Origin of the sequence: Paramagnetospirillum kuznetsovii, assembly GCF_003284725.1 — a bacterium.
Taxonomy (GTDB): domain Bacteria; phylum Pseudomonadota; class Alphaproteobacteria; order Rhodospirillales; family Magnetospirillaceae; genus Phaeospirillum; species Phaeospirillum kuznetsovii.
This window is the reverse complement of the sequence record NZ_PGTO01000018.1, coordinates 1-57,671: the sequence shown is the minus strand read 5'-3', so window position 1 is coordinate 57,671 and position 57,671 is coordinate 1. Positions and strand designations below refer to the sequence as shown.

At 64.1% G+C, this 57,671-nt stretch carries 50 protein-coding genes (1 of these 50 running past the window's edge); 29 read left to right on the top strand and 21 right to left on the bottom strand.

Translation table 11 applies throughout. The features are described from left to right. Window positions 1-799, bottom strand: partial view of a PP2C family protein-serine/threonine phosphatase gene (locus tag CU669_RS17290; protein ID WP_112146848.1) — the 5' portion only. 503 nt of this gene lie to the left of the window's left edge; the window shows 799 of its 1,302 coding nt (coding positions 1-799); the start codon lies at window positions 797-799; its stop codon lies off the left edge, out of view. A 131-nt stretch (window positions 800-930) separates the two neighbouring features. Next, window positions 931-1,347, bottom strand: coding sequence for a hypothetical protein (locus tag CU669_RS17285; protein ID WP_112146847.1), 417 nt, complete (start codon window positions 1,345-1,347; stop codon window positions 931-933). A gap of 211 nt (window positions 1,348-1,558) precedes the next feature. Between CU669_RS17285 and CU669_RS17280 the strand changes: the two genes are divergently transcribed. The 7 genes from CU669_RS17280 (at window position 1,559) to rpsI (ending at window position 9,637) form a co-directional block, all read left to right on the top strand. Next, complete coding sequence (locus CU669_RS17280) at window positions 1,559-3,109, top strand: sensor histidine kinase (RefSeq protein WP_239988761.1); 1,551 nt, start codon at window positions 1,559-1,561, stop codon at window positions 3,107-3,109. 229 nt (window positions 3,110-3,338) lie between these two features. Next, window positions 3,339-6,101 (top strand): molybdopterin-dependent oxidoreductase, encoded by a 2,763-nt coding sequence (locus tag CU669_RS17275; protein ID WP_112146845.1) that lies wholly within the window; start codon window positions 3,339-3,341, stop codon window positions 6,099-6,101. After that, window positions 6,098-6,934, top strand: coding sequence for a formate dehydrogenase accessory sulfurtransferase FdhD (fdhD, locus tag CU669_RS17270; protein WP_205119491.1), 837 nt, complete (start codon window positions 6,098-6,100; stop codon window positions 6,932-6,934). Before CU669_RS17275 ends, fdhD begins: the two co-directional genes overlap by 4 nt. Beyond that, window positions 6,931-7,584 carry a 4Fe-4S dicluster domain-containing protein gene (locus CU669_RS17265; RefSeq protein WP_112146844.1) on the top strand — a complete coding sequence of 218 codons (654 nt, stop codon included), beginning with the start codon at window positions 6,931-6,933 and terminating at the stop codon, window positions 7,582-7,584. The genes fdhD and CU669_RS17265 overlap by 4 nt, the downstream gene beginning before the upstream one ends. Next, the gene (gene nrfD / locus CU669_RS17260) at window positions 7,581-8,426 is read left to right on the top strand and encodes an NrfD/PsrC family molybdoenzyme membrane anchor subunit (RefSeq protein ID WP_112146843.1); all 846 of its coding nucleotides are present in this window, start codon (window positions 7,581-7,583) and stop codon (window positions 8,424-8,426) included. The genes CU669_RS17265 and nrfD overlap by 4 nt, the downstream gene beginning before the upstream one ends. Window positions 8,427-8,706: 280 nt before the next feature. Continuing rightward, window positions 8,707-9,165, top strand: a complete 459-nt coding sequence (gene rplM / locus CU669_RS17255) for a 50S ribosomal protein L13 (protein WP_112146842.1) — start codon at window positions 8,707-8,709, stop codon at window positions 9,163-9,165. Window positions 9,166-9,169: 4 nt separating this feature from the next. Beyond that, window positions 9,170-9,637, top strand: a complete 468-nt coding sequence (gene rpsI, locus CU669_RS17250) for a 30S ribosomal protein S9 (RefSeq protein ID WP_112146841.1) — start codon at window positions 9,170-9,172, stop codon at window positions 9,635-9,637. 86 nt (window positions 9,638-9,723) lie between these two features. Here the strand turns inward: rpsI and CU669_RS17245 are convergent, their stop codons facing one another. Then, window positions 9,724-9,903, bottom strand: a complete 180-nt coding sequence (locus CU669_RS17245; protein WP_112146840.1) for a hypothetical protein — start codon at window positions 9,901-9,903, stop codon at window positions 9,724-9,726. 202 nt (window positions 9,904-10,105) lie between these two features. Between CU669_RS17245 and CU669_RS17240 the strand changes: the two genes are divergently transcribed. Beyond that, on the top strand, window positions 10,106-10,516 hold the full coding sequence (locus CU669_RS17240) for a hypothetical protein (RefSeq protein WP_112146839.1): 411 nt from the start codon (window positions 10,106-10,108) through the stop codon (window positions 10,514-10,516). Between the two features lie 174 nt (window positions 10,517-10,690). Here CU669_RS17240 and CU669_RS17235 read toward each other — a convergent pair whose 3' ends face one another. The 5 genes from CU669_RS17235 to CU669_RS17215 all read right to left on the bottom strand — a co-directional run bounded on the left by CU669_RS17235 (window position 10,691) and on the right by CU669_RS17215 (window position 15,770). Beyond that, the gene (locus tag CU669_RS17235) at window positions 10,691-11,086 is read right to left on the bottom strand and encodes a response regulator transcription factor (protein WP_112146838.1); all 396 of its coding nucleotides are present in this window, start codon (window positions 11,084-11,086) and stop codon (window positions 10,691-10,693) included. A gap of 97 nt (window positions 11,087-11,183) precedes the next feature. Continuing rightward, window positions 11,184-13,484 carry an ATP-dependent Clp protease ATP-binding subunit ClpA gene (gene clpA / locus CU669_RS17230; RefSeq protein WP_112146837.1) on the bottom strand — a complete coding sequence of 767 codons (2,301 nt, stop codon included), beginning with the start codon at window positions 13,482-13,484 and terminating at the stop codon, window positions 11,184-11,186. 13 nt (window positions 13,485-13,497) lie between these two features. Then, window positions 13,498-13,830: an ATP-dependent Clp protease adapter ClpS gene (clpS, locus tag CU669_RS17225; protein ID WP_112146836.1), complete on the bottom strand. Its 333-nt coding sequence runs from the start codon at window positions 13,828-13,830 to the stop codon at window positions 13,498-13,500. A 192-nt stretch (window positions 13,831-14,022) separates the two neighbouring features. Next, complete coding sequence (locus CU669_RS17220; RefSeq protein WP_112146835.1) at window positions 14,023-14,967, bottom strand: phasin family protein; 945 nt, start codon at window positions 14,965-14,967, stop codon at window positions 14,023-14,025. Between the two features lie 131 nt (window positions 14,968-15,098). Continuing rightward, window positions 15,099-15,770, bottom strand: a complete 672-nt coding sequence (locus tag CU669_RS17215) for a hypothetical protein (RefSeq protein WP_112146834.1) — start codon at window positions 15,768-15,770, stop codon at window positions 15,099-15,101. A 215-nt stretch (window positions 15,771-15,985) separates the two neighbouring features. Between CU669_RS17215 and CU669_RS17210 the strand changes: the two genes are divergently transcribed. Then, window positions 15,986-17,293 (top strand): D-alanyl-D-alanine carboxypeptidase, encoded by a 1,308-nt coding sequence (locus CU669_RS17210; RefSeq protein ID WP_239988760.1) that lies wholly within the window; start codon window positions 15,986-15,988, stop codon window positions 17,291-17,293. A gap of 334 nt (window positions 17,294-17,627) precedes the next feature. Here CU669_RS17210 and CU669_RS17205 read toward each other — a convergent pair whose 3' ends face one another. The 4 genes from CU669_RS17205 to CU669_RS17190 all read right to left on the bottom strand — a co-directional run bounded on the left by CU669_RS17205 (window position 17,628) and on the right by CU669_RS17190 (window position 22,099). Then, on the bottom strand, window positions 17,628-18,074 hold the full coding sequence (locus CU669_RS17205) for a gamma-glutamylcyclotransferase family protein (protein WP_112146833.1): 447 nt from the start codon (window positions 18,072-18,074) through the stop codon (window positions 17,628-17,630). A 56-nt stretch (window positions 18,075-18,130) separates the two neighbouring features. Further along, the gene (locus CU669_RS17200) at window positions 18,131-18,616 is read right to left on the bottom strand and encodes a GAF domain-containing protein (RefSeq protein ID WP_112146832.1); all 486 of its coding nucleotides are present in this window, start codon (window positions 18,614-18,616) and stop codon (window positions 18,131-18,133) included. Between the two features lie 180 nt (window positions 18,617-18,796). After that, window positions 18,797-19,696, bottom strand: coding sequence for a 50S ribosomal protein L11 methyltransferase (locus CU669_RS17195; protein WP_112146831.1), 900 nt, complete (start codon window positions 19,694-19,696; stop codon window positions 18,797-18,799). 111 nt (window positions 19,697-19,807) lie between these two features. Next, on the bottom strand, window positions 19,808-22,099 hold the full coding sequence (locus CU669_RS17190) for an ATP-dependent helicase (protein ID WP_112146857.1): 2,292 nt from the start codon (window positions 22,097-22,099) through the stop codon (window positions 19,808-19,810). A 207-nt stretch (window positions 22,100-22,306) separates the two neighbouring features. Here CU669_RS17190 and CU669_RS17185 point away from each other — a divergent pair, with 207 nt between their 5' ends. The 4 genes from CU669_RS17185 (at window position 22,307) to CU669_RS17170 (ending at window position 29,405) form a co-directional block, all read left to right on the top strand. Then, window positions 22,307-24,952 (top strand): glycosyltransferase, encoded by a 2,646-nt coding sequence (locus tag CU669_RS17185; protein WP_112146830.1) that lies wholly within the window; start codon window positions 22,307-22,309, stop codon window positions 24,950-24,952. Between the two features lie 153 nt (window positions 24,953-25,105). Then, window positions 25,106-26,818, top strand: coding sequence for a methyl-accepting chemotaxis protein (locus tag CU669_RS17180; RefSeq protein WP_112146829.1), 1,713 nt, complete (start codon window positions 25,106-25,108; stop codon window positions 26,816-26,818). Between the two features lie 128 nt (window positions 26,819-26,946). Then, entirely contained in the window at window positions 26,947-27,963 is a 1,017-nt protein-coding gene (locus CU669_RS17175; RefSeq protein WP_112146828.1) for an NADH-quinone oxidoreductase subunit B family protein, read from the top strand. After that, the gene (locus CU669_RS17170) at window positions 27,960-29,405 is read left to right on the top strand and encodes a nickel-dependent hydrogenase large subunit (protein WP_112146827.1); all 1,446 of its coding nucleotides are present in this window, start codon (window positions 27,960-27,962) and stop codon (window positions 29,403-29,405) included. The genes CU669_RS17175 and CU669_RS17170 overlap by 4 nt, the downstream gene beginning before the upstream one ends. Window positions 29,406-29,457: 52 nt before the next feature. On the opposite strand, the gene CU669_RS22155 is transcribed toward CU669_RS17170, so the two are convergent. Genes CU669_RS22155 through CU669_RS17155 form a run of 3 tightly spaced genes read right to left on the bottom strand, consistent with a single transcriptional unit; the run spans window position 29,458 to window position 31,160 of the window. Beyond that, window positions 29,458-30,054, bottom strand: coding sequence for a site-specific integrase (locus CU669_RS22155; protein WP_161539708.1), 597 nt, complete (start codon window positions 30,052-30,054; stop codon window positions 29,458-29,460). Between the two features lie 9 nt (window positions 30,055-30,063). Further along, the gene (locus tag CU669_RS22150; RefSeq protein ID WP_161539707.1) at window positions 30,064-30,363 is read right to left on the bottom strand and encodes an autotransporter domain-containing protein; all 300 of its coding nucleotides are present in this window, start codon (window positions 30,361-30,363) and stop codon (window positions 30,064-30,066) included. Beyond that, the gene (locus tag CU669_RS17155) at window positions 30,264-31,160 is read right to left on the bottom strand and encodes a helix-turn-helix transcriptional regulator (protein ID WP_112146824.1); all 897 of its coding nucleotides are present in this window, start codon (window positions 31,158-31,160) and stop codon (window positions 30,264-30,266) included. The genes CU669_RS22150 and CU669_RS17155 overlap by 100 nt, the downstream gene beginning before the upstream one ends. Window positions 31,161-31,824: 664 nt before the next feature. On the opposite strand from CU669_RS17155, the gene CU669_RS17150 reads away from it, so the two are divergent. From CU669_RS17150 to CU669_RS17085, 14 genes are all read left to right on the top strand, one after another. Beyond that, on the top strand, window positions 31,825-32,952 hold the full coding sequence (locus CU669_RS17150; protein ID WP_112146823.1) for a hydrogenase small subunit: 1,128 nt from the start codon (window positions 31,825-31,827) through the stop codon (window positions 32,950-32,952). A 6-nt stretch (window positions 32,953-32,958) separates the two neighbouring features. Further along, entirely contained in the window at window positions 32,959-33,981 is a 1,023-nt protein-coding gene (hybA, locus tag CU669_RS17145) for a hydrogenase 2 operon protein HybA (RefSeq protein ID WP_112146822.1), read from the top strand. After that, entirely contained in the window at window positions 33,974-35,179 is a 1,206-nt protein-coding gene (gene hybB / locus CU669_RS17140; RefSeq protein WP_112146821.1) for a Ni/Fe-hydrogenase cytochrome b subunit, read from the top strand. The genes hybA and hybB overlap by 8 nt, the downstream gene beginning before the upstream one ends. Window positions 35,180-35,192: 13 nt before the next feature. Further along, on the top strand, window positions 35,193-36,896 hold the full coding sequence (locus CU669_RS17135; protein WP_112146820.1) for a nickel-dependent hydrogenase large subunit: 1,704 nt from the start codon (window positions 35,193-35,195) through the stop codon (window positions 36,894-36,896). A 53-nt stretch (window positions 36,897-36,949) separates the two neighbouring features. After that, the gene (locus CU669_RS17130; RefSeq protein ID WP_112146819.1) at window positions 36,950-37,432 is read left to right on the top strand and encodes a HyaD/HybD family hydrogenase maturation endopeptidase; all 483 of its coding nucleotides are present in this window, start codon (window positions 36,950-36,952) and stop codon (window positions 37,430-37,432) included. A gap of 59 nt (window positions 37,433-37,491) precedes the next feature. Continuing rightward, window positions 37,492-37,725, top strand: coding sequence for a HypC/HybG/HupF family hydrogenase formation chaperone (locus CU669_RS17125; protein ID WP_112146818.1), 234 nt, complete (start codon window positions 37,492-37,494; stop codon window positions 37,723-37,725). Continuing rightward, window positions 37,725-38,894 (top strand): nickel-dependent hydrogenase large subunit, encoded by a 1,170-nt coding sequence (locus tag CU669_RS17120; protein ID WP_112146817.1) that lies wholly within the window; start codon window positions 37,725-37,727, stop codon window positions 38,892-38,894. Before CU669_RS17125 ends, CU669_RS17120 begins: the two co-directional genes overlap by 1 nt. Continuing rightward, complete coding sequence (gene hypA / locus CU669_RS17115) at window positions 38,881-39,231, top strand: hydrogenase maturation nickel metallochaperone HypA (RefSeq protein WP_239988759.1); 351 nt, start codon at window positions 38,881-38,883, stop codon at window positions 39,229-39,231. Before CU669_RS17120 ends, hypA begins: the two co-directional genes overlap by 14 nt. Next, on the top strand, window positions 39,231-40,088 hold the full coding sequence (gene hypB, locus CU669_RS17110) for a hydrogenase nickel incorporation protein HypB (RefSeq protein WP_112146816.1): 858 nt from the start codon (window positions 39,231-39,233) through the stop codon (window positions 40,086-40,088). Before hypA ends, hypB begins: the two co-directional genes overlap by 1 nt. A gap of 134 nt (window positions 40,089-40,222) precedes the next feature. Next, window positions 40,223-41,299, top strand: coding sequence for a Kae1-like domain-containing protein (locus CU669_RS17105; RefSeq protein WP_112146815.1), 1,077 nt, complete (start codon window positions 40,223-40,225; stop codon window positions 41,297-41,299). 15 nt (window positions 41,300-41,314) lie between these two features. Next, on the top strand, window positions 41,315-41,545 hold the full coding sequence (locus CU669_RS17100) for a HypC/HybG/HupF family hydrogenase formation chaperone (protein WP_112146814.1): 231 nt from the start codon (window positions 41,315-41,317) through the stop codon (window positions 41,543-41,545). Beyond that, on the top strand, window positions 41,542-42,714 hold the full coding sequence (hypD, locus tag CU669_RS17095; RefSeq protein ID WP_112146813.1) for a hydrogenase formation protein HypD: 1,173 nt from the start codon (window positions 41,542-41,544) through the stop codon (window positions 42,712-42,714). Before CU669_RS17100 ends, hypD begins: the two co-directional genes overlap by 4 nt. Further along, the gene (gene hypE / locus CU669_RS17090) at window positions 42,711-43,760 is read left to right on the top strand and encodes a hydrogenase expression/formation protein HypE (RefSeq protein WP_112146812.1); all 1,050 of its coding nucleotides are present in this window, start codon (window positions 42,711-42,713) and stop codon (window positions 43,758-43,760) included. Before hypD ends, hypE begins: the two co-directional genes overlap by 4 nt. Window positions 43,761-43,910: 150 nt before the next feature. Beyond that, window positions 43,911-45,536 (top strand): hydrogenase maturation protein, encoded by a 1,626-nt coding sequence (locus CU669_RS17085; RefSeq protein WP_112146811.1) that lies wholly within the window; start codon window positions 43,911-43,913, stop codon window positions 45,534-45,536. Window positions 45,537-45,615: 79 nt separating this feature from the next. Here the strand turns inward: CU669_RS17085 and CU669_RS17080 are convergent, their stop codons facing one another. Continuing rightward, on the bottom strand, window positions 45,616-45,912 hold the full coding sequence (locus tag CU669_RS17080; protein ID WP_112146810.1) for a GIY-YIG nuclease family protein: 297 nt from the start codon (window positions 45,910-45,912) through the stop codon (window positions 45,616-45,618). A 471-nt stretch (window positions 45,913-46,383) separates the two neighbouring features. Between CU669_RS17080 and CU669_RS17070 the strand changes: the two genes are divergently transcribed. Together CU669_RS17070 and CU669_RS17065 are read left to right on the top strand one after the other, a co-directional pair. Then, on the top strand, window positions 46,384-47,589 hold the full coding sequence (locus CU669_RS17070) for a TIGR03862 family flavoprotein (protein ID WP_112146808.1): 1,206 nt from the start codon (window positions 46,384-46,386) through the stop codon (window positions 47,587-47,589). Between the two features lie 66 nt (window positions 47,590-47,655). Further along, a complete protein-coding gene (locus CU669_RS17065) occupies window positions 47,656-48,033 on the top strand; it encodes a hemerythrin domain-containing protein (protein WP_112146807.1) in 378 nt (125 codons plus the stop codon). A 120-nt stretch (window positions 48,034-48,153) separates the two neighbouring features. On the opposite strand, the gene CU669_RS17060 is transcribed toward CU669_RS17065, so the two are convergent. From CU669_RS17060 to CU669_RS17040, 5 genes are all read right to left on the bottom strand, one after another. Then, entirely contained in the window at window positions 48,154-48,456 is a 303-nt protein-coding gene (locus tag CU669_RS17060) for a DUF6156 family protein (protein WP_112146806.1), read from the bottom strand. A 67-nt stretch (window positions 48,457-48,523) separates the two neighbouring features. Continuing rightward, window positions 48,524-49,846, bottom strand: a complete 1,323-nt coding sequence (locus tag CU669_RS17055; RefSeq protein ID WP_112146805.1) for a phenylacetate--CoA ligase family protein — start codon at window positions 49,844-49,846, stop codon at window positions 48,524-48,526. A 91-nt stretch (window positions 49,847-49,937) separates the two neighbouring features. Next, window positions 49,938-50,240, bottom strand: coding sequence for a hypothetical protein (locus CU669_RS17050; RefSeq protein WP_112146804.1), 303 nt, complete (start codon window positions 50,238-50,240; stop codon window positions 49,938-49,940). 63 nt (window positions 50,241-50,303) lie between these two features. Further along, a complete protein-coding gene (locus CU669_RS17045; RefSeq protein ID WP_112146803.1) occupies window positions 50,304-51,146 on the bottom strand; it encodes a serine/threonine-protein kinase in 843 nt (280 codons plus the stop codon). Window positions 51,147-51,238: 92 nt separating this feature from the next. Beyond that, window positions 51,239-57,652, bottom strand: coding sequence for an Ig-like domain-containing protein (locus tag CU669_RS17040; RefSeq protein WP_205119489.1), 6,414 nt, complete (start codon window positions 57,650-57,652; stop codon window positions 51,239-51,241). Window positions 57,653-57,671 lie beyond the last annotated feature (19 nt).

The following is a 57,671-nucleotide window of genomic DNA, read 5'->3' as shown; positions in this document are numbered from 1 at the left end:
CGTGCAGTCGAAAGACGTTGAGGGCGGCCCCGATGCCATGGCCGCTGAAGTCGAAGCTATAAAAGCTCATGCGGTTTTCGCCGCAATCGAGACAGCCCCACAAATCGCCGCCGATGCCCGACGACGGTTCGAAGAAGGCCTCCACCTCGATGGCCATTTCCGCCAAACGCGGATCGACTCGCTCGGACCGCGGCAACAGGTCGAACTGCATGCGCCGCGCCGCGGCCACTTCCTCGATCAGGTGACGTTGCTGCTCTGAAATGCGCTCGATCAGGACTTGGCGCTCGATCTGGCTGGCCATGCGGGAAATGGCATAGCGGATGGCGCGGCTGACGGTCTTCTCGGGGTCGTCGCTCTTGATCAGGTAGTCCTGGGCGCCCACTTCCAGGGCATAGGCGGCAAAGCGCGGATCATCCATGCCGGTCATGATCACCAGCGGCGTCTTGGGCGCCGCTTCCTGCATCCGAGAAACCGTGGAGATGCCCGAGGAATCCGGCAAGCTGAGGTCAAGCAGAATGACATCGACCTCGGCGCCGCTTTCAATGCACGCGACGGCCGCGCCCAAGGACGAAACGTGGGTGACCTCGAATATGGGGGAACTGGACATCCTAAGGGCGAACTCGACCAAACGGGCATCGCCCGGCTCATCCTCCACCAGCAAGACCTGGAGCCGGTCCTTATTCTGCCGCCAAACCGTAAGCTGCGGCAGGAATGACGACTGCTTCAATATCTGATCGCCCCCCCAACCAGCGTTACGGCCAGGCAGCTTGATCAAACGACCTCCCAACGGGTCGATCATCGCGCATTCCCCAAATTGCACCCAAACCGCCTTCTAATTCTTTAGTCCTATGACCCAGTCTAATGCATAGGCGTAACCGTGGTCCATCCCATGCATCAACGAATGGTAAACAAGAGGCAAACGCAGGTGACTCAATTCTGGGTGCCGCCCGGCATGTCGAACTGATTGCCGTCGGTCAGATGGAGATCGCGCTCGTTCACCAGGCACGCTTTCTCGCCCATGCCGCGCCCCCCCAGAGGCTCGACCACCGACTGCACCATGCAGCGCTGCGAACATACCTCTCCGCAGACCAGCGGCATGTTCTGCCATTGCTCCGCCGCGCCCAGATCCACATAGCCTTTCATGGCCTTGATCTCGGCGGCGGAATAGCGCCCGCCCAGCGCTTGGCCGAAATCGGCCCGCATGCGATCGACCGAGATATCCGAGCAGCCGCAATTGGCGATCAGCCCCATGAACCGTCCCATGCGGGCGAAATGGGCCGGCTGGTCGGCCGACGGCAACATGCAGCCGCCCAGGGCCAGAAGGCAGAGAATCAGAATCGCTTTCATGACGCCCCTCAAAAATCACAATGCTCGATTATAGCCCCACTCAATGAGCGCGTCATGATTCGCATTCAAATATTCTTTCCCCACCTTTGGGCGTGAACTCGACATGGAAGCCGATTATAGTTCGGCGGGTGATCGGCCGTATCCCGCTACCGATCCAAACCTCGATTGGACGATTCGCGGCGATGCACTTGCACATGGAGTTGGCGGCCCGATGATTGGCAATGCTGACACCCTTCAAGACGCGTTGATGGAGATTCACCGCCTGAGGGCGGAGATCGAGCTGCTGAAAGTCAGCGAAAAGCGCCACCGTGAATTCTCCGAAACCATCGCCGATTGGTTCTGGGAAACGGACACGGAACAACGTTTCACCTGGGTATCCGACGAATTCCAGACCGTGCTGGGCGTATCGCCGCAGCGACTGGTGGGTAAGCGGCGATGGGACGTGGCCAGCGAAAGAATGGAAATCGATTCGCAGCAATGGCAGGCGCATATCGCCGATCTGACCGCTCGACGCCCGTTCCGCGACTTCAAATACTGGCTGGAAGACGGTGACGGACGGCCATGCTGGATCAAGGTCAGCGGCATCCCGCGCTTTCATCCCGATGGGTCTTTCGCCGGATATCGCGGCACCGGCACCAATATAACGGCCGCGGTCGAAACCGCCCATCGCATGAACATGCTCAATCGCGCGGTTGAGCAAAGCCCGGCCTCCATCGTCATCACCGATCTGTCGGCCCATATCCAGTACGTCAATGCCGAGTTCATGAAAGTCACCGGCTACAGCGCCGAGGAAGCCATTGGACGCAATCCCCGCATCCTCAAATCCGATCTGACGCCGGTCGAGACTTACGACTCCATGTGGTCAGCGCTGTCGGCGGGGGAGAAGTGGGAGGGCGAACTGATCAACCGCCGCAAGAACGGCGAGTTGTATTGGGAACTGGCCTCGATCCAGCCCATCCAGAACGTTGAGGGCGTGGTTACCAACTATTTGGCCATCAAGACCGACATCACCCAGCAAAAGCTGAACGAGGCCAGGTTGGCCAATCTGGTCAACGAATTGCACCGCTCCAATCAGGAACTGGAGCAGTTCGCCTATGTCGCCTCCCACGATCTGCGGCAACCGCTGCGCATGATCAGCGGCTATCTCGGCATGCTGTTCAAGACCCTTGGCCCCAGCCTCAATGACGATACCCGGACCTTTTTCGGCTTCGCCATCGAAGGCGCCAAGCGACTGGACCGCATGATCGTCGATCTGCTGGAATATTCACGAATCGGCCGTCAGGACGCTCCGCAAGAGCCCATGAATCTCAACGAGGTCTTGGCCGACAGCTCCCGCCATCTGGAAGTCGCCGTTTCCGAATTGGGCGCCGCGGTCACCATCGCGCCGAACCTGCCGACCATTCATGGCGACCGCTTGGAACTGGTCAGGCTGTTCCAGAACCTGATCGGCAACGCCATCAAGTACTGCGCCCCCGACCGAATGCCAAGGGTCGAGGTCACCAGCAGCGACGGCGGGACGGAATGGATTCTTGCCGTCAAGGACAACGGCATCGGCATCGGGCCTGACGACTTGCAGCGCGTCTTCGGCATCTTCCAAAGACTGGTCACCCGTGATCAATACGAAGGGACCGGCATCGGCCTCGCGGTATGCCGCAAGATCGCCGAACATCATGGCGGCCGCATCTGGGTCGAGTCCAAGGCGGACGAGGGAAGCACCTTCTTCGTGGCCTTTCCCAAGAAGCAGCCATCCACCGCCGCCTAGGCATTGGCCCGCGGCGCCTCTATTGCACGGTGGCTGCCCCAGAGCCGTACCAACGAATGCTCTCCGCTTCATCACGCCCTCCCTCGTCGCCCGACGAGACGGCCTCATTCGTCCGTGCCAGGGCGCGGCTTTGCGAATTGTGATGCAAATTTTTTGACTCTTCCGTAAAAAATGCATTATGACGTTAAAAAATGCAGTGCGCCAACGAGCGCGGGGAGGAGTCGTAACCATGCGAGATAGGCTTTCCAGCGCGAAAAAATCGGTGCCGACCTATTGTTACAATTGTGTCGCAGGCCCCGACCTCATGTGCGTCACGGTCGAGGATGGCGTCGCGGTTTCCGTCGAACCAAACCACAAGGGCATAGGCATTCACCCCGCCGATGGACGTCCTTGCGTCAAGGCCTATGGGTTGGTGCAAAAGACCTATAACCCCAACCGAATCCTCACCCCCATGAAGCGGACCAACCCCAAGAAGGGACGAAACGAGGATCCCGGATTCGTGGCGATCTCCTGGGACGAGGCCCTGGATCTGGTGGCCGGGAAACTGCGCGACTTGCGCGACGTGGGACTGCTGAACGAACAGGGCATGCCTCGCCTGGCCGCGACCTTTGGCCATGGCGGCACACCGGCCAATTACATGGGTACCCTGCCCTGCCTGTTGGCCGCCTGGGGCCCCATCGATTTCAGCTTCGGCTCAGGCCAGGGCGTGAAATGCGTTCATTCCGAGCATCTGTATGGCGAATACTGGCACCGCGCCTTCACCGTGGCCGCCGACACGCCCAGCGCCGATTACATCCTCTCCTTCGGCACCAATGTGGAGGTGTCGGGCGGCCCCTGCGCCGTGCGCCGCCACGCCGATGCCCGTATTCGCGGCATCAAGCGGGTCCAGATCGAACCTCATCTTTCGCCCACCGGGGCCTGCTCGGCGGAATGGGTGCCTATTCGTCCCAAGACCGATCCTGCCTTCATGTTCGCCTTGCTCAACGTAATGCTGCACGAAGCGCCCAGGTCCAAGCTGGACCTGGACTTCCTGCGCGACCGCACCGCGTCGCCCTATCTTGTGGGCGACGATGGCTGGTATCTGCGCGACGAGGCAACGGCCAAGCCGCTGGTGTGGGATACCGTCAGAGGCGGGCCGGTCCCCCACGACCATCCCGGTGCCGTTCCGGCCCTGGAAGGTGATTTCACCGTCATTCGCGCGATGTCGAAGCTTCCCGACGGCGAGACGGCAATCTGCGAGAACGCGAAGGCGAGAACCGGCTTCCAGATGCTGGCCGAGGGCATGGCCACCTACACCCCGGAATGGGCCGAGGCGGTCTGCGACGTCCCCGCCGCGACCATGCGCCGGATCGCCAACGAGTTCCTGGACAGCGCCTGTGTTGGGCAGACGGTAGAGATTAACGGCAAGATTCTTCCCCATCGGCCGGTGGCGGTAACGCTGGGCAAGACGGTGAACAACGGCTGGGGGGCCTATGAATGCTGCTGGGCGCGAACCGTGCTCGCGACCCTGGTCGGCGCGCTGGAGGTCCATGGCGGCACGCTCGGCACCACGGTGCGCCTCAACCGCCCCTACGAGAACCGGCTGAAAAGCGTCAAGCCCGGCGAGGACGGCTTCATGGTCGCCCAGATGAACTCGACGCGAAAGGGCGGCTGGGCCGAAAAGCCCAAGGGCCGCAACGCCCACACCACCTTGATCCCCATCGTCGGTGATTCCAGCTGGGCGCAGGCCCTGGGCCCTACTCATCTGGCCTGGATGTTCATGAAAGACTCGCCCGAGGGTTTCGAGCCGCCGCTGCCTCCCGACGTCTGGATCGCCTATCGCACCAATCCGGCCGTGTCGTTTTGGGACACGGCGCAGTTGTCGGCCAACATGGCCAAGATGCCCTTCGTTGTGTGTTTCGCCTATACCATGGACGAAACCAACCACATGGCCGATATCCTGCTTCCCGAGGCGACCGACCTGGAAAGCACCCAGCTGATCCGAGCCGGCGGTTCCAAATTCGTCGAGCAACATTGGGCGCACCAGGGATTCGTCTTGCGCCAGCCGGCGGTATCACCGCAGGGCGACGCCCGCGACTTCACCTGGATCACAGGTGAGTTGGCGCGGCGAACCGGCCTGTTGGCCGAATATAACCGCGCCATCAACAAGGGCTTCGCCCTGGTCCCGCTGAAGGGAGAGGGCTACGACGTCTCGCTGCCCGAGGACGAGGTCCACGAGGTGGATACCATCTGGGACAGGGTGTGCAAGGCCGCCACGGCTGGCGCCACCGGAGGTGTCGAGATGCACGGCCTGGATTGGATGAAGGAGCATGGCTTCTTCATGCAGCCCTTCGCCCGCGAGGACTGGTACCTGCATACCGCCATGGAGGAGCAACAGCTCCGCTACGAGCTCCCCTATCAGGAACGCCTGATGCGAGTCGGCGAGGAGTTGGGCCGCCGCCTGCACGAAGCCGGTATCTTCTGGTGGGACGAGCAACTGGAAGAATACCAGGGCATTCCCCGCTGGCACGACGTCCCTGGCCGCTGGGTAAGCGCGGTGGAGAGGGCCGGAGCCAAGGCCGACGACTTCCCCTTCTGGGGCATCACCACCAAGACCATGCCCTATACCACCGGCAACAACGCAGGCATCCCCTTGATGAACGAAGTGGCGGGCAATCTGCGCGGTCACGGATCGGTGATCATCAACGCCTCGTCCGCCAAGCGACTGGGAATCAAGCAGGACGACTGGGTCGAGGTCTCCTCGGTGGTAGGGCGCACGCGGGGCCGTGCCGCCCTGGTCCAGGGCTGCCGCCCCGACACGGTGGTCATACCCGGCCAGTTCCAGCATTGGAAGACCCCCTTCGCCAAGGATCTGAACTTCCCGTCCCTGAACAGTATCACCCAGATGTCCTTGGAGCTCACCGACGCCACCGGTTCGGGCGCCGATCTGGTGCGCGTGGCGCTGGCCAAGGTCGACGGCCCCCTGGGCCAGGACGAGGGAGGCACCCCATGAACGCCATGATGGTCGCCCCCGCCAATGGCCCAGCGGTGGAAACCGTGCGGGTGGAGCGTTGGCGGAACGGCGAAGTCGTCCAAGACCACGACCTGGCCGCCGCCGAAGTGCCGATCTGCCTGGAGTTCAACGGCGTTTCCCACGCGGTGATGCTGGCCTCTCCCACCGATCTGGAGGACTTCGCCCTGGGCTTCAGCCTGACCGAGGGCATCATCGAGCGGCCCCGCGACCTGCTGGAGGTGGAGGAGCAGGCCACCTGCGAGGGTATCGTGCTGCGCCTCACCGTGGCCGCCGCCTCGTTCCACCGCCTGAAGCAGGTGCGCCGCACCATGGCCGGGAGAACCGGCTGCGGCCTGTGCGGCGCCGAAAATCTGGGGCAGGTATTCCGCCCCGTTCCTCCGGTGAGGGCGAGCGGGACCATCTCCGCCCCCGCCCTGCATGCCGCGTTTCGCGATCTGGGCGCCAACCAACCGCTGCAGCGCCTGACCGGGGCGACCCACGCCGCCGGATGGGCTTTGGCTGACGGCCCGTTGGCCCTGATCCGCGAAGATGTCGGACGCCACAACGCCCTGGATAAGCTGATCGGAGCCCTGGTGCGGGCAGGGATGGATCCAGGCCATGGGGCCGCCGTGGTCACCAGCCGCGCCAGCTACGAGATGGTGCAGAAATCCGCCGCCGTCGGCATCGGCATTCTGGCCGCCATCAGCGCGCCGACCGCCCTGGCCATCCGCATGGCCGACAGCCTGAATGTGACCCTGGTCGGCTTCGCCCGTGGAGGCGGCCATGTGCTCTATGCCGGATCCGGGCGCATACTTGCAGGAGTCCCCTCATGACCCGCTACATCATGGTGGCCGACCTGCGCCGCTGCGTCGGGTGCCAGACCTGCACCGCGTCGTGCAAGGAAGCCAATGGAACGCCGCCCGGCGTCCAATGGCGCCGGGTGCTGGACATTGAAGCAGGAGAGTATCCCGAAGTCAGCCGGGTCTTCCTGCCCACCGGTTGCCAGCATTGCGACGAACCCCCCTGCATGGAGGTCTGTCCCTCCACCGCCACGGGCAAACGCGCCGACGGCCTGGTGACCATCGACTACGACATCTGTATCGGCTGCGGCTATTGCGCCATCTCGTGCCCCTACGAGGCTCGCTACAAGGTGGACAAGGCCGAATTCGCCTATGGCCCATCTTCCGTGGCCTCGGAACAGCTGCGCTTCGACCCGTCCAAGATCGGCGTCGTCACCAAGTGCACCTTCTGCATCGACCGCATCGATGCCGGCACCAAGGCCGGCAAAGTCCCTGGCATCCATCCGGAAGCCACGCCGGCTTGCGTCAATTCCTGCCTATCGGGGGCATTGCGGTTCGGCGACATCCACGCCCCGGACAGCGCCGTCTCCAAGCTGGTGGCCGAGAACCAGTGGTTCCGAATGCACGAGGACGAGGGAACCGGGCCGGGGTTTTACTATCTCTGGGACAAGGGGGCGCTATGAGACAGATCGCTTTGGCCAAACGGCAGGGGTTCTGGGATCTGCGGGCGGCGGGCAATTTCATCGGTGGCGGCACCGGAACCGGGCTTCTCATGATTTCTGCCGCCGCCGGTTTGGCGGGGCTTGAGGTGACCATTCCCCTTCTGGTCGGCATGGGTTTCGTCATGGCCGGATTGTCGCTGGTCTGGCTGGAAATCGGCAAGCCCTGGCGGGCGCTGAATGTCTTCTTCCATCCCCAAACCTCGTGGATGACCCGCGAAGGGATCTTGGCGGCGCCCCTGGCGTTTTGCACCCTGGGCTTCGTCGCGACCGGCTATCCCGCCTTGCTGGTCGCCGTCATGGTCCTGGCCGGGGGATTTCTCTATTGCCAGGCCCGCATCCTGAAAGCGTCGCGCGGCATTCCCGCCTGGAAGCAGCCGGAGATCGTGCCTTTCATCATCGCCATAGGATTGGCCGAGGGAACCGGTGCGTTTCTGGCGCTTGGCGGCGAGCCATCCGCCGCCTGGATTACAACCGCTCTGGTTGCGGGTCTGGCCCGCGCGATGACTTGGCGTGCCTATGGCCAAGGATTGCTCGACAGCAAGGCCCCCGCAGGCACCCTTGAATGTCTGGGCTCGTCCACCGCTCTTGCTCTCCGCGCGGTGGGACTGGCGGGCTTGTCCCTGATCCTGCTGTCCCTCTTCGTCCTCCCCCAGCCCTTGGCCGCCTTGGGGGGCATCCTGGCGGCGACTTCTGGATGGGGAGTTAAGGCTCTGATCGTGACCAGAGCCGCCTTCACCCGTGGCCCCAGCATCCGGCACACGCCCATACGCGGGCGCGGGGTCAGTCGAACCGTGGAGGCATGAAGCACGTGGCGAGGGACAGCCAGCGGATCGCCCGGACCACGCGGAGTCTCACGCATATGGCGATTCAGCCAGGAATCTCATTTAATGCACCATCGTGACCGTTGTCGGCAAAGTGGCTAAATCCATGGACTCCAGCGGAGGTATTATAATACCGCATTTGTAACGTATTGTTTTTATTGATGTTATTTATCATTGACAGAAAAGCCCCCTGTGGCATACTCCGCGCCCTCGACGCCGGGGATAAGCCTCGGCGACGCCAACTGGTTTTGCCGTGGGTGCCATGAAGACCTATAACGCCAAACCGTCCGAAGTTGAAAAGAAGTGGGTTGTGATCGACGCGGACGGCGTCGTGCTTGGCCGCCTTGCCACCATCATCTCGATGCGGCTGCGCGGTAAGCATCTTCCGACCTACACCCCGCATGTGGACATGGGCGACAACGTCATCGTCGTCAATGCCGAGAAGGTCAAGCTGACCGGCAACAAGCTCGCCGACAAGCGCTTCTACTGGCATACCGGCCATCCCGGCGGCATCAAGGACCGCACCATGGGTCAGCTGCTGACCGGCCGCTTCCCCGAGCGGGTCATCGAAAAGGCCGTCGAGCGCATGATCACCCGTGGTCCGCTCGGCCGTCAGCAGATGAAGAACCTGCGCGTCTATGCCGGCTCCGCCCATCCGCACGAGGCCCAGGCGCCCGCCGCGCTGGATGTCGGCGCGCTGAACCCGAAGAATAAGAGGTAGTCCCATGGCCGATCTCTCCAGCTTGGCCGATCTGAAGGCCTCGACCCCGGCCCAGGCCCCCGTGCATGTCCGTAAGGTCGATGCCCAGGGCCGTGCCTATGCCACCGGCAAGCGCAAGAACGCCGTCGCCCGCGTCTGGGTGAAGCCCGGTTCCGGCAAGATCATCGTCAACGGCCGCGAATTGCCGGTGTACTTTGCTCGTCCGGTGCTGCGCATGATCATCAACCAGCCGTTCCAGACCGCCCGGGTCGAAGGTCAGTTCGACGTGAACTGCACCGTCACCGGCGGCGGCCTGTCCGGTCAGGCCGGCGCCCTGCGTCACGGCATCAGCCGCGCGCTGACCTTCTTCGATCCGGGCCTGCGCCCGGCGCTGAAGGCAGGCGGCTTCCTCACCCGCGATCCCCGCGTGGTCGAGCGCAAGAAGTACGGCAAGCACAAGGCTCGCCGTTCCACCCAGTTCTCGAAGCGCTAATCGCGCTTCCCCTGGTGGGGAAAAGATTAAGGCCCGGAGGAAACTCCGGGCCTTTTTCATTGGTCGGACGGCGATGGAAGACGGCGTCAGTAGAAGGTTGGGGCGTGGGACTGCGCGAAGCGGAAATACGGGCATTCGCCGGTCTTTTGGTCCTCGCCGTCCAGCCGCGCGGTGGAATTGCAGCAGCGCTCATGGGTGAAATAGCGGCAGGCGCCACACCTCAACAGGCTGTTCCGTGATTCGGTGAATGCGCTGACGGCAAGCATAATTCGATATTCTCCCCCCACGTCGGGCTTGATCTAAGGCAATTTCCCGTCGGCCACAATAGGGGGAACACCCGAAAGTCGCGCAAATCCGGGCATTGATACCAATGCCCCGCGCCTATTCCAAAGTAGGCCGGTAACAAATTCCCCTGGTCTAAGCGGCGTGTTACCTGTAGTCGAAACGCCACCGTCATGGGAGTTCGTCATGGGAACCATCTACGTCGCCAAGAGCAAGGCGCTGCAAACCTGGGGCGCCGATGTGGGCCTGGGCAAGAACACGGTCTATAAGATCGGCTTCCTTGAAGACGGCGACGCGGCGGAGATGCTGGCCGCCGGATTGGCCGGGGTCACCGACTGGGAGTTGATCAAGACCCAGGACGCCGAGGGCGTCACCGAGCAATCCCTGCTGGAACGCCTCGCCCGCAAGGAAAAGCTGGTGGACCCCAACTACTACCCCAAGATCAAGGGGGCGCAGGGGCTGGTGAAGGTGGATCTCGTCAAGGTGGAGAACTCCATGCGCATCCGCATCGCCCTGGAAACCAACCAGGAGCCCAAGACGCTCAAGGTCAAGCCGACCGACATTGCGCAGTATCTGATCAACAACGCTCTGGGATGAGGACTTTGATTAGGCGGCGGAAAAACGCGTTCTCGCCCCCTTTTTATCGTCACCCCCGCGCAGGCGGGGGTCCATGTTGATGCGAGGTGGGGCTTTAGCCATACGAAACTGAGGAGTTGACGCATGGATTCCCGCCTTCGCGGGAATGACGGGGGTTTCCCGCACCCTGTTATATCAGGAAACGGCGGCGGAGACGAACCGGCTGACGATGGCGACCAAACGTCGCCAATCGCAGGGCTTGGTCAGATAATCATCGGCCCCGACATCATAGGCCATGGCCTTGGCCGCGCCTTCCTCGACGCCGGTCAGCATGACGACGGGCAAACCAAATCCATATTTGGCGCGCAGCTCTTCCGCCAGGGCCAAACCATCCTCGCCCGCCAATTCGATATCGAGCAGGACCAGACCGGGCGGATAGGCGGCCAAAGCAGCCCACATCTCGGCTCCGCAGGAACACGGAACCACGGAGAACCCAGCTTGCGTCAAATAACGCGAGATCAGTTCACGCATGGTCACGTCATCATCGACGGCGATAACGCAGGGGTACTGGCCGGTTGCTGGCTGGGTCATGGGGCTTTTCAGTACAACGGATCCGCCCAACCCGTATGGGTTAGGCGGATCGCATTATAGGCAGCACCAAGCGCGGGGGAAATGGAAAAGCTCTCATCTACCCCACCAATTCGGGTTCCGGCGTCTTGGTCGGTTTGGCAGGCGCCGAGACGAACTCGAATTCCAACTTATTGGCGTCATCGACCTTGATGCGAACGATGCCGCCCTTGGCCAGCTTGCCGAACAACAGTTCCTCGGCCAGGGATTTCTTGATGTGCTCCTGAATGACCCGGGCCAGCGGCCGAGCTCCGAAGCTGCGGTCATAACCCTTCTTGGCCAGCCATGCCCTTGCCTGATCGGTCAGTTCGATGGTGACGTCGCGGTCACCCAACTGCACTTCCAACTGCATGATGAATTTGTCGACCACCTGGGCGACGATGTCCGGCGTCAGGCTGGCGAAGCCGATGGTGGCGTCCAGGCGATTGCGGAATTCCGGGGTGAACATGCGGTTGATCGCCTCGGTATCGTCGCCTTCCCGGGATTCGCGCTCGAAGCCGATGGTGGCCTTGGCCAGATCGGCCGCCCCGGCATTGGTGGTCATGATCAGGATGACGTTGCGGAAATCCACGTTCTTGCCGTTGTGGTCCGTCAACTTGCCGTGATCCATGACCTGCAGCAGGATGTTGAACAGATCGGGATGGGCCTTTTCGATCTCGTCGAGCAGCAGCACGCAATGGGGATGCTGGTCGATGGCGTCGGTCAGCAACCCGCCCTGGTCGAATCCCACATAGCCGGGCGGCGCGCCGATGAGCCGCGAGACCGAATGGCGTTCCATGTATTCCGACATGTCGAAGCGGGTCAGCTCGATCCCCATGATCTGGGCGAGCTGACGGGCGACTTCGGTCTTGCCGACGCCGGTCGGACCGGAGAACAGGTAACAGCCGATGGGCTTTTCCGGTTCGCGCAGCCCGGCGCGGGCCAGCTTGATGGCCGAAGCCAACATCTCGATGGCCTTGTCCTGGCCGAACACCAGGGTCTTCAGATCCCGCTCCAGCGTCTTCAATGCGGCCATGTCGTTGGTCGATACGCTTTTGGGAGGAATACGAGCGATCTTGGCGATCACATCCTCGATGTCCTTCACCGTCACCGTCTTGCGCCGCTTGGATTCGGGCAGCAGCATGCGCGACGCGCCCACCTCGTCGATGACGTCGATGGCCTTGTCCGGCAGCTTGCGGTCGTTGATGTATTTGGCAGAAAGCTCCACCGCCGCCTTGATGGCGTCGGGGGTATAGCGAACCTTGTGATGGCTTTCGTAATAGGTCTTGATCCCGTTCAGGATCTTGATGGTGTCGGGGATGGACGGCTCGTTGACGTCGATCTTCTGGAAGCGGCGCACCAGGGCGCGGTCCTTCTCGAAGTGATTGCGGAATTCCTTGTAGGTGGTCGAGCCGATGCAGCGCAGCGTGCCCGAGGCCAGCGAGGGCTTCAGCAGATTGGACGCGTCCATGGACCCGCCCGAGGTGGCGCCCGCTCCGATCACCGTATGGATCTCGTCGATGAACATGATGGCGCCGTCATAGTTTTCCAGCTCGGTGACGACGGCCTTCAGGCGTTCCTCGAAATCGCCGCGATAGCGGGTTCCCGCCAGCAGCGAGCCCATGTCCAGCGCGAAGATGGTGGCATCCTTCAAGACGTCGGGCACCTCGCCCTTGAGAATGCGCAACGCGAGGCCCTCGGCGATGGCGGTCTTGCCGACACCGGGGTCGCCCACATAAAGCGGATTGTTCTTGGACCGGCGGCAGAGGATCTGGATGGTGCGGTCGATCTCCTCCTCGCGGCCGATCAGCGGGTCGATCTTGCCCTGCTCCGCCTTCTTGTTGAGATTGACGCAATAGGCGGTCAGCGCCTCCTGGCCCTTCTTGACCACCTTTTCCGATCCGGCGTCCTCGTCGGCGCCGTGCACGGCGCGGGCCTGGCCACGTCCGGGGGCCTTGGCGACGCCATGGCTGATATAATTCACCGCGTCCAGCCGGGTCATATCCTGCATCTGAAGGAAATAGACGGCATGGCTTTCGCGCTCGGAGAACAGGGCGACCACCACATTGGCACCGGTCACTTCCTCGCGCCCCGAGCTTTGCACATGGATGGCGGCGCGCTGCACCACCCGCTGGAAGCCCGCGGTCGGCTTGGGCTCGGTGGCGCGGGGGCTGACCAGATCCACCAGAGAGGTGTCGATGAAATCGGTCAGGTCGTGCTTTAGCTTATCGATGTCCACATTGCAGGCTCGCAACACCGCGACGGCGTCCTGATCCTCGGTGAGCGACAGCAAGAGATGTTCCAGCGTTGCGTATTCGTGCCGCCTGTCGGTGGCATACGACAAGGCTCGGTGCAGGCTCTGCTCCAGATTGCGCGATAGCATGGGCCGATCCTTTCTATTCCTTCTCGATCGTGCATTGCAGCGGATGCTGATTCTGGCGCGCCAGATCCATGACCTGGGTTACCTTGGTCTCCGCCACCTCATAGGTGTAGACGCCGCAAATTCCGACACCTCGGGTATGAACGTGCAGCATGATGCGCGTCGCCTCGTCCCGGTTCTTGTTGAAGAACCGTTCCAGGACGTGGATGACGAACTCCATGGGAGTGTAATCGTCATTCAGCATCAAAACCTTGTACATGGCAGGCTTCTTGGTCTTCGGCCGGGTCTTGATGACCACGCCCGTCTGATTGTCGCCGTCATGCCGTTTGTCGTTGCCGTCGTCGCTCATAGACTCGCTTGCTCAGGTTTCGCTCTCGTTACACCCTAATCATATTGGGTGCGCGGGGCTAAGGAAAAGGCCTCGTCGGCCGGACCCGACCGGAATATTCCTGAATAGGCCCCATCGAAAAAAGAAAGGCGGCCCGTCGGGTTTCCCCGGCGGGCCGCCTGATCCGTTCAGTGGATCCGTCTGATGGCCGAATTAGGCCGCCGACTTCACCAGCTTGTCCACGGTAACGGTGACGCGCTCGTTGATGGGCGCCAGCGCCTGTTCGATCAGCTTCACCGACTTGTCGGAGAGGTTGGTGGCGTCCTTGACGGCCTTGTCGACGCTGGACTTGGCGATCTTGGTTTGGATGTCGATCAAATCCTGGATGGTCTTGGCGCCAAGCAGGGCCTTGGAGGCGGCGACGCCTTCCTCGACCGCGGCCTGGGTCAGGTCGACGACGACCTTGCTCAGATCCTGCAGGCCCTTGGTGAAGATATTGCCGGCCTTGACGAAGGCTTCGACGTTGTCCTTGCCGATGGCGACGAAATCCTCGTAGCCCTTGTAGGCGACTGTCTGGGCCTTCACGGCGGCCTCGACCTGCTCCTTGGACAGGGCGACGGCCTTGTCGTAGCCCTTGGCGGCGGCGGCGGACGAGGCCTTCACCACGGAGTCCAGGGTCTCCTTGCCGGCGGCGACGGCGGCGTCGACCTGCTCCTTGCCCAGCTTCACGGCCTTGTCATAACCCTTGGCGGCCACATCGGTGGAGGCCTTGACGACCGACTCGATGGTCTCCTTGCCCACGGCCACGGCGGTCTCGACATGTTCCTTGCCGATGGCGACGGCCTTGTCGTAGCCCTTGGCGGCCTTGTCATAGCCCTTCACGGCGGCTTCGGTGGAGGCCTTCACCACCGTCTCGATGGTCTCCTTGCCGACGGCGACCGCTTCCTCGATGCTCTTCACGGCTTCGGCCTGGACGGCGGCGACCGGAGAGACGGCGGCAACCGGCTTGGGCGCCGGGGCGGCGACAGCCTTGGGCGCCGGGGCGGCGACGGGCGCCGGAGCGGCGGCGGCCTTGGGGGCGGGGGCGGCGACGGCCTTGGCGGCAACGGTCTTGGGGGTGGAAGTGGCGGTGGCCGGATTGGCCTTCACGGTGGTCATGTCAGGTGGCTCCTTGACTGAAGGGGGTTTGCAGCCGTCCGAACACGGATCATGCTGCAATGCAACATGGAGCCAATATGTTACAGCGCGGCGGCGGAGTCAATCTCGCTTTTTGCACTGCAACATAAGCATCATTTCCCCAGCCCGGCAGGTCCAACCTTAAAGGTGAATTCCATGACCTTTGCCTGATTGCGATTGTATTCGTACATCACGTCAAAGGGGATGGGCGCCGGGGGGCGAATGTCGGCGCGATCGGGGTCAAGCGCGAACAGCTTGGCGGCAAAGCGGGCCGATTCGAATTCCGGGGACGGATACTTCCAACCGGTAAAGGTGAAGCTGCCCTGGCGGCAGGTGGCGGCGGCCCAATAATAGGAGCGCGACACCAGTTCGAGCCCCACCGCGGGCGGGCCGAAACCGCCGCTTTCTCCCAAAGCCGCCATGAGTTCGTCATAGGCGCTCGGGTCCAAGCTCACCGATTGCTCCACCGCCCGCCAATTGCCCAGCGGATCGCCGAGGCTCATACCGCGCAGGTCGCCGGACCCGATGACGCGGATGCGCAATACGCGCCGAACCGAGTCCCACTCATAGATGCGGACCTGCTCGCCCCAGACCGCATTGTAGACCAACCGGACGCGATCGGGCGTCTCGGCCGCACAGATCGCCGCCATATCCTCGCCGGACACGAAGGACGACCAGTGAAACTTCCGATGAATCGGATCGCCTATGTCACCGCCCTTGTACGAGCAAGCGCCGAGTCCGGCAAGGACACCGAACAGAATCGAAAAACGCGTCAAACGGTTCATCACGAGTCCTTGTGGTTGCGGTGCGGAGATTGGACTCATCGCCCCGTCGGAAGCGATTCAACCTCGTTGATCTTCGTGGCGGCACCACGGCGACCTGATAGAAGACAAAAGTGTCGAAATTTTGGCGTCGCCAAAGCTGGACACCGATTCGTAAATTCTTTAAGGTTCCCAAGCTAGCTTATTCAAGATGCAAAGCTGAACGGAAGGTCGAGACATTGCACCTGAACCGCGCCGGATTCATCAAGGCATTTCGTTTCTGTCTGGTGGGCACGATCCTCGGCCTGATGGGCCTCGCGGCCTCCGCCAGTCCCGCCGCCGCCGGAAAGTATGCGTCCATCGTCATCGATGCCGATTCGGGCGCCATCCTGCACGCGGCCAATCCCGACAGCCGCAGCTATCCCGCGTCCCTCACCAAGGTGATGACGCTGTTCTTGATGTTCGACGAATTGGATGCGGGCCGCTTCAAGATGGATTCCATGCTGCCCGTCTCGGCCCATGCTGCGGCGCAGGCGCCGTCCAAGCTGGCGCTGGAACCCGGCGACAAGATTTCCGTGCGCAACGCCGTCCTCGCCCTGGTCACCAAATCCGCCAATGACGTGGCGGTGGTCATCGCCGAAGCCATCGGCGGCACTGAATCCGGCTTCGCCCAGATGATGACCCGCAAGGCCCACGCCCTGGGCATGCGCAACACCACCTACCGCAATGCCTCGGGCCTGCCCGATCTTGGCCAGATGTCCACCGTGCGCGACCAGGCCACGCTGGCCCGGGCGCTGATCGGCCACCACCCGGGCTACTACAAGTATTTCTCAACCCGTCAGTTCGCCTATGAGGGCCAGGTCATCACCACCCATAACCGCCTGATGCTGCGCTATCCCGGCGCCGATGGCATCAAGACCGGCTATATCCACGCCTCGGGCTTCAATCTGATTTCGTCCGCCAAGCGCGGCGACACCCGGATCATCGGCGTGGTGTTCGGCGGCGCCACCGGCGCGTCCCGCGACAAGCATATGGGGCAGTTGCTGGACAAGGGCTTCGCCAAACTGAAGCGCGGCGAGACGGTTGAAGTGGCGGAAGCGGAAGCCGAATCCGACGACATGCCCAATATCGACGAGTTGGTGGCCGCCGCTCAATCGGCCAAGGCCCCGGCCAAGCCCTCGGGCAAGATCGTCCTCAAGGCTCCCCCCGCCAAGAAGGTCGCCATGCGCGCGCCGTCGCGCGCCGCCTCGAATGACGACGACGACGATGACGATGAAGCGGTGGGCGATGCCGATCCCTCGTCATGGTCCATCCAGGTGGGCGCCTTCAGCGAATACCGCCCCGCCCATAAGGCGGCAACCGATGCCGCCAAGAAGCTGGGCGGCCTGGTGTCCAAGGGATCCATCGATATCGACAAGGCGGGCGCGGCCAAGAAGCCGGTCTATCGGGCCCGCATCTCCGGCTTCAACGAGGATCAGGCCCGTGCCGCCTGCAAGCGGCTGGAACGCGCCGGCAAAAGCTGCAAGCTGGTCAATCCCAACGCTTAAGGGGGGGGGGCCGTTCCCGCCCCTTTTTATCGTCACCCCCGCGCAGGCGGGGGTCCATGCCGATGCAAGGCTAGGGCCAATCGACATTCAGACATGGGCCACAGATGCACACAGATACCCGCTGCGCGGGACACAGATAAGGAAATCTCTCAATTCATCTGTGCGCATCTGTGTTCATCTGTGGCTAAAATTCCTGCTGGACAGACGTTCCCGCCAGAAATCAGTCGAATTCCCTGAATGTCGACACAACCTATGCTTTAGCCACAAGATATTGTGGGGTTGATGCATGGATTCCCGCTTTCGCGGGAATGACGGGGTCTTTCCGCCCTCTGCTCTAAAATCGGCCGAGCTTGGCCATGGCGGCGACGGCCTTGGGCAGCGCCTCGGGCTTATGCTTGCGCTGCCAGAGGTCCAGTTTCCAATCGCGCGAATCAGGCAAGACGCCACTTGAGGCGGTGAACATCTCCGTCGCCACCTCACGGCCGGCCAAGGTGCGGACGGTCACCGGTTCCGGGACATATTCCCAGCCCTCGTAATAACCCAGACGCTCGATATCGCGGTCGCCGAGACCGTGAACCAACAGCCCCTCGACCCGCCCCCCGGCCTGCGGGATCAGCATGGGATAGGGCCGGTTGGCCACATAGACCCTGCGCATGCCGCGCAGAAACGCCGCCTCGCGTTCCGCCGCCGCCGGAGTGCGGCCAAGAACCGCCGACAACATCTCGACATCCATCAGGGTGCCGAAAAAAAACATGCTTCGCGTCTGGATATCGTCCGTCATGTCCCTCACCTTTCCGGCGCCATGTTAGCGACCGGGAGCGCGGACGCAACCCATGCTTACGACGGGATGGCCGTGGCGTCGAAGGCGCGGGTGATGAGGATGCCGAAGGCCTCGGCATAGGTCTCGAGGATGTCCTGGGCGGTCGTGCCGAAGAAATTGGGCACGCTGGCCCCAAACATGACGAAGCCGAGGAATTCACCGTCCACTCGGATCGGGACCGTCATGCAGGAGCGGGGCGCCAGGCCGCGCGCCCCCGGAGGACGATATCGGTTGGCATCACCGAATTCGGCGAGATCGGCGACGATGCGCGGCTGCGTCTCATCGGCCAGCAAAACCAGTGACGGCACCTCCGCCATTCCCACCAGTTGAACCTCTGGGACCGCGGCGTCGGCCTCCGCCACGGTGAAAGCCCAAAGCATGTCTTGGGCGGCATCGTGCACGGACAGGGAAATATGCGCCAACGGAGCGAACCCCGGCACCTCGCACAGCATTTGCCGCAACCGTCGGGTCGGCTCGTCCAGCCATGCGACCACCTGATCCATGCCAGGATTCGCATGGACTCCGCCTCTGCCTGAAAGGCCGTGGGCAAGCAACTGAGACATCCGCCGAGCACCTACCAAATGGGTCATTAACTGAAATCGCCTACTATATTCAGCGATCAAAGGTTAAATTTCCACCCATGGAAGGTGATTCAATATGACGAAGCGTGATTCACCTTTTCGTCAGAATCCGATGACCAGAGTCGCCCAGCCGTCGATCACGAAGCGGCGCTTCAAGGTCAGTCCCTGCTTTTCGTGATTGGCCATGACCATGCGTTCCTGGCGTTCCAGCAATCCAGACAGCACCGCCAGCCCACCGGGGGCGAGATGGGCCGCCAGATCGGGCGCGAAACGGCACAAGGGCCGTGCCAGGATGTTGGAGAACACTAGATCATAGGGCTTACCCTTGCCCACCACCGGATTGCGGTAGCCGTCGCTGACCACGGCGGTGACCAGGGCGGCCTCGCCGTTGTTGGCGGCATTGCCTGCGCAGACCTTGACCGCCGCCGGGTCGATATCGGTGCAGACCACCTTGGCGGCCCATACCTTGGCCGCCGCGATTCCCAGGATGCCCGAACCGGAGCCCAGGTCCAGCACGCGGGCCCGCCGTCCCCGCTTGGCGATGGCATCCAGCGCCAGCAGGCAGCCCCGCGTGGTGGCGTGCTCACCCGAGCCGAAAGCGGTCCCGGCGTCGATCTCGATGGCATGGCTGCCGGTCGGCGGCTTGCCCTGCCAATGGGAGCCGTGCACGAAGAAGCGTCCGGCGGAAATGGGCGGGAAGTCGCGCAGATTTTCCAGCACCCAATCCACGTTGGGCAGCCGGTCGATCTCGAGCGGCGGAACCTCGATACCATTGGCCGCCGCCACCGCCGACAGGGCGGAGACGATGGCGACCCGATCCGGCGGCGTGCGCGAGAAGCCTTCCAGGAACCAGTCGCACTCGCCGTCGGAGATGCCGGAGCGATCCTCCATGAACATGGTGACCGCCTCTGCGAAGCGTTCGAAGACCTCCTCGAACACCGGCACTTGATCCATGGAGACGGTCAGGCGCAGGCGCCAGATTTCAGGAAATACGGGGGGCATCAAGGAAACTCCGAATCCTGCGGGCGGGACGCCCGCGCTCCGACACATACTGGGCGGGACGCCCGCGCTCCGAACGATACGGCTGCCTGGAGCGCGGCCGTCCCGGCCGCATCAAACCACCGCGACGTAACTGTCCAATACCTTTTTGGTCCCCGCCTTGTCGAAGGCGATTTCCAGCTTGTTGCCGTCCACCGCCAGCACGGTGCCGTTGCCGAATTTGTCGTGGAACACCCGATCGCCCAATTTGAAGTCCGACTCCGGATCACGCGCCGGGGCTGGCTTCCAACTGGGCGCGGCGGCCTGACGCGTCTGCGCGCCATGGCGGGCACGGCTCCAACCGGGGTCGTTCCAGGCGGCCCGCGATTCCTGCAAGCCGCCGCTATAGAGCCCCTGATCGGCCATGCGCTCCACATGGGCGTCGGGTAGTTCCTCGACGAAGCGGCTGGGAAGTTGCGACTTCCACTGGTTATAGATGCGGCGATTGGCGGCGAAGGTGATCAGCACCCGCTTTTTCGCCCGGGTGATGCCCACATAGGCCAGCCGCCGCTCCTCTTCCAGCCCCTGGGTGCCGGTCTCGGCCAGGGCGCGGGCATGGGGGAACACCTCTTCCTCCCAGCCGGGCAGGAAGACGGTGTCGAATTCCAGGCCCTTGGCCCCGTGCAGGGTCATGATGACGACGCGGTCCAACTCCGCCTTCTCGTCGTTCTCCATCACCAGGGCCACGTGTTCGAGGAAAGTGGGCAGGTCGTCGTATTCCTCCAGCGCCGCCACCAGCTCCTTCAGGTTTTCCACCCGGCCGGGAGCATCGGGGGCCTTGTCGTTGCGCCACATCTCCTGATAGCCGGATTCCTCCAGGATGGTGGCGGCCAGTTCGGCATGGGGCATGGAGTCCAGCAGCGAGCGCCAGCGCCCCACATCCTCGACGAATTTGGCCAGCCCCTGGCGCGGCTTGGGCTTCAGTTCGTCGCCCGCCACCAGACGGCGGGCGGCTTCCAGCAGCGGCACATTGTCCTGGCGGGCGCGGATGTGGATGGACTGGATGGCGGCTTCGCCCAACCCGCGCTTGGGCGTATTGACGATGCGTTCGAAGGCGAGGCCGTCGGCGGGCGAATTGACGAGGCGCAGATAGGCCATGGCGTCGCGGATTTCCAGGCGCTCGTAGAAGCGCGGCCCGCCCACCACCCGATAGGGCACCCCGGTGGTGATCAGCCGTTCCTCGAATTCGCGGGTCTGGAAACCTGCACGGACCAGGATGGCCATGGAGGCCAGTTTCTCGCCGCCGCGCTGGACCGCCTCGATCTCCTCGACCACCAGCCGCGCCTCGGCCTCGCCGTCCCAGACGGCGCGGGTGCGGACCTTCTCGATGGCATCGGCGTCATGGGACAGGCCGGAGCGCAACGTCTTGCCCAGCCGTCCGCCGTTATGGGCGATCAGCCCCGAAGCCGCCGCCAGGATATGGGGCGTCGAGCGGTAGTTGCTTTCCAGCCGCACCACGCGGGCGCCGGGGAAGTCCTTGTCGAAGCGCAGGATATTGCCCACCTCGGCGCCGCGCCAGGAATAGATGGACTGGTCGTCGTCGCCGACGCAGCAGATGTTGCGGTGCTTCTGGGCCAGCAGGCGCAGCCACAGATACTGGGCAACATTGGTGTCCTGGTATTCGTCCACCAGCAGGTAATGGAAGTGGCCCTGCCAGTGTTCCAGCACCGAGGCATCGGCCAGGAAGACGGTGAGCGTGTGCAGCAGCAAATCGCCGAAATCGCAGGCGTTGAGGCCGCGCAGACGCTCCTGGTACAGCCGGTACAGCTCCCTGGCGCGGCCGCCCGCCAGTTCCGAGCCGCCCTCGGCCCCCACCTTGTCGGGCGTCAGCGCCCGGTCCTTCCAGCGCTGGATGATGCCCATCAGCGCCTGGGGCGGCGAAGCCTTGGAGTCGATGCGCTCGGCCTCCATCACCTGTTTCAGCACCCGGAGCTGATCATCGGAATCCAGCACGGTGAAGTCGGAGCCCAACCCCACCATGGCGGCATGGCGACGCAGAATGCGCAGGCACAGGGAATGGAAGGTGCCCAGCCACAGATCCTGGGCCGGAGGCCCCACCAGATCGGCGACCCGCTGCTTCATCTCGCGGGCGGCGCGGTTGGTGAAGGTGACGGCAAGGCATTGCCAGGGCTGGGCGCGGCGCGACGCCAGGATATGGGCGAGCCGGGCGGTCAGCACCTTGGTCTTGCCGGTTCCCGCCCCCGACAGCACCAGAACCGGACCATCGACGGTGGTCACCGCCTCCAACTGCTCGGGGTTAAGCCCCTTTAGCCAGGGCGCATCGGGGGCAACGGGGAGCGGTCCGCCAGCGGTACGGGGCGCGGGCGGGGCGAAATCATCGTCGAGGGCGAAGGGATCGGTGGGCATGGCCGGGATATTGGCCGAACCGGCGGCGCGAAGCAGCAGGAATTTTCGCGTTTTCCACATGGCAGAGGCCTCGCGCCCCATATGGACAGGTGTTTGGCCTTGGGATAAGGTTAAGGACTATTCTTCCAAGGGATTCCCTGCGTCAGCCGCCCATCGCCGATGGCGGGGACATCCCAGCCTCACCTTTCATACGGGCCTCGCACCTTCATGCGTCTATCCGGCTTTGTCGTCCTGCTCCTGATCATTCTGGGCAACCTCGGATTCTGGGCGGCCATCAACCGCCCCCAGTCCGGCCTTCCGTGGGAAGGCAGCCTGAAAAGCGTCTCGTTCAGCCCGTCGCGCGCCGACGACGACCCGACGCTGGTGCGAAAGTTCCCCTTCCTCGACGAGGAAAAGCTGCCGACCCGGGCCGAGATGGACGAGGATCTCGCCCTACTGGCGGGCAAGGTGGAGCAGGTCCGCACCTATTCCACCCTTGAAGGCCTCGATCAAGTGCCGGAACTGGCCGCGCGCCATGGCGTCAAGGCGCTGCCCGGCGCCTGGATCGACGAGCGTCTGGCCCGCAACGAAGTCGAGATCGCCAATATCATCCGCATCGCGCGGGACAATCCCACCGTGGACCGGGTGATCGTCGGCAACGAAAACCTGACCCTGCACCGCCTGACGCCGGAACAGATGATCCGCTATCTGCGCCGGGTGCGGGCCGCCCTGCCCGACCGGGTCAAGCTGTCCACCGCCGAGGCATGGTCCATCTGGCTGGATTATCCCGATCTGGTCCGGGAAGTGGACTTCATCACCATCCACACCCTGCCGTTCTGGGAACGGGTCGATATCTCGGGCGCGCTGGACTTCACCAAGCGCATGGTCCGCGAAGTGAAGGCCGCCTATCCCGGCAAGCCCATCTTCATCGGCGAAGTGGGCTGGCCCTCCGCCGGGCGGGCCTATGGCGATTCCGTGCCGTCGCTGGTCAATCAGGCCATGTTCCTGCGCAACTTCCTCAATTGGGCGCACGAGGAAGGCCTGGACTACAACATCGTCGAGGCCTTCGACCAGCCGTGGAAGGTCAATCTGGACAACAACGCCTCGGAAAAGCACTGGGGCATCTGGACGGTGGACCGCCAGCCCAAATTCAGCTGGATCGGCCCGGTCATCGAGTTCGAGGAATGGCCCGCCCAGGCGGGCGCCGCCGCCCTGATCGCCCTGCTGCCGGTCATCTGGTTCCTGGGCAAGTGGCGCACCTTGCGGCTGCCCGGCAAGATCTTCTTCGGGGTGCTGGTGCAGTTCGCCTCCACCCTGCTGATCTGGACCATGTCCAGCCCCATCATCCGCGACGTCGGCCCCACCACAGGCCTGATGCTGGGATTGATGCTGCCCGCCCAATTGCTGCTGCTGATCGTGGTGCTGATCGCGGGCATCGAGGTCACCGAACTGACCTGGGCGTCGCGCTTCAAGCGCAAATACCACATGCTGCCGCCGGAAGAGTGCAAGAACTTCCCCAAAGTCTCCATCCACCTGCCTTGCTACAACGAGCCGCCCGAGATGGTGAAGCTGACCATCAACTCGCTGCTGGCCATGGACTACCCCAATTTCGAGGTCATCGTGTTGGACAACAACACCAAGGATCCATTGGTGTGGGGGGCGGTGAAGGATTATTGCGAGGAACTCAACGACCCCCGCATCCGCTTCTACCACCTGGCCCCCTGGCCGGGCGCCAAGGCGGGCGCGCTGAATTTCGGCCTGTCGGTCACCGCCGAGGACGCCGTGGTCATCGGCGTGGTGGATTCCGACTATATCGTCAACAAGAACTGGCTGCGCGGCCTGATCCCCTATTTCGAGAACCCCAAGGTCGGCCATGTGCAGGCGCCCCAGGACCACCGCGAGTGGGAAGGCGACCTGTTCAAGGAAATGATCAACTGGGAATATGCCGGATTCTTCGATATCGGCATGGTCTATCGCAACGAGGCCAACGCCATCATCCAGCACGGCACCATGACGCTGATCCGCAAGGAAGCACTGGAAAAGGCCGGGCGCTGGGGCGAGTGGTGCATCGTGGAAGACGCCGAGCTGGGCCTGCGTTTCATGAAGGACGGCTATGAATCCGTCTATGTGCCCGACCGCATCGGCCACGGCCTGGTTCCCGACAGTTTCATGGCCTATAAGAAGCAGCGTTTCCGCTGGGCCTATGGCGCGGTGCAGATTCTAAAGGCCCATTGGAAGGCCCTGACCCCCTTCGTGAAAAGCGGCCTGACCGCCGGGCAGAAATATCACTTCGTCTCCGGCTGGCTGCCCTGGATGGCCGATGCCTTCTATCTGCTGTTCACCGTGGCCAGCGTTTTGTGGTCACTGGGAATGGTGCTGGCGCCCCGCTATTTCAGTACGCCGCTGCCGGTGTTCACCCTGCCCACCGTCGGCGTCTTCGTCGCCAAGATCTTCCACCACTTCTTCCTCTACGCCACCCGGGTGAAATGCACGCTGCGCCAGCGCTCGCTGGCCGCCATCGCCGGAATGGGCCTGACCTATTCCATCGCCTGGGCCATGTGGCAGGGCTTCTTCACCAAGTCGACGCCCTTCATGCGCACGCCCAAGATGGCCAACAAGGCCGCCTTCACCCAGGGCTTCATGATGGCGTCGGAAGAAGCGACCCTGATGCTGGCCCAGTGGATCGCCGCCATCATGGTTCTGGTTCCCAAGAACAACTTCTACGACCCGGACGTCCGGCTGTGGTCCTTCGTGCTGTTCGTCCAGTCCGTCCCCTTCCTGGCCGCCCTGGTCGCCTCGCTGATCAGCGTCATGCCCAATAGCGCGACGCCTCATCCGGCCGGAGCCCCGACCGCCCCCGAAGCCGCCGAATAGCAGGAACCGCAATCCCGAATCCTTGACAAAAGTCATGGCTCGAACCGTGCCGTGGCTATGTCTGTTGGGATAGGCAACAATTTGCTCCACCACGTATACATTGCGCCGCACTATGCTACCCCTGGGGTAGTCCCCAATAAGGAGCGGGCGGTTATGCAAGGTTCAGGTGGACGGCTGGCGCGTATCGGAATGGTGCCCAAGATCATGGCCATCGCGGTCTTCGGCGTGGTCCTGCTGGGGATCTCCATCACCCTTCTGACCCGCAGCCTGATCCACTCCGCCGCCGCCGACGCCGCTCGCGAGCGGGTGGACACCAATATCAAGGTCGCCTGGGATGCGCTGAAAGCCAAGGGCGGCGTCTTCACCGTCGCCGAGGGCAAGCTGTTGGTGGGCGATCACGCCTTGAACGGCAATTTCGAGGTGGTGGACAAGATCAAGACGCTGGTGGGCGGCACCGCCACCGTCTTCATGGGCGACACCCGCGTCAGCACCAATGTGATGAAGCCGGATGGATCGCGCGCCGTCGGCACCCAGTTGGCCAAGACCGCCGCCTACGATGCGGTGTTCAATCGCAAGACCGGATTCCGGGGCGAGGTGGAAATCCTGGGCGAGCCCTATATGACCGCCTACGACCCCATCTCGGACAAGGACGGCAACGTCATCGGCATCCTCTATGTGGGCATGAAGAAGGCGGAATTCCTGAAAGCCGCCGACAGCACGCTTTATACCGTCATCATCGTCACCGCAGTGGTCACGTTTGCCACCATCCTGATCAGCTGGCTTGTCGCGCGTCGCAGCATTGCCCTGCCGCTGCGAGCCACCATCACCGCCATGGGCGAACTGGCCGACGGCAACCTGGATGCGCAAATTCCCGAAAGCGACCGCGACGACGAAATCGGCAAGGTCATCAAGGCGCTGGGTGTCTTCAAGCGGAGCGGCCTGGAACGCCAACGGCTGGAAGCGGCCCAGGCGGCCGAGCAGGTGGCGCGCAACCGCCGTCAGCAAATCCTGGAACGCCTGACCGCCGACTTCAACACCAGCGTCCAGACCGTGCTCGCCAGCGTCACCCAGTCGGCCCATCAACTGCGCGATTCGGCCCAATCCATGACCTCCATCGCCGAGGACACCTCGCGCCAGTCCACCGTTGTCGCCGCCGCCGCCGAACAGGCCTCGGTCAATGTGGAAACCGTCGCCGCCGCAGCCGAGGAACTGGCCGCATCGGAATCGGAAATCGCCCGCCAGATCACCAATTCCAGCGAAATCGCCAAGCGCGCGGGCGAGGAAGCCGAACGGGTCAACGATATCGTCGCCACACTGGCCGATGCCACCGGCCGCATCGGCGAAGTGGTGACCCTGATCAACGACATCGCCGCCCAGACCAACCTGTTGGCGCTCAACGCCACCATCGAGGCGGCACGGGCGGGCGACGCAGGCAAGGGCTTCGCCGTCGTCGCCAACGAGGTCAAGATTCTCGCCACCCAAACCGCCAAGGCCACCGAGGACATCGTCACCCAAATCAACTCGGTCCAATCGGTCACCCGCGACGCGGTGGTCGCCATTCATGGCATCGGCGACACCATCGCCGCCATCACATCCAACGCCTCGGCCATCGCCTCGGCGGTGGAGGAGCAGACCGCCGCCACCGGTGAGATCGCCCGCAACGTCCAGCAGGCATCCAGCGGCACCCGCGAGGTCACCTCAAGCATCACCTTGGTCAACCAGGGCGCCACCACCACCGGCGGCGCCGCCCATCAGGTGCTGTCCACCGCCGACGAACTGTCCCGCCAATCGGACGCCCTGGCCGGCGAGGTCACCCAGTTCCTCGACGCCATCAAGACGGCCGGCGAAAGCCGCGCCGCCGCCTGACCAGCATCCGTCATCAATCCCAAGGCCCGCTCCGCCCGGAGCGGGCCTTGGTCGTTTCGAGCCCCCTCCCTATTGCGTCCATCGCCGCGCCGCGCCTAATGTGACATAGCGGTTCAGCGACGGGTTCCATGGCGCAATCGGACAAAGACTTCACGGTTCTATGGCTTCAGGCCGGATCATGCGGCGGCTGCACCATGTCGGCGCTGGCGGCCGAGGATGTGGGCATGGTCAAGGCGCTGGGCCGCTTCGGCATCCGCCTGCTGTGGCACCCGTCCCTGTCGGAGGAATGCGGGGCCGAGGCTATCGCCATCCTGGACGATGTCGCCGCCGGACGGGTGGCGTTGGACTGCCTCTGCGTCGAGGGGTCGGTGCTGGACGGCCCCAACGGCAGTGGTCGCTTCCAGATGATGTCGGGAACCGGGGTTTCCATGAAGGATTGGATTGCCCGTTTGGCCGCACGCGCCCGCCATGTGGTCGCCATCGGGAGCTGCGCCGCCTATGGCGGGGTTCCCTCGGCCGGTCCCAACCCCACCGATGCCCGTGGTCTGCAATTTTCCGGTTGGGACGCGGGCGGCGCCTTGGGCAAGGGATTTCGGTCGGCGGAGAATCTGCCGGTGATCAATATCTCGGGCTGCGCCCCCCATCCGGGATGGGTGGTGGAAACCCTGGCCTCGTTGGCGCTGGGGGATTTTGGCGCCGACCGTCTGGATGGCCTGGGCCGTCCGCGCGCCATCGCCGACCACCTTGCCCACCATGGCTGCGCGCGCAACGAATTCTATGAGTTCAAGGCCAGCGCCAGCCGCCCATCCGATCGCGGTTGCCTGATGGAAAATCTCGGCTGCCGCGCCACCCAGGCGCCGGGCGACTGCAATATCCGTCGTTGGAACGGATCGGGTTCGTGCACCGATGCCGGTTTCACCTGCGTCAACTGCACCAGTCCGGGCTTTGAATCCCCCACCGGCCCGTTCCAGGAAACCGCCAAGCTGGCCGGTATTCCCGTCGGCCTGCCGGTGGACATGCCCAAGGCCTGGTTCGTCGCCCTGGCCGCCTTGTCCAAATCGGCCACGCCGCCCAGGGTGCGCACCAATGCCCATGCCGACCATGTGCTGGTCCCTCCCGCCCGCCGACCGCCGAAATCACCATGACCAGCACCTCGCGCCTGATCGTCGGCCCTTTCAATCGGGTCGAGGGAGACCTGGAAGTCACCCTGGACATCGCCGACGGCGTGGTCGCCGAGGCGCGGGTGAATGCCCCGCTCTATCGCGGCTTCGAGCAGATCCTGCTGGGGCGACCGGCCACGGACGCCATGGTCATCGCGCCGCGCATCTGCGGTATCTGCTCGGTCTCGCAGTCGGTGGCCGCCGCCCGCGCCATCGCCCGCGTGGCCGAGGTGGAGCCCCCCGCCAACGGCCGCCTCGCCACTGACCTGGTCCTGGCCTGCGAGAACGCCGCCGACCATCTGACCCATTTCGTCGTGTTCTTCGTCCCGGATTTTGCCCGCGCCTGCTACGCCTCGCGGCCGTGGTTCGCCGCCGCACGGCGGCGCTTCGCCGCCAATGAGGGCGAGACCGCCAGGGCGCTGCTGCCCGCCCGCGCCCGCTTTTTACACATCATGGGACTGCTGGCGGGCAAATGGCCCCATTCCCTGGCCATCCAACCGGGAGGCGTGACCAAGGCGGTCGATCCGGCGGAGAAGGTGCGGCTGCTGTCCATCCTCGCCGAGTTCCGCGAAGCGCTGGAAACCACCCTGTTCGCCGACCGCCTGGAAGCGGTGGCCAGCCTGGACTCGCTGGAGGCACTGGAAAATTGGGCCGATGCCGAGGCGCCGGATCGCGGCGATTTCCGCCTGTTCCTTCATATCTGCCGCGATCTTGAATTGGATCGGCTGGGCGGTGGGCCGGGCGTATTGGTTTCGTCCGGCAGCTTCGGCCTGTTCCAGCCGGGCGTGTGGACGCCCAATTCCGTCGCCCCGTTCGACCCCGGCATGGTGGTCGAGGATGTGGCCATGTCATGGATGGAGGGCGCCGCCGCCTCCCCCTTCGAAGGTCGGACCATGCCGTCTCCCGACAAGCCCGGCGCCTATACCTGGTGCAAGGCGCCCAGGCTGGGCGGCCGGGTGGTGGAGGTGGGGGCGCTTGCCCGCCAGGTGGTGGATGGCCACCCGCTGGCCCGCGCCCTGGTCGCCTCGGGCGGCGCCGGTTCGGTCAAGGCCCGCGTGGTGGCCCGCCTGCTGGAACTGGCCCGCTTGATTCCCGCCATGGAAGACTGGGTCCGGGCGCTCCGCCCTGCCGAGCCGTTTTGCAACGCCGCCCCGGAACAGGCCATGGACGGCGCCGCCACCGGCATGGTGGAAGCGGCACGCGGTACCCTGGGACATTGGCTGACCACCCACGATGGCCGCATCGACGGTTATCAGATCGTCGCGCCGACCACCTGGAACTTCTCGCCCCGCGACGGCGACAATCGCCCCGGAGCGCTGGAACAGGCCCTGGTGGGCACCCCCGTCCTTCCCGGCGAGACCACCCCCGTCGCGGTCCAGCACGTGGTCCGCTCATTCGACCCCTGCATGGTCTGCACGGTGCATTGATTTTTTATCTTGTAATTTCAATGCATTAACTATGAGCATCCCTAAATCGTCCCTAATTGGCCGGAACGCTGATCCATTCAGCCCCGCGAACATCGCGATAGAGCGCCGTCATGTCGGGGGATTTGTGCCCCAGCAGCACCTGCGCATCGATGCCCTGCTCGGCATAAAGCCGGGCGGACATTTTGAATGGCGAATCGAGGGGTGGTGCCGAAGGTGATCTGGCGGGTTTCCCCCGGCGCCCGACACTCCCAAATATCCCAAAGATAGCGTCGATCCCCATTTGCGCACATACCACCCCCTCCCGAGTGCGACTAGCCTTCATTGCGACAGACCTTTTGCTTCGGTGGCAGACGCATACGACGATGCGTTGGAGGGTGACATGGACGGAACTGTGCACGGGGATTGGGCCCCACTCATGGAACGCGACGTCTTTGCGCTGAGCGACGACATCGCCATGCGGTGCCGCGTCCATGGCGAGGAGCACAAGGCGATCCTTGACATGTCGATGCTGCTGCACAGCCTGGGAACGCGTGACAGAGGAGATGCCGTCGTCGAGACGGCCTTGGCGTGCATCGAGGAACTCGTCGAGGGACATTGTTTGCGCGAAGAAAGCGCCATGCGCGCCGCAAACTACCCGCAGGCGGATCAACACGCAGCCTTACACACTTTGTTCCGCCAACACCTTCGCGAACGTGTCGACCCACACAGGCACTGCGGTCAGATATTGCTGCCCGTCGTAATTGGCCTGGGCGGCACGGCCCAGGAAATTGATGGCGCGCTTCTGGTCGAAACGGTTCCAGCCCACCGCCATCTGCCAATCCATGAAAACGCGGTCTTCGCGCAAGGTGCCGTATTGCGTCAGCTGGAAATTGTCGAGGATGGTCGATGATCCCGAGCCACCTGCTTCACCGACAATTCGCCCGAGACCAGCAAGGCGTGGGCCTGGTCCAGCCGCCATCGAACGAGACACTCGAACGGTGCCGCGCCGAATACGGTGGCGAAGGCTTCGGACAGGCGGCGCTGGGACGTTCCCACCTGGCGCGCCAGTTCCGCCATGCTCGGGGGCGATGCCAGCTTGGCCATCAGGATGTCCCGGGCGGCCAGGGCCCGCCGTTGGTCGCGGGACGCCGTTCGCGGCACGGTCTCGACGTCGCCCCCCAGGTCGTCGAGGGCCGTCGCCATCAACTGGTGCAGCAGGCCTTCCCGGTACAGATCGGCCATGGCGCCCTGATAGGGATTGCGCCGCAGCCGCTCGGCCAGGTGACGCAGGCTGTCCGAGGTTCGGACGGCAGCGTCGAACTCCTCGCAGCGACCATCGAGAAAGCGGCGTAGCGGCGCGATGGCCCGATGGTCGCTCACCAGCGCGCGAAGATGGCTGGCCGTCATGATGGAGACCAGCGCCCCATAGGTCTCGCCTGGGAGATTGTCGATATGACAGAGCGAATCCACCGTCATGCTCAGGGTCCAGTGGTCGCGGGATTCCTCCAGCGTGTTGCGGCCGTTGCGGAGTCTGGCTCGGCCGGACGAGGGCAGGCGGATGGCCAGGATGGGTTCGTCCACCAGAACCCGCGCCTCCACGGTCACCGGAACATGGAAATGGCTGCGAATGTCGAGAAGGAACGCTCCCTGGCGCAGGGGATGAAACCCCACGTCGGCCATCCCGATGTCCGGCGGGAAGGCGGCCAGGGGAGCGGGCGGCAGATCACTGGCGCGAAGCCCATTGGGCAGAACCCACTCGGTGGCCAGCGGCAACATCACGCGCGCCCAGGGGAACGGGTGATCACTTGAACAGATATCTCCGCCAGTGTCGGGATATTTCCGGCGGGATTACGTCGCGAAATCGGCGAACATAATCCTCGATGACGGTGGACTAAGACATCGTTGGTGATGTCATTCATCTCGTCAGTGGCGCTTTCGGAAGAGACTAACATATATTTGTGGTTTCTTAAGTGGCCCGGCTTCTCTTCAACATCGTCCTCAACAAAAAGACTCGCAATAGCCCACGGAGCCATATGGCCATATGCCTGCATACGTAAGTATTGGCGCCGAGACGGGCGCTTTCGGTCAGGTGCCAAGGTCCATTGAACCCGGCGCCGTCACTGTCCCGAGGCGGCCGAAATATCGACTCGAAAAGTGGATAGTCTGCTTCCATATTCGGATAGTTAATTGACATTCGACGTCACGTTTTAGACCTAGAGGCGTTCTAGGGTGGTTCCGAGAGCATTGCGTCCTCTGCAACGGTGGCATCCGCCTACCCGTCCCAACCCACCCGCCAGGACTGGCACGGGATTTGCGGTCCCTCCCTGCCACAACCGATCACGAGACGTTCAGGGGGACGTCCGGACGCGGGCCGCACAGGCGCCGTATCCTCGATCCCCCGGATGTCTTCAGCCCGACGCGCCAGACAAGGTGGGGGACAATGTACGACGACACCGAGATTTCCCGCGAGATCGCCAACCGGTTCGACCTGGACCGCCGCGACTTCCTGAAATTCTGCGCCGCCATGGCCGCGACCATGGGCCTGCCCAAGGGCGCCGAGGCCCAGATCGCCCAGGCGATCACGGTCAAGGAACGCCCCAGCGTGATCTGGCTGCACTTCCAGGAGTGCACCGGCTGCACCGAGTCCATGCTGCGCGCCGAGCACCCCACCATCGAGAAGCTGATCATGGAGATCATCTCGCTGGATTATCACGAGACGCTGTTCGCCGCCGCCGGCCATCAGGTCGAAGCCGCCCGCGAAGCCGCCATGAAGAAGAACTGGGGCAAGTATGTCCTGGTCGTCGAAGGCGCCATTCCGGTCAAGGACAACGGCATCTACTGCAAGGTGGGCGGCAAGACCGCCATGCAGCTCACCAAGGAATGCGCCGAGGGCGCCGCCGCCGTCATCGCCATCGGCTCCTGCGCCTCGTGGGGCGGCATGCCGTCGACGCCGCCCAACCCCACCGGAGCGACCGGCGTGGGCGAGTTCCTGGGCAAGCCGGTGGTCACCATCCCTGGCTGTCCGCCCAACCCCTATAACTTCCTGTCCACCGTGGTCCACTTCCTGACCTTCGGCGCGCTGCCCGCCGTGGACGACAAGGGGCGGCCGAAATTCGCCTATTCCCGCCTGATCCATGAAAACTGCGAACGCCGCGCCCATTTCGACGCCGGTCGCTTCGCCCTGGAATTCGGCGATGATGGACACCGCAAGGGCTATTGCCTGTACAAGCTGGGCTGCAAGGGCCCCGAGACCTACGCCAACTGCCCGGCCATCCTGTTCAACGACGTGGGTTCTGGCTCGTGGCCGGTGGGAACCGGTCACCCCTGCATCGGCTGCACGGAAAAGCATATCGGCTTCGAGAAGCCGATCCACGCCCTGGCCAATCTGCAGAACCAGCGTCCGCCGGTGGGCTATCCCCGCGTGGTCGAGGAGCAGGGTACCGGCGCGTCCATCGGCGCCCTGGCCACCGTGGCGGCCGTCGGCGGCCTGGCCATCGGTGCCGGCGCCAAGCTGGTCGGCAATCTCGGTAAGTCCGAGAACAACCAGGACTCCGGCAAGCAGGGGTAAGCCGTCATGAGCATCACCAGACGCAACTTCCTGCGCAACGCGGCGGGCGGCACGGCGGCAGCAGCCGCCTGCGCCACCCTGGCGAGCATGCCGGCCGAGGCGCGCGAAAGCAATAAAGTGCCCGACAAGGCCATTGGCCTGCTCTACGACTCCACGCTCTGCATCGGCTGCAAGGCCTGCATGTCGGGCTGCAAGGAGGCCAACGAGCTGCCGCTGGAAGACACCATCGGCGAGAAGCTGTGGGATACGCCCCTGGAGCTGTCGGGCAAGACCTACACCGTCATCAAGGTCTATCAGCACGGCACCATGGAGAATAAGGACAAGGCCGAGAACGGCTTTGCCCATATCAAGCGCCAGTGCCTGCACTGCGTCGATCCCTCCTGCGTCTCGGCCTGCCCGGTCTCGGCCATGCTAAAGCGCCCCGAGGACGGCGTCGTCACCTACAACAAGGACGCCTGCATCGGCTGCCGCTACTGCGTCGCCGCCTGCCCGTTCGGCGTGCCGCAGTTCCAGTACGACACCCCGACGCCGCAGATCGCCAAGTGCCAGCTGTGCAAGCATCGCCTGGCCGAGGGCAAGATCCCGGCCTGCGCCCAGCAATGCCCCACCGGCGCCACCCTGTTCGGCACCTATCCGGCCCTGTCGGCCGAGATCGAACGCCGCAAGGCGCTCAAGCCCGGCGAGGCGGCGCTTTATCCCCGCCGCACCGTCGATTCCGGCGACAACCATGAAAAGCCCGCCCCCGAATACGTGGAGCATGTCTACGGCCAGAAGGACGCGGGCGGCACCCAGGTCCGCTATCTGGCCGGCGTGCCGTTCGACAAGCTGGCGCTTCCCGTCGGCCTGCCCGACCGCTCCTATGCCGCCGATTCCGAGACCTTGCAGCACACGCTGTATGGCGGCCTGATCCTGCCGGGCGTCGCCCTGGCCGGTCTGGTGGCGGCGGCGTGGAAGGGGTCGAAGGACCATCACGACGACGACGATTTCGACATGTTCGATCATCCCGAGGGGGGGAAGACTCATGGTTAATCACCCCATCCCCAGCGAAGTGGCCAGCCGCCTGCGCAAGAACAAGGCCAAGGCCTCCGCCATCGGCGGCAGCCTGATCAGCCCGTTCACCATGGTGCTCGGCCTGCTGATCGTCATCGCCATGTACTTCCTGGCCCAGCGCTTCATCTATGGCCTGGGCGCCGTCACCAACATCAACAACGGCTACCCCTGGGGCATCTGGGTGGTGTGGGACGTGGTCATCGCCACCGGCTTCGCCTGCGGCGGCTATGCCATGGCCCTGGTCACCTACATCCTGAACCGGGGCGAATATCACCATCTGGTGCGCCCGGCCCTGACCGCCTCGCTGTTCGGCTATTCGCTGGGCGGCCTGTCGGTGCTGATCGATCTGGGCCGCTACTGGAACTTCTGGCACATCCTGTCGCCCAGCTATGCCCAGACCGGCTCGGTGATGTTCGAAGTGGCCGCCTGCATCAGCTGCTACATCCTGGTGCTGTGGATCGAGTTCTCACCCGCCTTCCTCGAACATCTGGGCATGAAAAGCGCCAAGAAGGCCCTGAACAAGTTCATGTTCGTCTTCATCGGCCTGGGCGTGCTGCTGCCGACCATGCACCAATCCTCGCTGGGATCGTTGCTGGTGGTGTTCGGCTACCAGATCCATCCGCTGTGGCAGACTCCGCTGCTGCCGCTGCTGTTCCTGCTGACCGCCGTGTGCATGGGCTTCGCCATCGTGATCCTGGAGGCCACCCTGGCCGCCGTCGGCTTCAAGCGCGACATCGCCGAGGATCTGCCCATGCTGTCCAAGATCGGCAAGATCATCATGGGCATCCTGGCCGCCTATGTGGTCATCCGCCTGGGCGACCTGATGGTGCGCGGCGGCATCGGCAAGGCCTTCACCTCGGGCATCAAGAGCGTGATGTTCCTGATCGAGATGGCGGCGTTCATCTACCCGATCGTGGTGCTGTCCAAGCCCTCGAACCGCAGGCTGCTCTCCAAGCTGCTGGCGGCGTCCATGAGCATGCTGACCGGGGCGGTGCTGTATCGCATCGACGCCTTCCTGGTCGCCTACGACACCGGCCCCGGCTGGCACTACTTCCCCAGCGCCCCCGAGATGCTGGTCACCATCGGGGTGATCGCCATCGAAGTGCTGGCCTATATCATCTTCGTCCGGAAATTCCCCATTCTACCCGGCCACTCCACCACCGCGGCCGCCGAGTAAGGAGACCTGAGCAGTGTCCAAGAGAATCACCATCGATCCCATCACTCGGATTGAAGGCCATCTGCGCGTCGACGTCGAAGTTGACGGCGGCAAGGTCACCAAGGCCTGGTCCTCGGGCCAGATGTGGCGCGGCGTCGAGTTGATCCTGCTGGGGCGCGACCCCCGCGACGCCTGGGCCATCACCCAGCGCATCTGCGGCGTCTGCACCACCGTGCATGCCATCACCTCGGTCCGCGCGGTGGAAAACGCGCTGAACCTGGAAATCCCGGTGAACGCGCAGTTCATCCGCAACATGATCATCTCGGCCCATGCCATCCATGATCATATCGTCCACTTCTACCACCTGTCGGCGCTGGACTGGGTGGATGTGGTCAGCGCGTTGAAGGCCGATCCCATCAAGACCGCCCAATTGGCGGAAAGCCTGTCCGACTGGCCGCTGAACAACAAGCACGTCATGACCCAGACCCTGGAGAAGCTGAAGAGCTTCGTGGGTTCCGGTCAGCTCGGCCCGTTCACCAACGGCTATTGGGGCCATCCGGCCATGAAGCTGTCGCCGGAAGTGAACCTGCTGGCGGTGGCGCACTATCTCCAGGCGCTGGACGCCCAGCGTCACGCCAACAAGATCGTCACCCTGCTGGGGTCCAAGAGCCCGCACATCCAGAACGTCGCCGTCGGCGGCGTCTCCAACCCCATCGCCACCGACAGCCAGTCGGTGCTCACCATCGAGCGCCTGCTGAAGCTGAAGGAGCACATGGACGCGCTGGGCGAGTTCATCCGCAAGGTCTATCTGGTGGACATCGCCGCCATCGGCGCCTTCTACGCCGACTGGACCAAGTACGGCGCCGGTGTCATGAACTATCTGTCGGCCCCCGACTTCCCCATGGATTCCAAGGGCACCCAGTTCCTGACCCCTGGCGGCTATATCCCCGGCGGCGACATCGGCAAGTACAAGCCCATCACCGCCTTCGGCGACGCCTTCCTGCGCGACGGCGTCGAGGAAAGCGTCAAGCATGCGTGGTACAGCTATTCCAAGCCCGGCCCGCTGCATCCCTATAAGGGCGAGACCACGCCGAACTACACCGACTTCCAGGACGACGGCAAGTATTCCTGGCTGAAGGCGCCGACCTTCTACGGCGAACGTGCCCAGGTGGGTCCGCTGGCCAATGTGCTGTGCGGCATCGCCGCGGGCCACCAGCCGACCATCACCTACGCCACCAAGGTGCTGGATACCGCGTCCTCGCTGCTGGGCTCCAAGATTCCGCTGGCGGCGCTGCACTCCACCATCGGCCGTCATGCCGCCCGCGCCGTGCGCGCCGGTGTCATGCAGGAAGTCATGACCCAGAACTGGCAGGCCCTGATCGACAATATCGCCAAGGGCGACACCACCAGCTTCAACAAGCCCACCTTCCCCAAGGGCGAGATCATGGGCTATGGCTTCCACGAGGCGCCGCGCGGCCTGTTGTCCCATTGGACGGTGATCCGCGACGGCAAGATCGCCAATTACCAGTGCGTCGTTCCCTCCACCTGGAACGCCGGTCCCCGCGACGAGAACGACAAGATTGGCCCCTACGAGGCCTCGCTGATGGACAACCCCATCGCCGATGCCGAGCAGCCGCTGGAAGTCCTGCGGACCATCCACTCCTTCGACCCCTGCCTCGCCTGCGCCGTGCATGTGGTCGAGGACAACAAGGAAGTCGTTCAGGTCAAGGCGCTGTAAGTGTAGAGTTTCCCTCTCCCGCTTGCGGGAGAGGGAACATCAGTGAGGTTTTTATGCGCGTTGTGATTCTGGGCGTCGGCAACATCCTGCTGACCGATGAGGGTGTGGGCGTCTACGCCGTCAACGAGTTGCTGGCCCGTTACGACCTGCCCGAGGAGGTCGAGGTCATCGACGGCGGCACCTCGGGCATGGATTGCCTGGATCAGGTCTCGGGCGCCGATCATCTGCTGATCGCCGACGCCATGCGGGCCAAGAAAGACCCCGGCACCATCACCCGATTGTCGGGCGACCAGATTCCGGCCTTCTTCAAGACCAAGATCTCGCCCCATCAGGTAGGCATTTCCGACATGCTGGCGGCGCTGAATTTCCACGGCCTGATGCCCGCCAACATCGTGTTGTTCGGCATCGAGCCCCAATCCTTCGCCACCGCCATGGAACTGTCGCCCGGCATCGCCGCCATCCTGCCCCAGGTGGTCGACATGATTGTCGCCGAGTTGAAGACACTGGGCCTGTCGGTCCGCCCGAAGGCCGCCTAGGATGAAACCGCGGTGTTTCATCCGGCGCGGGTCGGAGACCCGTTTGGTGGAGAACTGACATGTGCATGGCCGTCCCGTCGCGCATCGTCTCCATGGCCAACGGAATGGCCACCGTCGAGGCGTTCGGCACCACCCGAACCACCAGCCTGATGCTGCTGGAAGACGAGGTAGCGGTGGGCGATTACGTCATCCTGGGCGTCGGCGGCAATTTCGCCGCCGAGAAGCTGGCTCCCGAACTGGCCGCCGAAGCCCTGGCCTATCTGGCCGAGGTGCTGGATAGCGGTCAGGCCTGATGGCGTTTCCCGATACCGGAATTTCCGTGTCGCTTGAGGTGAGACAGGGCCAAGTCGCCCATGTCGCCATGCGATCCGGCCGCCTGGTCCAGGCCTCGCGCCTGCTCGCCGGACGCGGCCCGAACCAAGTCATCGCCCTGCTGCCCACCCTGTTCGCGCTGTGCGGCACCGCCCAAGCGCTGGCGGGCGCCGCCGCCCTGGAACAAGCCGCCGGACTGTCGGCCACCGCCTCGCAGCGCATGGCGAGGCGGTATCTGTTGCTGGTGGAATGCCTGAGCGAACATGCCCAGTCCATCCTGCGCGACTGGCCCGCCTTGCTGGACGAGACGCCACGGTTGGAGGCGGTCAAGCCGTTGCGTCCCATGGTCGGGGCCGCCAAGCGCGCCCTCTATCCCGATGGCGATTGGGCGCGCCCCGGCGGCGGACGGCTGGTGGTCGATCACGGCGCCGTGCTGGAGCAGTCGCGCCTGCTGGCCGATCTGGTCGCGCGGCTGTTCGGCGATCTCGACGACTGGGATGACGGCCTGGACGATTTTCGCCGCTGGTTCGCCCAGGGCGATTGCGTCGCCGCCCGCCTGCTGCGGCGGATCGAGGCCGAAGGCCTTGGCGGATTCGGCGCCACCCCGGTTCACTTCATGTCCGCCACCGGCCCGCGAGATCTCGCCGAACGACTGGAAGACGACCAGAGCGGCGATTATGTCGCCCGCCCCGACCACGGCGGCATCGCCCTGGAAACCACGCCGCTGTCGCGCCACCACGGCCATCCCCTGGTCAATGCCTTGATGGCGGAACATGGCTCCGGCCTGTTGCCGCGCTTCGCCGCCCGTCTGGTGGATGTGGCGGCGGCATTGCGGGAGGTGGAGGAACTGGTGCAGGATTTGTGCGACGAGCCGTTCATCCCCGGCGTCATGGATGGAACGGGTGTCGGCTTGGGCATGGTCGACGCGGCACGCGGCCTTTTGGCCCATCGGGTGGAATTGCAGGAGGGCGTGGTGCGCCGCTATCAAATCTTGGCCCCGACCGAGTGGAACTTTCACCCCGACGGAGCCTTCGCCCAGGGAATACGGGGGGCTGCGGCCGGCCCCGATCTGGTCCGGCGCGCCCGTCTGCTGGCCGCCGCCCTGGACCCCTGCGTCGCCTGCACCATCGAGGTCCATGACCATGCATGAGATGAGCCTGACCGAAGGGGTCGTCCGCATTCTGGAGGATCAGGCCGCCGCCCACGGCTTCACCCGCGTCAAGACGGTGTGGCTGGAAATCGGCGAGCTGTCCACGGTGGTGCCGGAAAGCATGGAGTTCTGCTTCGGCGCCGTGGCGGCGGGCAATCCGCTGACCGCCGACGCCAGGCTTGAAATCATCCGGGTTCCGGGCGCAGCGTGGTGCATGGATTGCTCGGAGAACGTCCCAGTCACGTCCCGCGTCGATCTTTGCCCCAAATGCGGCGGCGCCAAGCTGGCCGTCACCTCGGGCGAGGAGATGCGCATCAAGGAATTGGAGGTGGAGTGATGTGCACGGTTTGCGGCTGCGGGGATGCCAAGGTCGAGGGCCATCCCCACTCTCACGATCACGGACACGGCCATACTCACGATCATGGACATGACCACGATCACGGCCATTCCCACGACCACATCCATTACGGCCACGGCATCGCCGGAGTCCATGTCCCCGGCTTGTCGCAGTCGCGCATCGTCCAGATCGAGCAGGACATCCTCGGCCACAACAACGATTTCGCCGGCCGCAATCGGGCCTGGCTGGAAAGCCACGGCGTCTTCGCCCTCAATCTGGTCTCCAGCCCCGGTTCGGGCAAGACCACCCTTTTGTGCCGCACCGCCGAGGCCTTGAAGTCCCGCTTCCCCCTGGCCGTCATCGAGGGCGACCAGCAGACCAGCTTCGACGCCGACCGTATCCGCGCCACCGGCATTCCGGCGTTGCAGGTCAATACCGGCAAGGGCTGCCATCTCGACGCCCATATGGTGGAAAGCGCCATCGCCCGCCTCGACATCGCCGAGGATTCGGTGCTGTTCATCGAGAATGTGGGCAATCTGGTCTGCCCGGCCGCCTTCGACCTGGGCGAGGCCTATAAGGTGGCGATCCTGTCGGTGACCGAGGGCGAGGACAAGCCGCTCAAATACCCCGACATGTTCCACGCCGCCTCCATGATGATCCTCAACAAGATCGACCTCCTGCCCCATACGGATTTCGACGTGGAGCGCTGCATCGCCTATGCCCGCCGGGTCAATCCCGAGATCGTTGTTATTCAATTGTCGGCCCGCACCGGCGAGGGCTTCGACGAATGGCTGGCCTGGATCACCGAGGGCCGCCGCCGTATGGCCGCCCATCGCAAGGGGCAGGCGGGGTCTTAATGCCCCATCGACTGCCAGCCCCCCTCACCCCGACCCTCTCCCCCCCTCGGGGGGCGAGGGAGATGGACTTATCCCATCGCCCGCTCGCGGGAGAGGGTGGGGCCCATCGCGATGCGATGGGAGGGTGAGGGCCAATGACCGCCATTGCCGCCGTCATCCCCTTGCCCCGCGCCGTTGCCTCGGTGCTGGCGGTGGGGCCGTTCCTCAAGAACACCGTCTGCGTCACCAAGGACGACAAGGCCTTCGTGTCAGCCGATCACGGCGACCTGGGCACACCCGATTCCATCATCGCCTTTGAAAATTCGGTCGCCGCGCTGCTGGCGGAGACTGGCGCCGCGCCGGTACGCGTGGCCCACGACCTGCACCCCGATTTCCATTCCACCCGCTTCGCCCTGGGCCTCGACCTTCCCGCCGTGGCGGTTCAGCACCACCACGCCCATGCCGCCTCCGTGGCGGTCGAGAACGGCCATGACGGACCGGTGATCGCCCTGTCGCTGGACGGGTTCGGCCTCGGCCCCGGCCACCAGTCCTGGGGGGGCGAGTTGCTGTTGGCCGACGGCGCCCATTACCGCCGCCTCGGCCATCTGGCGCTGTTGTCCCAGCCGGGCGGCGACATGGCGGCCCGCGAGCCCTGGCGCATGGCGGCGGCCGCCCTGCACCGCATGGGGCGCGGCGACGAAATCGCGGCGCGCTTCGGCCATATTCCCGCCGCCGCCATGCTGGGCCAGATCTTGGACAAGCGGCTGAACTGCCCCGAGACCTCCAGCGCCGGACGGCTGTTCGACGCCGCCTGCGGCTTGCTGGGCATCCATCCCATCGCCAAATTCGAGGGCCAGGCCCCCATGGCGCTGGAAGCCATGGTGACCCGCCCGGAGGTCTTGGCCGAAGGTTGGAGCCTTCAAGACGGAATTTTGGACCTGACCCCCCTGCTGGCGCGATTGTCGGCTTGCACTGACCCGGTCGCCGGGGCCAACCTGTTCCACGGCACCCTGATCGAGGCCTTGGCCGCCTGGGCCATTGCCACGGCCGAGGCCACGGGAACCACCACCGTCACGCTGGGCGGCGGCTGTTTCCTCAATAAGGTGCTGACGGCGGGGTTGATGAAGCGGCTGGCTGCCGCCGGGTTGCGGCCCTTGACCGCCCTGACCCTGTCGCCGGGCGACGCCGGACTGAGTTTGGGCCAGGCGTGGATCGCCGCGCTGACCGAGTAAGAAGGGAATTCCTCCATGTGCCTTGCCCTGCCCTCCCTGGTGACCGAATTGCTGGCCGACGACAACGCCAAGGTCAATCTGGGCGGCGTCACCAAGACGGTGTCGCTGGCGCTGGTCTCCGACGTCAAGGTGGGCGATTACGTCATCGTCCATGTGGGCTATGCCCTGTCGGTGATCGACCCCGAGGAGGCGGCGCAGACCCTGGCCCTGTTTCGGGAAATGGAACAGGCGGAGCCCGCCCAGTGAAATATATCGACGAATTCCGTGACGGGCAGGTGGCCCAGTCCATGGCGAAAGCCATCGCCGCCGAGGCCGACCCGGCGGGCAGCTATCACATCATGGAATTCTGCGGCGGCCATACCCATGCCATCAGCCGTTATGGCCTGGAAGACCTGCTGCCCGCCAATGTGCGCATGATCCACGGCCCTGGCTGTCCGGTCTGCGTGCTGCCCATCGGGCGCATCGACGCCGCCATCTGGCTGGCCCGGCAGGACGGCGTCACGCTGTGCACCTATGGCGACATGCTGCGGGTTCCCGGTTCCAAGCGGCTGTCGCTGCTGAAGGCCAAGGCCGAGGGCTGCGACATCCGCATGGTCTATTCCACCCTGGATGCCCTGAAGCTGGCCCAAAGCATGCCCGAGCGCCAGGTGGTGTTCTTCGCCATCGGCTTCGAGACCACCACGCCGCCCACCGCCGTCGCCATCAAACAGGCCCAGGCTCTGGGGCTGAAGAATTTCAGCGTGTTCTGCAACCATGTGCTGACGCCGTCGGCCATCACCCAGATCCTCGACAGCCCGGAAGTGCGTGAACTTGGCACCGTCAAGCTGGACGCCTTCATCGGCCCCGCCCATGTGTCGACCATCATCGGCTCGCGCCCCTACGAGTATTTCGCCGAGGAATACCAGCGCCCGGTGGTGATCGCCGGGTTCGAACCGCTGGACGTGCTGCAAGCGGTGCGCATGCTGATCCGCCAGATCAACCAGGGCCGCTTCGAGGTGGAGAACGAGTTCTCCCGCGCCGTCACCCGCGACGGCAATGAAAAGGCCAAATCGCTGGTGGCCGAGATGTTCGAGCTGCGCCGGGTGTTCGAATGGCGCGGCCTGGGACTGGTGCCCTACTCCGCCCTTCGGCTGAAGGAGGCCTATGCCGCCTGGGATGCCGAGCGGCGCTGGGACGTGCCCCAGGACTCGCCGCCCGACAACAAGGCCTGCGAATGCGGCGCCATCCTGCGCGGCGTCAAGCGGCCCATGGACTGCAAGCTGTTCGGGACAATCTGCACCCCGGAAAACCCCATGGGCTCGTGCATGGTCTCGGCCGAAGGCGCCTGCGCCGCCCACTGGACCTATGGTCGCTTCCGCGACGCCGAACCCGGCATGCCGCAAGGCCCCGAGCCGGAGGAAGAGGAAACCGAATGACCCTGCCCCGTCGCGCCCATCCCCGCCCGCTGGACCTCAAGACCGGCCGCGTCGACCTCACCCATGGCGGCGGCGGCCGCGCCATGGCCCAGTTGGTGGAAGAGCTGTTCATCAAAGGCTTCGACAACGAGGCCTTGAATCAGCGCAATGATCAGGCCGCCTTCGACGTGCCCGCCGGGCGCATGGTGATGACCACCGACGGTTATGTCATCAGCCCGCTGTTCTTTCCCGGCGGCGATATCGGTAGCCTCGCCGTGCACGGCACCGTCAACGATGTCGCCATGGCGGGGGCGGTTCCGCTGTCGCTGTCGGCGGGCTTCATCATCGAGGAAGGCTTCCCGCTGGCCGATTTGAAGCGCATCGTGGACTCCATGGCCAAGGCCAGCAGGGACGCGGGCGTCCCGGTGGTCACCGGCGACACCAAGGTGGTGGAAAAGGGCAAGGGCGACGGCATCTTCATCACCACCGCCGGTATCGGCATGGTGCCGGCGGGCGTCGTGATTTCGGGCGACAGGGCCAAGCCCGGCGACGCCATCCTGATTTCCGGCACCATGGGCGATCACGGCGTCGCGGTGATGAGCCAGCGCGAAAGCCTGGGCTTCGAGACCGCCATCCTGTCGGATTCGGCGGCGCTGCACACCATGGTGGCCGAGATGGTCGCGGCGGTGCCCGGCATCCATGTGCTGCGCGATCCCACCCGTGGCGGTCTCGCCGCCACCTTGAACGAAATCGCCAGCCAGTCGGGCGTCGGCATGCTGATGGAAGAGGCACTGGTGCCGGTCAAGCCCGAGGTGCGCGGCGCCTGCGAGCTGCTGGGCCTGGACCCGCTTTACGTCGCCAACGAGGGCAAGCTGATCTGCATCTGCCCCGAGGCGGACGCCGAGACCCTGCTGGCGGTCATGCGCGCCCATCCGCTGGGGGTGGACGCGGCGCGCATCGGCGCCTGCCGCGCCGATACCCATCACTTCGTTCAGATGAAAACCGCCATGGGCGGCATGCGGGTGGTGGACTGGCTGGCGGGCGAGCAATTGCCGAGGATCTGCTAGCACATGCGAACCGACGAGCGAAGCGAGGAGTTGCGGCCAAGGGCCGGCGCGCCGCGTGGCGCGAAAGCCAAGCCCTCTCAGCATCGCTTTCAGCGATGCGAGACCTTTGGGACGGATGTGGGCGCCCGGCGCTTGAGGGACATTTAAAAAATGCGCATTCTTCTCCTCGCCCATAGCTTCAACAGCCTGACCCAGCGCCTGTGGGTGGAACTGTCCGAGCGCGGCCACGACGTGTCCTGCGAGTTCGACGTCAACGATGCCGTCACCATCCAGGCGGTGGAACTGGCCAGGCCCGACGTCGTCATCGCCCCCTTCCTCAAGCGTGCCATCCCGGAAGCGGTGTGGAAAAACCACCTCTGCCTCGTCGTGCATCCCGGCCCCGTCGGCGACCGGGGACCGGCGGCGCTGGACTGGGCCATCCTGGAGGGCAAGGAAAGCTGGGGCGTCACCGTCCTGCAGGCCAAGGCGGAAATGGATGCCGGGCCGGTCTGGGCCAGCCGGAGCTTTCCCCTGCGGCATGCCTCCAAATCCAGCCTGTACCGCAACGAAGTGGCCGACGCCGCCGTCTCGGCGGTGTTGGAAGCGTTGGAGAAGACGGAGGGCGCACGTCCCGCCGCCACCACCTGGAAGCCCGCCATGAAGCAGGCCGACCGCGCCATCCGGTGGAACCAGGACGACACCGCCACCGTGCTCGCCAAGATCCGCTCGGCCGACGGCACCCCGGGATTGCTGGATGAGATCGGCGCCAAGCCCGTCTATCTCCACGACGCCCATGCCGCCAACGGGTTGAGCGGCCCGCCGGGAAGCCTGATCGCCCAGTCCGGCGGCGCGGTGGCGCGGGCCACGGTGGACGGCGCCGTGTGGATCGGCCATCTGCGCGCCAGGGAAGAGCATGCGTTAAAGCTGCCCGCCCTCGCGGTCCTTGGCCCCCTGGAGCTGCCCGAGACCCCCGGCTATCACGACATCTGGTACGACGAGCGCCACGGCGTCGGCTATCTGCATTTCCCCTTCGTCAACGGCGCCATGAGCACGGAGCGGTGCGAGCGGCTGCGCGAGGCTTTCCTTGCCGCCGCCCAGCGGCCCACCAAGGTCATCGTCCTGATGGGCGGCCCGGATTTCTGGTCCAACGGCATCCATCTGTGCACCATCGAGACCGCCGCCAGCCCGGCCGCGGAATCCTGGTGCAACATCAACGCCATGAACGATCTGTGCCGCGACATCATCACCTGCGGCAGCCATCTCACCATCGCCGCCATGCAGGGCAATGCCGGAGCCGGAGGCGTGTTCATGGCCCTGGCCGCCGATCTGGTGCTGGCCCGCGACGCCGTGGTCCTGAACCCCCATTACAAGGGCATGGGCAATCTTTACGGCTCGGAATACTGGACCTATCTGCTGCCCCGGCGCTGCGGCGAAGACAAGGCCCGCGAGGTGGTGGAGGCCCGCCTGCCCGTGGGAACGGCGGAGGCCGAGCGCCTTGGCCTGATCGATTCCCATTTCGGCACGACCGTGGCCGAATTCCGGACCCTGGTCGAGCAGACGGCCGAAGCCCATGCCGCCGACCCGACGCTTGACGAGCGCCTGATCGCCAAGCGCCTCGCCCGCGCCGCCGACGAAGCCGCCAAGCCGCTGGACTCCTACCGCGCCGAGGAGCTGGAGCATATGAAGCTGAACTTCTACGGCTTCGACCCCAGCTACCACGTGGCCCGCTATAACTTCATCCACAAGGTACCGAAGTCGCGCACGCCGCTGTATCTGGCGCGCCATCGGCGGAAGTGATTTCGATGTCATGCTGAGTCGCAGGCAGGGCATTTTTCATGCCTAACCGTCTTATTGTGAAAGATCCCTCGGCTTCGCCTCAGGATGACTGGGAGTTCTTGGACAAGTCCCGCCAATCGGGATTGAGCGTCTCGATCAACGCGACTTTCCGGCAGCGCTTCCAGCCTTTAATCTGCTTCTCCCTTGCAATGGCAGCCCGCACATCGCCGCTACATTCAAACCAGACGAGGCGATTGACTAAGTAGCGTTTGGTAAAGCCATCGGCCGTCCCGCTTCTGTGTTCGGCAATGCGGCGTTCAAGGTTATTGGTGACGCCGCAATAAAGTACGCCTGACAGACTGCTCAAGAGATAGACGGTGTAGGTGTGGTCGCGCATCCACCCTCCCTATCATGCCAATTTAAATTGTCATCCTGAGGCAAAGCCGAAGGATCTTTCAACCGCGTCTCCAGCCGCTATCACGTGAAAGATCCTTCGCTTCGCTCAGGATGACAGGATGGATCAAACTATTGCCACCTCCACCACAGCTCCGGCGTCTTTCCCGCCAATTTTCCACCGCCTAAAAATATTCCGAGGCCGACCAGGAATATGAAACCGCCAATCACGACTTCTCCATTCTTTCTGCCGGGGGCGAGGCAGCACTCACCTGAAGCAAGATAGCCTCATCTTTACTCTCCGAAAAGCTGTTGCGACGATGAATCATCGTCTCCGAAGTCTCCGCGACCGCGGTCACCATCTTGCGCGTTCTGCATGGCGCAAGCATCCCATAGCCCCCCCCGGCCGCGACGCGCCCGCCGCTTCGTGCTATGATCATCCTGGGTTCGGGCGTTTTTCATAAGGGGATAAGCCATGACCGTGATCGTCATCGGCGGTGGCCCCGCTGGTTTGATGGCGGCCGAGGTATTGGCCGAGCGCGGTATCGACGTCGCCATCCATGACGCCATGCCGTCGCCTGGACGCAAGTTCCTGCTGGCCGGTAAGGGTGGCCTCAACCTGACCCATTCGGAAGCGCTGGGCGGCTTTATTCCCCGCTACGGCGCACGGGCAGGGCTGTTCCAGTCATTGCTGGCGGATTTCGGCCCGGCCGATCTGCGCCGCTGGGCCAAGGAGTTGGGAATCGACACCTTCGTCGGCAGTTCCGGCCGGGTCTTTCCCGACGAGATGAAATCGGCCCCGCTGCTGCGCGCCTGGATCAAGCGGCTGAAGAGTCAGGGAGTCACCTTCAACGTCCGGCACTATTGGCTGGGCTGGGCGCCCGACGGCGGCTTACGGTTCCGCTCCCCCCAAGGTGAGGTGACCGTGCGGGCCGATGCGACCGTCCTGGCCCTTGGGGGCGCCTCCTGGCCGCATCTGGGCTCGGACGGCTGCTGGGAGACACTGCTGGCCGAACGCGGCATCGACATCGCCCCCATGAAGCCCGCCAATTGCGGCTTCGATCTGGACTGGAGCAGGCATTTCGCCGACAAGTTCGCTGGTCGCAGATTGTCCACCGTCGTCTTGTCCTTTGATGAGCAGTCGCTGCGCGGCGAGGTGACGCTGACCGCGACCGGCATGGAAGGCGGTTGCATCTATGCGCTGTCGGCCCCCATTCGTGACGCCATCGCCGCGAACGGCCTTGCCATGGCGAGCTTGGACCTGATGCCCGATTGGGACGAGGCGCGCGTGCTGGCGGCGCTGTCGGGGCCGCGCGGGTCGAAATCCCTGTCCACCTTCCTGAAGAAGACCCTCGCCCTGGACCCCGCCGCCATGGGATTGCTGCGCGAATTGCTGCCCAGGGAAGACCTGGACAATCCGACCATGCTGGCGGCGAGCATCAAGGCCTTGCCATTGCCACTGCTGCGACCCCGGCCCCTGCCCGAGGCCATCTCCACCGCCGGTGGCGTCCGGTTCGAGGAATTGGACAGCCAGTTGATGCTGAAGACCATGCCGGGCGTATTCGCCGCCGGTGAAATGCTGGACTGGGAAGCCCCCACCGGCGGCTATCTTCTCACCGGCAGTTTCGCCACCGGCCGACGAGCCGGTCTCGGGGCCGCAAAATGGGTGACTCAATCATAGCCCCCCTAGACGCATGGATGGGCCATCCCCACATGAGAAGGGCAGACATGTGAGAGGAAGACGCTCATGCCCACTTGGGACCACGACGATTGCGACCCCGTCATCGAAGCCGAGCACAATCGCCTCTATCGCATGATGAACCGTCTGGAGCCGGTGATTCTGAAGGGTGAGGAGCACTCTAGCGTTGCCCGCGCCATCAACATGCTGCAATTGCGGATGTCGGAACATTTCCAGGTGGAAGAGGAACTTTTCATAACCTCGGACTGGAACTCACGCCAAATCATGATCGACGACCATCGCCGCCTGCTGAACATGCTGGGGGAACTGGCGCGACTGTCACCCGACGATTCCAAGGGCAGGCGGACGCTGTTCATGACCTTCCTCGATGAATTGGTCCGCCACGACACCGATATCGACGCCCCGCTGTTTTCACTGAAGCACTGATACTGTCGGCCGTCTCTGGTGGAAAGCGGCCGGGACGGCCGCGCTCCGAGAAGAGCGCGCCGTTTGGAGCGCGGGCGTCCCGCCCGCCCCAGGCTCACATCAAACGACGAGCGGATGACCTCAGCCTCGGCGCGGAGTGCCGTCCTCGCCGAACTCCAGGACGGACACTTCGTCGTCCATGGTGATCTCCGCCCGGCTCAGAACCCCGTTGGGGTGGTACGCGTAGCGGTGCGAGATCTGAATATCGCCATAGACCAACTTGTCGCATCCCATCATGCGGTCCTGCCCGTCGAAATAGGCCCGCATGAAGGTGTTGCGGTTCTCCAGATCGCCTTCGTCAAGCGGATTGACCAGCTTGAGGGGAAGCTTCACCCCGGAATAGGACTGGAAATAGCGGCAAACGGTGCCCTCGGTTGCGCTCATGACTGAAATATCCGGCCAAGTTGACGAGGCGGCATGATGCGGGCATCGCCGCCCGTCGCGCAACCGGTCACTCATCCGCCCCTTTACGGAGATCCCGCACCCGCACCGCCTTGCCCTGGGAACGCGGCAATTCCCCCGGCAACCGCACGATCACTTCGCAGGTCACGCCGATGATGGACTTGATGTGATGGCGCAGTTGCTGCGCCACATGGGAGCGATTGCCCTCGCTTTCGCGGGCCAGGGATTCCGCTTCCACCGTCAGGTGATCCATGGCCCCCTGGCGCGACAAGGTCAGCAGGTAATGTGGCGCGATGCCGGGGAAACCCACCAGCACGGCTTCGATCTGACTGGGATAGATGTTGACGCCCCGGATGATCATCATGTCGTCGTTGCGGCCGGTCACCCGCTTGATGCGCGCATGGGTGCGGCCGCAGGCGCAGGGCTCGTCGATCAGGCTGGTGATATCGCGGGTCCGATAGCGCACCATGGGCAAAGCCTGCTTGGTCAGGGTGGTAATGACCAGTTCCCCTTGCTTGCCCATGGGCAAGGGCTGTAGCGTTTCGGGATCGATGATCTCGAACAGGAAATGGTCCTCCCAGCCGTGCAGGCCGCAGCGATGCTCGCACTCCGCCGCCACGCCGGGCCCCATGATCTCGGACAGGCCATAGGTGTCGTGGGCATGAATGCCGAGCCGACGGTCGATTTCACCGCGCATGGTCTCGGTCCAGGGCTCGGCGCCGAACACCCCGACGGCCAGGCTTGAACCGGCGATATCGACGCCCATCTGTACCGCCACCTCGGCGATATTCAGAGCATAGGACGGGGTCGCCGCCAGAACGCGGGCGCCAAAATCCATGATCAGGCCGATCTGCTTTTCGGTATTGCCGCCTGACATGGGAACCACCGAGCATTTCAGCCGCTCGGCGCCGTAATGAAAGCCGAGCCCGCCGGTGAACAGGCCATAGCCATAGGCGTTGTGCACCACGTCGCCGGGGCGGACCCCCGCCGCCGCCAGGGTGCGCGCCATCAGTCCCGCCCAGACATCCAAGTCAGCCTCGGTATAGCCGACCACGGTGGGCTTGCCGGTGGTGCCGGAACTGGCATGGATGCGAACGACCTTCTCGCGGGGGACGGCGAACAGCTTGAAGGGATAGTTTTCCCGAAGGTCGGTCTTGACCATGAAGGGAAAGCGGGCGAGGTCTTCCAAATCCCGCAAGTCGTCGGGCTTGACCCCCGCCGCGTCGAAACTGGCCCGGTAATGGGGAACATTGGTCCAGGCATGCGCCAACAGCGACCGCAAGCGCTCCAACTGAAGTTTCTTCAGATCACCGCGCGCCATGCGCTCCATGTCCGGAGCGTACAGATAGGATGCGGCGTTGCCTGCCGTCATGGCGCGTTCCCTCCCAATGCGATCATCAAGTATTCGGGCGCAGTATCACCCAGGAGCGCGCGACAGCCAACCCACCGTCGGCGGCTTTTCCCTACGCCAGAGAATCCAAGGCGCGCTTTTCGGTTTCGGAGATGCTGGAAAACGCCTTGGCGGCGGCGGCATAGCTGTGGCTGGCCTGACTGAGATTGACCAGCTCACGGCCAAGATCCACATCGCCCTCGGGAGGAAGAGGGATGTAGTCGGCACCGTTCAGCGGCTTGGAGACCAACTGGCCTTGCTGGGCCTGGTATCCTTCGGTGGTGGCGTTGACGATATTGGTCGCCGCCGTCTCAGCCACGCGGGTCTGGGCGCCAAGACCGCCGACAAGGGTGTTCAGGGAAACCGAGGAAATCATGACCGGCGACCGGACAGTTGCATTCCTTGGATCATGCGCCCGGCGACCACGGAATCGCAAGGACTACAGGGAGATGTCCACCAGGCGGCGCAGCATGTCGCGGGCACCGGGCCGCATGCTCGGCTGTTGGGACAGCGCCTCGCTCAGCAGGTCGATCAGGGCGGCGGGACACCCTTCGAGCGTCCTTAGACGCTCGCGATCGGGAAAGTGCCCGGTCAACAGGCGAATGCCAATGACTCCCACCGAAAAGATGTCCGAGCGGTCGGTGGCGTGGGTGGCATTGGCGTATTGCTCGGGGGCGATGTAATCGCGGGTGCCGAACCAGATGGAGTCCTTGGACCGCGCCTCATCCGACGTCTTGGCCATTCCGAAATCACTGATCTTGAGGCGGCTGCCCGGACCGTTGCACAGCAGCACATTGCGCGGCTTCAAGTCGCGGTGGACCACGCCGCGTTCATGGATCGCCGTCAAGGCCATCAGCACTTCCACCAGGATCTGCTTGGTCCGGCCAGGAGAAACCGCGCGGGACTGCTGCTCTGGGGGCTGGGCCGCCCTTTCCTTCGGCGCGAATATGTCCGTACCGATCTCGGTCATCAGCGACCCCGTCATGTACTGCATGAAAAGTGCCGGTCGGCCGTCGTCGAGGGCCGACAGCGCCACCACCGGGACGATATGGGGATGGTCGAACCGCGCCATCAGGCGCGCTTCCTGGAAAAAACGACGCCGCCATTCATCCACATGAAAGGGTGGGATCATTCCTTGGTCGTCGGCCTTGGGAGCAAAGATCTTGACGGCGACCGGACGGCCCAAGGCGGCATCCTCGGCCAGCCAGATCTCCGAGAAATCCGTGCTTATAAGTCTGCGGTGAAAGCGCCAACCCGCCAGTCCGGGAACGGCTCTATTCATCGCGCTCTGGCGTGCTGTCGTCCATGTCCGCCCCAAAAAATCGAGCCCGCCAGCCTTGCGGCGGACGGGCTCGGAAACCTTACCATATCACCTTAATACTTGATGGACTCGATGTTGGTGAAGTGGATCGTCTCGTCGCCACCCGCCGAATGGATGGTGACATCACCGGCCTTGTCCAGACCCAGATTGACCGTGGCGGCGGCATGGTGGTCGCCATCGGACGCCACCGTCCAACTCTGATGGTCGGCGGTGGTGATGGTGATGGTGGCCCCCGCATGCATGTCGGTGGACAGGTCCAGAGTATCCGTCCAGGTCGCGCCCGCGCCGCCGTCGACGGTGGCATGGCCGTGACCGAAGTCGAACATGAAGGTGTCGCTGCCGTCCTGGCCCATCAGCACGTCGTCGCCTGCACCGGCCACGATGGTGTCGTTGCCCGCGCCCGCATGGACGGTGGTGGTCCCATTACCGGCGGTGATGAGATCATTGCCGCTGGCGGTCCAGATCACGTCATGGCCGGTACCACCCGCCACGGTCAGATTGCCGTAGTCCATGTTGGGCGTGGTCATGTCGAGGGTCGCGTGCTCGCCATTGCCCATCTGGATATGGTCGTAGCCGGAAATCATCTGCTTGCCGGCGCCATTGTCCAACGACAGATAGTCATTGCCACCGGCGGCGATCAGCGTATCTCCGCTCTCGCCCTTATAGACCTCGTTATGACGGTTATCGCCCTCGATGGAGAAGCGGTCGCCGGTGCCCGCGCCACCCGGATTGCCCGAGTCCCAGGCATACCAGCCGCTGCCCCAATTGGTGCCATCATCCGTCGCGTTGGTGACATGGCCGCCATGGCTGTTGTGGCTCTTGCCGCCATGGCTGTCGCCATGGGCCGCGCCGCCCACTTCCCACGAGCCCTTGTCGCCCCAGCTCTCGTCACGGCCGCCGCCGTTGCCCCAACCGACCTTCTGGCCGTCATTGAGGCCACCGGCACTGTGACCGTCGCCAGACGTCCTTCCGCCGATTTCGTTGATGGTGATGGTCTGGTTGGTGCTGCCGCCATGACCGTCGCTGACATTGACGGTAAAGACGTCCTTGCCGCTCCAACTGGTGTCATTGGCATCGTAGAAGAACGAGCCGCTGCTGGAGTCCATGACCAGCGAGCCATGATGCTCGCCGCCCGCCGCCACGGTATAGGTCAGCTTGTCGCCGTCCACGTCGGTGGCGGTGACTTGGCCGATATTGGCGGTGTTGGTGTGCGCGTAATCCACCGTGACGCTGGCCGTGGTATGGGCCGCATCGATGACCGGCGCATGGTTGGGCGCCGCCACGGTGACGCTGACCGTCTCGGTGGTGGTGCCGCCATGGCCGTCGGCGATGGTGACCTTGAAGCTGTCGGTGCCGACGAAGTTGCTGGCCGGCGTATAGGTGAAGTTGCCGTCGGGCAGAAGCACGACAGAACCATGCTGGGCTCCGTCGGTGCCCGTCCCGAGAGCGAAGTGCAACACGTCGCCATCGGCATCCGTGGCCTGAACCACACCAAAAAGCGCGGTGTTGGTCAGGGTCGAGCCCGAAGCCGCCGCGCCCGCGTCCGGCCCGTGGTTGGACAGGTCGTCATGCACCGAAGCGGTCGCCGTGGCGGTCGCCGTGGTGGAGCCTTCGGTGGTGGTGGCCGTCACGGTGACGTTGATGTCGCCGTTGAAGCCCGCCGCCGTCTTGACCGACAGGCCGGTCAGATGGGTCGGATCGACGGTGTAGGCACCGTTGACCGCCGTCAGCGCTACGCCGTCTTGATACAGCGTCGCACCGGCAGGCAGGCCGGACAGCTTCACCGCATGGCCTTCGGATCCGTCCATATCGGGGAAGTTGGCGGTCACCGTCAGAGGATGGGTTGAGGTCGGAGCGGCCGCCCCCCAAACCACCGACATGTTGACGTCGTTGTAGTCGCGATCACCGCCACCGGCGAGATCTTCCCAGTTCTGATTGCCGGAAACGGCACCGCTGTCCTGGGCATGGACCAGATGGTTATCGGAGTTCAGGGCGCTGTTGTCGAACAGCACCTTGGCGCCGGTGCCGACCAGGGCATGACCGCCCGAGTCCATCGCCTGCCAGTTGCCGGACGTGTCCTTGGAGAAGGTCAGAGCCGCGCCATCCTTGAGACTGGCGTTGTTGCTGTGACCATCGGGGACGATGAAGAAGCCGATCCGGTCGGGGTCAACGCCGGCCACCGTGGCCACGGCGTTGGGCGACGCATGCACATCGGCCCAGATCACCCCGCCAGTGGTCGGATTGCCGCTGGCATCCATCACATAGTAGCCGTAGGTGTTGTGATAGCCGGCCGAGGCGGTGTTATCCAGATTGGTGACGGTGAAGCTGCCGCCGGGGCTTTCGGTTCCGGCGCCGATGGACACACCCACCGTCGCCTGATCGGCGGCGCCTGCCACATTGACATTGACGGTCTGGGTGGCGGTGCCGCCGTGACCATCGCTGACCTGGACGTGGAAGCTGTCGCTGCCCGACCAGTTGTTGTCCGAGGCGGTGAAGCTGAGATTGCCGCTGCCGTCCACCGACAGGGCGCCGTGATGACCGGAGGCCGCATTGTCGGTGACCGTGTAGGACAGGGTGTCGCCCACGTCCACATCGGTGGCGACGACCCGAGCGCCGGTGACCGTGGTCGCCGCGCCGGACGTGCTTTCGGTGCCGCTCATGGTCTGCTGCGAGGCGCTGACCACCGGCCCGTCATTGCTGCCGGTGATGGTCACGTTGACGGTGGCCGGATCGGAGTTGGCGCCATGGTTGTCGGTGGCGACCACCTTGAAGCTGTCGGGCAGGGTCTTGCCGACGGCCAGCGACGAGTCGTTGGTCGGCGTAAAGGTGTATTCGCCCGTGGTCGCATTGATGGTCACATGGCCATGGGCGGTGTCCAGGCTGGTCACATGGTTGCCGCTGCCGTCCAGCAGGCTGTAGCTGACGGTGTCGCCCGCATCGGCGTCACGACCTGCGGCCGTGGCCTTGATGGCGGTGTGGTCATCAGCGGTGGTCAGCGGCGCCACGCTCAGGGTCGGACCGGAATTGGTCTCGGATACCGTCACCACCTGGGTGGTGGTGCCGCCATGGCCGTCGGAGACCGTGACGCTGAAATGATCGCTGCCGGTGTAATTGCTGTTGGGCGTATAGGTGAAGGTGCCGTCGATGCCCAGCACCACCGAGCCGTGCTGCGGAGCGGCGGCGCCGGTCCCCAGGCTGAAGCTGAGATGGTTGCCGTCGGCATCGGTGGCGGCGATGGAGCCCGCGATGGCGTTGTCGGTATGGGCGCTGAAGCTGGCGGTCGCCGCCGCGCTCGGCCCATGGTTGCTGAGATCGTCATGCACCGACACCGCGCTGGCGCTGGCAGTGGCCACCGTGCCGTTCTCGGCGCTGGTGGCCTCCACGGTGACGTTGACGTCGCCGGAGAACCCGGCCGGGGTCTTGACCGACAGACCGGTCAGATGGGTCGGATCGACCGAATAGGAGCCGTCGGCACCCGGGGTCAGCAGATGACCGTCCTGATACAGGCTGGCACCCGCTGGCAGGTTGGTCAGCTTGACCGCATGGGCCTCGGAGCCGTCGCTGTCGGGGAAGTTGGCGATGACCGTCAGCGGATGCGTCGCGGTCGGAGCCGCCGCGTTCCACGACACCGAGACATTGGTGTCGTTGTAGTCGCGGTCGCCGCCACCGCTGAGATCTTCCCAATTCTGGTTGCCACCGTCCCGGCTGGTGTCCTCGGTATGGGTCAGGTGATCGGAATTAAGCCAGCCCTTGTCGAACAGGACATTGGCGCCCGCGCCGCTCAGCACCGTGCCGTGGGAGTCGACGGCCTGCCAATTGCCCGAGGCATCCTTGGTGAAGCTGATGTCGGTGTTATCGGCCAGGCCGCCGTTCTGGTGACCATTGGGAATGATGAAGAAGCCCACATGGTCGGGATCGACGCCCGTGATGGTCACGGTCTGGTTCACATCCGCATGAGTGTTGGCCCAGATCACATGGCCGCTGGTGGGATTGCCGCTGGCATCGGTCACATAGTAGCCGTAGGTGTTGCTATAGCCCGCCTCGCCATCGAGATTGGTGACGGTGAAGCTGCCGTTCGGCGTGACGGTGCCGTTACCGATGGCGACCGAAACACCGGCCTGATCGGCCACGGCATCCACATGCACAGCCACGCTCTGGGTGACGCTGCCGCCGTTGCCGTCCGAGACGGTGACGCTGAAGCTGTCATTGCCCGCCCAATTGGCATTGGGGGTGAAGGTGTACTCGCCCGTCGCGGTATCCAGGCTTACGACGCCGTGATCGGTGGTCAGCAACTCGTTGCCGTGGCCGTCGGACACGCCGCCTTCGACATGGTAGCCCAGGGTATCGCCGGTATTCACATCGGCGCCGACCACATGTCCGGTCACCGCGTTATCCTCGGTTCCGGTACCACCCTCAAGGGTGACCGTCGGGTCAGAGTTGATGTGTTGCACATTGACGCTGACCGAGGTCGAAGCCGAATCCTGGTTACTGGATTCGGTCGAGGTTGCGGTGGCGGCCAGGGTGAAGCCTTCGCTATCGGCAGGCACCCGCAGGGTCAGTCCATCGATCTGACCGCCAGGCAAAGACCAAGTGCCGTCGTTGCCAGCCGTCCCGACCACGTTACCAGACGCGTCCATGATGACCGCACCCTCGGGCAAGCCGTTCAGGCTGACCGCTAGGCTTTCCGAGCCGTCGGTATCTGTCAGGCTGGACGACACGTTCAAGGGATAGTCGATAACCCGCTCGCCGGGCTCGGCTTCCTGGAAGCTGATGGAATGGATCATGTAGTCGTTATCGCCGCCGCTGGGCGCCGAGAAGACGATCTGATCGAAATTGCCGCCATTGGTGGGGCTGATGCTGATGGTCGGATCGACGTTGTCGGTAATGCCGGCAACCGTGCCCTCGCCCACCTTCACGCCGTCTTTAAACAGGTCGTAATGGGCTCGCTCATTGCCCGCAAGCCAACCAAAGGAAACATTGGCCGTCGAGACATCGTTGTCGAAATCGACCACGATCTTCTCTGAACTGCCGCGCGACTGCCCCAGCTCAGCGGAATCGCCCGAGGCGCCGCCGGCGACACCGAAGCCGTACTGGTTACTCGACAGCGTTCCGGCCGAGCCGTCCAGCTTGAAGGCCGACACCGAGAACCCACCATCGCCGGCAAGCATGTTGGCCGAGGTGATGGTCACTTCCGCCGTCTCGCCCGGCAGGGTCACCGACGAACCGGTCCCCAATTCCAGGCTGAGTTCAGGAGCATCCGCCGCCGCGCCAACATTCAGGTTGACCGTCTGGGTGGTGGTGCCGCCATGGCCGTCGCTGACCTGGACGTGGAAGCTGTCGCTGCCCGACCAGTTGTTGTCGGTGGCGGTAAAGGTGAGGTTGCCGCTGGCATCCACCGCCAGGCTGCCGTGATGTCCGGAGGCCGCGTTGTCGGTGACCGTGTAGGACAGGGTATCGCCCGCATCCACATCGGTGGCGGTCATATGCCCGGTGACCACGGTGGCCGCGTCGGACGTGCTTTCGGTGCCACTCATGGTCTGCTGCGAGACGTTGAGCACCGGCCCGTCATTGCTGCCGGTGATGTCGACGCCCACATGGGCCGAGGTGGTGCCGCCGTGACCGTCGGAGACGGTGACGGTGAAGCCATCGGTGACCTTGGCGCCCGCGCCCAGGCTGGCCGCCCCGGCATTGGGGGTGAAGCTGTATTCACCGGTGCTGGAATTGATGCTGACGCTGCCGTGTTCGGTGGTCAGCGAGGTGATGGGCGAACCGTCGGCATTGGAGCCGAACGAGTAGGTCAGGGTGTCATGGGCGTCCACATCCGTGGCCGTCACATGACCCGCGCTGACGCCGCCGTGATCGGTTGCGGTGGCATTGGTGCTGCCGCTGATGGTGGGCGCGTCGTTGCCACCGTCGATGATCACGGAGACCGTCTGGGTGGCAGTGCCGTCGGCCGACTTGACCTCGAAGGTCTTGGTCATGCTCTCGCCGACCCCAAGGGCCTGCACATCGGCATTGGCCGAATTGACCTGGAAGCTCCAATTGCCGTCGGTACCGATGGCGAATGTGCCCTGGTCGGTAACCATGGTGGACGCCTGGACATGGGCCTGATCATGATCCACATCGGCCGCGTCAAGATGGCCGGTGGCCGTGGCGTTGCCATCCTCGGCCACATGAGCGGAGGTATTGCCGCTGATGGTGGCGGCGTCATTGGCGCCGTCGATGGTCACGGTGACCGTCTGCTCGGTGCCGTCCGCCGAGTGGATCTTGAACTCCTTGGTCAGGCTCTCGCCCGCCGCCATGCCCTGCACCGCGTCGGCATTGACCGCGAAGCTCCAATTGCCGTCGGTCCCCATGGTGAAGGTGCCTTCCGGCGTCTCCTGGGTCGTCTCCTGCATCACCGCCTGATCGTGGTCGGCGTCGGTCACGCTCACATGACCGGACACGCTGGCCGAATCCTCGGACACGTGCTTGGCGTCGCCGGTG

Excerpts from the sequence above, each read along its gene's own strand:
- CU669_RS17285 (WP_112146847.1), bottom strand. The coding sequence starts at position 1,347 with ATGAAAGCGATTCTGATTCTCTGCCTTCTGGCCCTGGGCGGCTGCATG.
- CU669_RS17280 (WP_239988761.1), top strand. The coding sequence starts at position 1,559 with ATGATTGGCAATGCTGACACCCTTCAAGACGCGTTGATGGAGATTCAC.
- CU669_RS17275 (WP_112146845.1), top strand. The coding sequence starts at position 3,339 with ATGCGAGATAGGCTTTCCAGCGCGAAAAAATCGGTGCCGACCTATTGT.
- fdhD (WP_205119491.1), top strand. The coding sequence starts at position 6,098 with ATGAACGCCATGATGGTCGCCCCCGCCAATGGCCCAGCGGTGGAAACC.
- CU669_RS17265 (WP_112146844.1), top strand. The coding sequence starts at position 6,931 with ATGACCCGCTACATCATGGTGGCCGACCTGCGCCGCTGCGTCGGGTGC.
- nrfD (WP_112146843.1), top strand. The coding sequence starts at position 7,581 with ATGAGACAGATCGCTTTGGCCAAACGGCAGGGGTTCTGGGATCTGCGG.
- rplM (WP_112146842.1), top strand. The coding sequence starts at position 8,707 with ATGAAGACCTATAACGCCAAACCGTCCGAAGTTGAAAAGAAGTGGGTT.
- rpsI (WP_112146841.1), top strand. The coding sequence starts at position 9,170 with ATGGCCGATCTCTCCAGCTTGGCCGATCTGAAGGCCTCGACCCCGGCC.
- CU669_RS17245 (WP_112146840.1), bottom strand. The coding sequence starts at position 9,903 with ATGCTTGCCGTCAGCGCATTCACCGAATCACGGAACAGCCTGTTGAGG.
- CU669_RS17240 (WP_112146839.1), top strand. The coding sequence starts at position 10,106 with ATGGGAACCATCTACGTCGCCAAGAGCAAGGCGCTGCAAACCTGGGGC.
- CU669_RS17235 (WP_112146838.1), bottom strand. The coding sequence starts at position 11,086 with ATGACCCAGCCAGCAACCGGCCAGTACCCCTGCGTTATCGCCGTCGAT.
- clpA (WP_112146837.1), bottom strand. The coding sequence starts at position 13,484 with ATGCTATCGCGCAATCTGGAGCAGAGCCTGCACCGAGCCTTGTCGTAT.
- clpS (WP_112146836.1), bottom strand. The coding sequence starts at position 13,830 with ATGAGCGACGACGGCAACGACAAACGGCATGACGGCGACAATCAGACG.
- CU669_RS17220 (WP_112146835.1), bottom strand. The coding sequence starts at position 14,967 with ATGACCACCGTGAAGGCCAATCCGGCCACCGCCACTTCCACCCCCAAG.
- CU669_RS17215 (WP_112146834.1), bottom strand. The coding sequence starts at position 15,770 with ATGAACCGTTTGACGCGTTTTTCGATTCTGTTCGGTGTCCTTGCCGGA.
- CU669_RS17205 (WP_112146833.1), bottom strand. The coding sequence starts at position 18,074 with ATGACGGACGATATCCAGACGCGAAGCATGTTTTTTTTCGGCACCCTG.
- CU669_RS17200 (WP_112146832.1), bottom strand. The coding sequence starts at position 18,616 with ATGGATCAGGTGGTCGCATGGCTGGACGAGCCGACCCGACGGTTGCGG.
- CU669_RS17195 (WP_112146831.1), bottom strand. The coding sequence starts at position 19,696 with ATGCCCCCCGTATTTCCTGAAATCTGGCGCCTGCGCCTGACCGTCTCC.
- CU669_RS17190 (WP_112146857.1), bottom strand. The coding sequence starts at position 22,099 with ATGCCCACCGATCCCTTCGCCCTCGACGATGATTTCGCCCCGCCCGCG.
- CU669_RS17185 (WP_112146830.1), top strand. The coding sequence starts at position 22,307 with ATGCGTCTATCCGGCTTTGTCGTCCTGCTCCTGATCATTCTGGGCAAC.
- CU669_RS17180 (WP_112146829.1), top strand. The coding sequence starts at position 25,106 with ATGCAAGGTTCAGGTGGACGGCTGGCGCGTATCGGAATGGTGCCCAAG.
- CU669_RS17175 (WP_112146828.1), top strand. The coding sequence starts at position 26,947 with ATGGCGCAATCGGACAAAGACTTCACGGTTCTATGGCTTCAGGCCGGA.
- CU669_RS17170 (WP_112146827.1), top strand. The coding sequence starts at position 27,960 with ATGACCAGCACCTCGCGCCTGATCGTCGGCCCTTTCAATCGGGTCGAG.
- CU669_RS22150 (WP_161539707.1), bottom strand. The coding sequence starts at position 30,363 with ATGGCGGCTGGACCAGGCCCACGCCTTGCTGGTCTCGGGCGAATTGTC.
- CU669_RS17155 (WP_112146824.1), bottom strand. The coding sequence starts at position 31,160 with ATGTTGCCGCTGGCCACCGAGTGGGTTCTGCCCAATGGGCTTCGCGCC.
- CU669_RS17150 (WP_112146823.1), top strand. The coding sequence starts at position 31,825 with ATGTACGACGACACCGAGATTTCCCGCGAGATCGCCAACCGGTTCGAC.
- hybA (WP_112146822.1), top strand. The coding sequence starts at position 32,959 with ATGAGCATCACCAGACGCAACTTCCTGCGCAACGCGGCGGGCGGCACG.
- hybB (WP_112146821.1), top strand. The coding sequence starts at position 33,974 with ATGGTTAATCACCCCATCCCCAGCGAAGTGGCCAGCCGCCTGCGCAAG.
- CU669_RS17130 (WP_112146819.1), top strand. The coding sequence starts at position 36,950 with ATGCGCGTTGTGATTCTGGGCGTCGGCAACATCCTGCTGACCGATGAG.
- CU669_RS17125 (WP_112146818.1), top strand. The coding sequence starts at position 37,492 with ATGTGCATGGCCGTCCCGTCGCGCATCGTCTCCATGGCCAACGGAATG.
- CU669_RS17120 (WP_112146817.1), top strand. The coding sequence starts at position 37,725 with ATGGCGTTTCCCGATACCGGAATTTCCGTGTCGCTTGAGGTGAGACAG.
- hypA (WP_239988759.1), top strand. The coding sequence starts at position 38,881 with ATGACCATGCATGAGATGAGCCTGACCGAAGGGGTCGTCCGCATTCTG.
- hypB (WP_112146816.1), top strand. The coding sequence starts at position 39,231 with ATGTGCACGGTTTGCGGCTGCGGGGATGCCAAGGTCGAGGGCCATCCC.
- CU669_RS17105 (WP_112146815.1), top strand. The coding sequence starts at position 40,223 with ATGACCGCCATTGCCGCCGTCATCCCCTTGCCCCGCGCCGTTGCCTCG.
- CU669_RS17100 (WP_112146814.1), top strand. The coding sequence starts at position 41,315 with ATGTGCCTTGCCCTGCCCTCCCTGGTGACCGAATTGCTGGCCGACGAC.
- hypE (WP_112146812.1), top strand. The coding sequence starts at position 42,711 with ATGACCCTGCCCCGTCGCGCCCATCCCCGCCCGCTGGACCTCAAGACC.
- CU669_RS17085 (WP_112146811.1), top strand. The coding sequence starts at position 43,911 with ATGCGCATTCTTCTCCTCGCCCATAGCTTCAACAGCCTGACCCAGCGC.
- CU669_RS17080 (WP_112146810.1), bottom strand. The coding sequence starts at position 45,912 with ATGCGCGACCACACCTACACCGTCTATCTCTTGAGCAGTCTGTCAGGC.
- CU669_RS17070 (WP_112146808.1), top strand. The coding sequence starts at position 46,384 with ATGACCGTGATCGTCATCGGCGGTGGCCCCGCTGGTTTGATGGCGGCC.
- CU669_RS17065 (WP_112146807.1), top strand. The coding sequence starts at position 47,656 with ATGCCCACTTGGGACCACGACGATTGCGACCCCGTCATCGAAGCCGAG.
- CU669_RS17060 (WP_112146806.1), bottom strand. The coding sequence starts at position 48,456 with ATGAGCGCAACCGAGGGCACCGTTTGCCGCTATTTCCAGTCCTATTCC.
- CU669_RS17055 (WP_112146805.1), bottom strand. The coding sequence starts at position 49,846 with ATGACGGCAGGCAACGCCGCATCCTATCTGTACGCTCCGGACATGGAG.
- CU669_RS17050 (WP_112146804.1), bottom strand. The coding sequence starts at position 50,240 with ATGATTTCCTCGGTTTCCCTGAACACCCTTGTCGGCGGTCTTGGCGCC.
- CU669_RS17045 (WP_112146803.1), bottom strand. The coding sequence starts at position 51,146 with ATGAATAGAGCCGTTCCCGGACTGGCGGGTTGGCGCTTTCACCGCAGA.